The sequence below is a fragment of the Deferribacter desulfuricans SSM1 genome (assembly GCF_000010985.1).
Taxonomy (GTDB): Bacteria; Chrysiogenota; Deferribacteres; order Deferribacterales; family Deferribacteraceae; genus Deferribacter; species Deferribacter desulfuricans.
Genome location: NC_013939.1, coordinates 2,142,776 through 2,187,500, shown reverse-complemented (window position 1 = coordinate 2,187,500; position 44,725 = coordinate 2,142,776). Strand labels below are relative to the sequence as shown.

The 44,725-nt window shown below is 31.8% G+C and carries 39 protein-coding genes and 1 tRNA gene (2 of these 40 cut by a window edge); 26 read left to right on the top strand and 14 right to left on the bottom strand.

What is annotated here, in order from left to right:
• The 3 genes in view from moaA to tatA are tightly spaced (at most 14 nt apart) and all read right to left on the bottom strand, a layout consistent with a single transcriptional unit that may run on beyond the window.
• Positions 1-678, bottom strand: partial view of a GTP 3',8-cyclase MoaA gene (gene moaA, locus DEFDS_RS10800; protein WP_013008833.1) — the 5' portion only. It extends 312 nt beyond the left edge of the window; the window shows 678 of its 990 coding nt (coding positions 1-678); its start codon is at positions 676-678; its stop codon lies beyond the left edge, outside the window.
• The gene (gene tatC, locus DEFDS_RS10795) at positions 671-1,423 is read right to left on the bottom strand and encodes a twin-arginine translocase subunit TatC (RefSeq protein WP_013008832.1); all 753 of its coding nucleotides are present in this window, start codon (positions 1,421-1,423) and stop codon (positions 671-673) included. The genes moaA and tatC overlap by 8 nt, the downstream gene beginning before the upstream one ends.
• Positions 1,424-1,437: 14 nt before the next feature.
• Positions 1,438-1,755, bottom strand: a complete 318-nt coding sequence (tatA, locus tag DEFDS_RS13345; protein WP_013008831.1) for a twin-arginine translocase TatA/TatE family subunit — start codon at positions 1,753-1,755, stop codon at positions 1,438-1,440.
• Between the two features lie 223 nt (positions 1,756-1,978).
• On the opposite strand from tatA, the gene DEFDS_RS10785 reads away from it, so the two are divergent.
• The 3 genes from DEFDS_RS10785 to DEFDS_RS10775 are packed head-to-tail and all read left to right on the top strand — an operon-like array spanning position 1,979 to position 7,058.
• On the top strand, positions 1,979-3,085 hold the full coding sequence (locus tag DEFDS_RS10785) for a glutamate synthase (RefSeq protein WP_013008830.1): 1,107 nt from the start codon (positions 1,979-1,981) through the stop codon (positions 3,083-3,085).
• Positions 3,073-4,713, top strand: a complete 1,641-nt coding sequence (locus DEFDS_RS10780) for a glutamate synthase-related protein (RefSeq protein WP_013008829.1) — start codon at positions 3,073-3,075, stop codon at positions 4,711-4,713. The genes DEFDS_RS10785 and DEFDS_RS10780 overlap by 13 nt, the downstream gene beginning before the upstream one ends.
• An 11-nt stretch (positions 4,714-4,724) precedes the next feature.
• Complete coding sequence (locus DEFDS_RS10775) at positions 4,725-7,058, top strand: FAD-dependent oxidoreductase (RefSeq protein ID WP_013008828.1); 2,334 nt, start codon at positions 4,725-4,727, stop codon at positions 7,056-7,058.
• 267 nt (positions 7,059-7,325) lie between these two features.
• Here DEFDS_RS10775 and DEFDS_RS12760 read toward each other — a convergent pair whose 3' ends face one another.
• From DEFDS_RS12760 to DEFDS_RS12755, 8 genes are read right to left on the bottom strand one after another with little or no spacing between them, the layout of a single operon-like run.
• Positions 7,326-7,892: a thiamine phosphate synthase gene (locus tag DEFDS_RS12760; protein WP_013008827.1), complete on the bottom strand. Its 567-nt coding sequence runs from the start codon at positions 7,890-7,892 to the stop codon at positions 7,326-7,328.
• Positions 7,886-10,732 (bottom strand): bifunctional [glutamate--ammonia ligase]-adenylyl-L-tyrosine phosphorylase/[glutamate--ammonia-ligase] adenylyltransferase, encoded by a 2,847-nt coding sequence (glnE, locus tag DEFDS_RS10765; RefSeq protein ID WP_013008826.1) that lies wholly within the window; start codon positions 10,730-10,732, stop codon positions 7,886-7,888. The genes DEFDS_RS12760 and glnE overlap by 7 nt, the downstream gene beginning before the upstream one ends.
• Positions 10,725-12,599: a two-component system sensor histidine kinase NtrB gene (locus DEFDS_RS10760; protein WP_153801496.1), complete on the bottom strand. Its 1,875-nt coding sequence runs from the start codon at positions 12,597-12,599 to the stop codon at positions 10,725-10,727. The genes glnE and DEFDS_RS10760 overlap by 8 nt, the downstream gene beginning before the upstream one ends.
• Positions 12,600-12,606: 7 nt before the next feature.
• A complete protein-coding gene (locus DEFDS_RS10755; protein ID WP_013008824.1) occupies positions 12,607-13,557 on the bottom strand; it encodes an ABC transporter substrate-binding protein in 951 nt (316 codons plus the stop codon).
• Between the two features lie 54 nt (positions 13,558-13,611).
• Positions 13,612-14,562, bottom strand: coding sequence for a 2-hydroxyacid dehydrogenase (locus tag DEFDS_RS10750; protein ID WP_013008823.1), 951 nt, complete (start codon positions 14,560-14,562; stop codon positions 13,612-13,614).
• On the bottom strand, positions 14,559-15,062 hold the full coding sequence (def, locus tag DEFDS_RS10745; RefSeq protein WP_013008822.1) for a peptide deformylase: 504 nt from the start codon (positions 15,060-15,062) through the stop codon (positions 14,559-14,561). Before def ends, DEFDS_RS10750 begins: the two co-directional genes overlap by 4 nt.
• Before the next feature lie 3 nt (positions 15,063-15,065).
• The gene (locus DEFDS_RS10740) at positions 15,066-15,605 is read right to left on the bottom strand and encodes a glycine cleavage system protein R (RefSeq protein ID WP_013008821.1); all 540 of its coding nucleotides are present in this window, start codon (positions 15,603-15,605) and stop codon (positions 15,066-15,068) included.
• Positions 15,602-16,831, bottom strand: a complete 1,230-nt coding sequence (locus DEFDS_RS12755) for an HD-GYP domain-containing protein (protein WP_013008820.1) — start codon at positions 16,829-16,831, stop codon at positions 15,602-15,604. Before DEFDS_RS12755 ends, DEFDS_RS10740 begins: the two co-directional genes overlap by 4 nt.
• 139 nt (positions 16,832-16,970) lie before the next feature.
• Here DEFDS_RS12755 and DEFDS_RS10730 point away from each other — a divergent pair, with 139 nt between their 5' ends.
• The 10 genes from DEFDS_RS10730 to DEFDS_RS10690 all read left to right on the top strand — a co-directional run bounded on the left by DEFDS_RS10730 (position 16,971) and on the right by DEFDS_RS10690 (position 27,807).
• Complete coding sequence (locus tag DEFDS_RS10730; protein ID WP_013008819.1) at positions 16,971-19,370, top strand: ATP-dependent Clp protease ATP-binding subunit; 2,400 nt, start codon at positions 16,971-16,973, stop codon at positions 19,368-19,370.
• Positions 19,348-20,682 carry a 2-dehydropantoate 2-reductase gene (locus tag DEFDS_RS12750; RefSeq protein WP_050742526.1) on the top strand — a complete coding sequence of 445 codons (1,335 nt, stop codon included), beginning with the start codon at positions 19,348-19,350 and terminating at the stop codon, positions 20,680-20,682. The genes DEFDS_RS10730 and DEFDS_RS12750 overlap by 23 nt, the downstream gene beginning before the upstream one ends.
• A 79-nt stretch (positions 20,683-20,761) precedes the next feature.
• Positions 20,762-21,400 (top strand): ribulose-phosphate 3-epimerase, encoded by a 639-nt coding sequence (gene rpe, locus DEFDS_RS10720; RefSeq protein ID WP_013008817.1) that lies wholly within the window; start codon positions 20,762-20,764, stop codon positions 21,398-21,400.
• Between the two features lie 9 nt (positions 21,401-21,409).
• Complete coding sequence (locus tag DEFDS_RS10715; protein WP_013008816.1) at positions 21,410-22,567, top strand: pyridoxal-phosphate-dependent aminotransferase family protein; 1,158 nt, start codon at positions 21,410-21,412, stop codon at positions 22,565-22,567.
• Entirely contained in the window at positions 22,564-23,661 is a 1,098-nt protein-coding gene (locus tag DEFDS_RS10710; protein ID WP_013008815.1) for an ATP phosphoribosyltransferase regulatory subunit, read from the top strand. The genes DEFDS_RS10715 and DEFDS_RS10710 overlap by 4 nt, the downstream gene beginning before the upstream one ends.
• Before the next feature lie 10 nt (positions 23,662-23,671).
• A complete protein-coding gene (locus DEFDS_RS10705; RefSeq protein ID WP_013008814.1) occupies positions 23,672-24,958 on the top strand; it encodes an adenylosuccinate synthase in 1,287 nt (428 codons plus the stop codon).
• A 56-nt stretch (positions 24,959-25,014) separates the two neighbouring features.
• Positions 25,015-25,090: transfer RNA gene (locus DEFDS_RS10700), tRNA-Asn, on the top strand.
• Between the two features lie 136 nt (positions 25,091-25,226).
• On the top strand, positions 25,227-25,445 hold the full coding sequence (locus DEFDS_RS13410) for a tyrosine-type recombinase/integrase (RefSeq protein WP_084742566.1): 219 nt from the start codon (positions 25,227-25,229) through the stop codon (positions 25,443-25,445).
• Positions 25,446-25,567: 122 nt separating this feature from the next.
• Positions 25,568-27,400, top strand: a complete 1,833-nt coding sequence (locus tag DEFDS_RS10695) for an ATP-binding protein (RefSeq protein WP_013008813.1) — start codon at positions 25,568-25,570, stop codon at positions 27,398-27,400.
• Positions 27,401-27,579: 179 nt separating this feature from the next.
• Entirely contained in the window at positions 27,580-27,807 is a 228-nt protein-coding gene (locus tag DEFDS_RS10690) for a DUF234 domain-containing protein (protein ID WP_041223749.1), read from the top strand.
• Positions 27,808-28,024: 217 nt separating this feature from the next.
• Here the strand turns inward: DEFDS_RS10690 and DEFDS_RS10685 are convergent, their stop codons facing one another.
• Both DEFDS_RS10685 and DEFDS_RS10680 read right to left on the bottom strand, forming a co-directional pair.
• Positions 28,025-29,095: an ERCC4 domain-containing protein gene (locus tag DEFDS_RS10685; RefSeq protein WP_013008812.1), complete on the bottom strand. Its 1,071-nt coding sequence runs from the start codon at positions 29,093-29,095 to the stop codon at positions 28,025-28,027.
• Between the two features lie 50 nt (positions 29,096-29,145).
• Positions 29,146-29,715, bottom strand: coding sequence for a hypothetical protein (locus DEFDS_RS10680; RefSeq protein WP_013008811.1), 570 nt, complete (start codon positions 29,713-29,715; stop codon positions 29,146-29,148).
• 262 nt (positions 29,716-29,977) lie between these two features.
• Between DEFDS_RS10680 and DEFDS_RS10675 the strand changes: the two genes are divergently transcribed.
• The 11 genes from DEFDS_RS10675 (at position 29,978) to folE2 (ending at position 42,489) form a co-directional block, all read left to right on the top strand.
• Complete coding sequence (locus tag DEFDS_RS10675; RefSeq protein WP_013008810.1) at positions 29,978-30,949, top strand: lysophospholipid acyltransferase family protein; 972 nt, start codon at positions 29,978-29,980, stop codon at positions 30,947-30,949.
• A gap of 94 nt (positions 30,950-31,043) precedes the next feature.
• Positions 31,044-32,087 (top strand): heat-inducible transcriptional repressor HrcA, encoded by a 1,044-nt coding sequence (hrcA, locus tag DEFDS_RS10670; protein WP_013008809.1) that lies wholly within the window; start codon positions 31,044-31,046, stop codon positions 32,085-32,087.
• A complete protein-coding gene (grpE, locus tag DEFDS_RS10665; protein WP_013008808.1) occupies positions 32,080-32,733 on the top strand; it encodes a nucleotide exchange factor GrpE in 654 nt (217 codons plus the stop codon). The genes hrcA and grpE overlap by 8 nt, the downstream gene beginning before the upstream one ends.
• Complete coding sequence (gene dnaK / locus DEFDS_RS10660) at positions 32,726-34,678, top strand: molecular chaperone DnaK (RefSeq protein WP_013008807.1); 1,953 nt, start codon at positions 32,726-32,728, stop codon at positions 34,676-34,678. The genes grpE and dnaK overlap by 8 nt, the downstream gene beginning before the upstream one ends.
• Positions 34,679-35,039: 361 nt before the next feature.
• Positions 35,040-36,143, top strand: coding sequence for a molecular chaperone DnaJ (dnaJ, locus tag DEFDS_RS10655; protein ID WP_013008806.1), 1,104 nt, complete (start codon positions 35,040-35,042; stop codon positions 36,141-36,143).
• A 5-nt stretch (positions 36,144-36,148) separates the two neighbouring features.
• Positions 36,149-37,408 carry a sensor histidine kinase gene (locus DEFDS_RS10650; protein ID WP_013008805.1) on the top strand — a complete coding sequence of 420 codons (1,260 nt, stop codon included), beginning with the start codon at positions 36,149-36,151 and terminating at the stop codon, positions 37,406-37,408.
• Complete coding sequence (locus DEFDS_RS10645) at positions 37,398-38,714, top strand: sigma-54-dependent transcriptional regulator (RefSeq protein WP_013008804.1); 1,317 nt, start codon at positions 37,398-37,400, stop codon at positions 38,712-38,714. Before DEFDS_RS10650 ends, DEFDS_RS10645 begins: the two co-directional genes overlap by 11 nt.
• 1 nt (position 38,715) lies before the next feature.
• Positions 38,716-40,098, top strand: coding sequence for an argininosuccinate lyase (gene argH, locus DEFDS_RS10640; protein ID WP_013008803.1), 1,383 nt, complete (start codon positions 38,716-38,718; stop codon positions 40,096-40,098).
• Entirely contained in the window at positions 40,070-40,912 is an 843-nt protein-coding gene (locus DEFDS_RS10635) for a hypothetical protein (protein WP_013008802.1), read from the top strand. Before argH ends, DEFDS_RS10635 begins: the two co-directional genes overlap by 29 nt.
• Before the next feature lie 75 nt (positions 40,913-40,987).
• Positions 40,988-41,707 (top strand): tetratricopeptide repeat protein, encoded by a 720-nt coding sequence (locus DEFDS_RS10630; RefSeq protein ID WP_013008801.1) that lies wholly within the window; start codon positions 40,988-40,990, stop codon positions 41,705-41,707.
• Positions 41,704-42,489: a GTP cyclohydrolase FolE2 gene (folE2, locus tag DEFDS_RS10625; protein ID WP_013008800.1), complete on the top strand. Its 786-nt coding sequence runs from the start codon at positions 41,704-41,706 to the stop codon at positions 42,487-42,489. Before DEFDS_RS10630 ends, folE2 begins: the two co-directional genes overlap by 4 nt.
• 154 nt (positions 42,490-42,643) lie before the next feature.
• On the opposite strand, the gene DEFDS_RS10620 is transcribed toward folE2, so the two are convergent.
• Complete coding sequence (locus tag DEFDS_RS10620) at positions 42,644-43,423, bottom strand: IclR family transcriptional regulator (RefSeq protein ID WP_013008799.1); 780 nt, start codon at positions 43,421-43,423, stop codon at positions 42,644-42,646.
• Between the two features lie 229 nt (positions 43,424-43,652).
• Here DEFDS_RS10620 and DEFDS_RS10615 point away from each other — a divergent pair, with 229 nt between their 5' ends.
• Complete coding sequence (locus DEFDS_RS10615; protein WP_153801495.1) at positions 43,653-44,327, top strand: GntR family transcriptional regulator; 675 nt, start codon at positions 43,653-43,655, stop codon at positions 44,325-44,327.
• Positions 44,324-44,725: the 5' portion of a glycyl-radical enzyme activating protein gene (locus tag DEFDS_RS10610; RefSeq protein ID WP_013008797.1), read on the top strand. Its footprint extends 495 nt past the window's final position; only the first 402 of its 897 coding nucleotides appear in the window; it begins with the start codon at positions 44,324-44,326; the stop codon falls past the right edge of the window. Before DEFDS_RS10615 ends, DEFDS_RS10610 begins: the two co-directional genes overlap by 4 nt.

Below are 44,725 nucleotides of genomic sequence, written 5' to 3'. Positions count from 1 at the left end.
TTCAATTTTTTGTAAATCGTATTTTTGTGATATTAGATTTAAAATCTCTTTACCAGTTATAATATTTTCTTTTTTCCATTCAAATGAACTTTCAAGAGGCATAAATTCGATAAAACGAACATTTAATTTGTTTTCTGCAGCAAACTCACAGAAATCTAAAATTTCATCATCATTAAAACCTTTTATAGCAACAACATTTATCTTTATAGGATCAAATCCTATATTTTTAGCATAATTTATAGAATCTATAATATGTGATAAATTGAAACCACCAGTAATATATTCGTATCTATTAGCTTTTAGTGAATCCAGGCTTATATTTATCCGTCTAACGCCTGCATCAAAAATTGTTTTCCCGTACTTTTTTAGTAATGAGCCATTTGTTGTCAACGTTAGGTCTTTAATATTTTTTAATCCACCTAACCTTTCAAACAAATAATTGATATTTTTTCTAACTAGTGGCTCACCGCCAGTAATTCTAATTTTCTCTATGCCAACTTCTGTTAATGTCTTTACAACAAAAATAATATCTTCATAACTTAGAATGTCGCTATGAGATAGCATTTTAAAGTTGTGTTGTGGCATGCAGTATTTGCAACGGAAGTTACACCGATCTGTAACAGATATCCTTAGGTAGTTGTAAAATCTCCCAAATTTATCTACTAATTTATTAGTCATATATGTCTTCTTTCTTTATGTTTTCTTTTTTCCCAAATATTTTTGCAACAAAGATACTTATTTCATATAGAAGCAATAATGGACCGGCCATCATCATTTGAGTAAAAACATCTGGTGGTGTAAGGATTGCAGCTGCAATAAATATTACTACTATTGCATATCTTCTGTATTTTTTCATCATTGAGGCTGTAACAATACCCATTTTAGCTAAAAATAATGTAAAGACAGGTAACTCAAAAATAATACCAAACCCCATAATCAATCTCACTACAAAAGAAAGATACCATTGGATTGAAAGATTTGCTATAACATAACCTTTTGCATAACTTAAGAAAAATTGGAAACCAAAAGGGAAAACAATATAGTATGCAAATAAGGCTCCTGTAAAAAATAGGATAGAAGATACTATTACAAATGATACAACATATCTTCTTTCATGAGCATATAGTCCAGGAGCAATAAACTTCCAAAGTTGATAAAGGATAAAAGGCATACTAAAAAAAACAGCAGCCATTAGTGATAGTTTTAATTCAGTGAAAAAGCCTTCTGTTAACTTTAAAATAGCTAAAGAAGATTTTTCAGGTAAAACTTTTACTAAAGGTGCAGTTATAAAGTCAAAGATGTATTTACTCTGGGAGTAGCATACAATAAAAGCTAATACTACAACAACCAAGCTTTTTATTAATCTGCTTCTTAATTCCTCGAGATGTGCAGTAAGGGGTAATTTATCTTCAACATTTGGCATATGTATAACCCTTTTCAAGCATTATTTTTATTCTCTATATTTTCAGTTTCTTTGCTATCACTAGTTTTATTTTCCTCAGAGTTTGAATCTAAAATTGCTTCTTCCCATTTTGAGTTATAAATTTCGGTTAGGGTTTCCTTTTTACCTTTGGTATTTGTTGATTCAACATCTAAGTCCACATTTACAGCTTCTTTAAACTCATTTAATGCTTTTTTGAATTCTGCATACCCTTTACCTAAAGCTTTGGCGACTTCAGGTAATTTTTTTGGGCCTATAACAATTAAAGCTATAATTAATATTAAAATTAGTTCTGACATTCCAAAGCCAAACATAGCTCCTACCTTTTAAATTTTCTATTATGTAGGAATACATTTATAACTACAAAAAATCAAGCGTTATAACTGAATTTTTAGTTTGAGATTGATATTGGTTAAAAGTTTGTTTTGCCTGCCTATGTTCTATATATGTAATAATAAAAAGTCAAAATACCTTATAAAATTATGCTTGACATAAAAAGAGACTAATAATATAAGGTAGAAATGGGAGGTGTATACAATGTGTAGAATTGGAGCAATAAAATCTAGAAAATATCTTCACCCTTCAAAAGCTTTGAAATTAATGAGATCTCAACAAAAAGGTCATGATAATTCAGGCTTTGCAATGGTAATGCAGGATTTGGGTGGAGTTTTTGAAAACTACAAAGACTTACCCATTTTATCTTTGGCATGTACTGATGAAGGTATGCGTATTGCAGATAATATATTACATGAAGCTGGATTTGTTAGAATTATGCAATGGGCTCCTGAAACACACCCAAGAGAGTGGCTAAAAATAGAGCCTATGCCAAACTATATTTTTTTAGTTTTGCAGTACCCAAAGAGTTATAAGTATGCCTCAAAAGAGGAAAAAGAAGAGCTTTTAGTAGATATAAGATTAAAAATTAGAAAAGCTTTGGAAGTTAATGATGAGGGATTCGTTTATTCTTTTTGGCCTGATGTTTTGACCTTAAAAGAGATTGGAGATCCTACAGATATAGGTGAATATTTTGGGCTGTGGGAAGAAAATGATGAGTTGAGAGCCAAAATTATCACTGCACAATGTAGGCAAAACACAAATTATGACATTGTAAGATATGCTGCTCACCCCTTTTTCTTACAAGGTTATACCGCTTTAGCAAATGGTGAAAATACTTTTTATGAGAAGAATAGAGATTTTCAAAAGAAATTATACAAGGGATATATCGGGTTTGAATCTGATTCTCAATGTTTTCTTTATACTTTGCATTATGTCCATAAAATTTTGAAATGGCCTTTAATGTATTATAAGCATGTTATTACACCTCTTCCTTTTGAAGAGATAGAATTAAGAGAAGATAGAGAAGTTTTAAAAAAGATTCGAGCATCCTTAGCACATTTGGAAATTAATGGTCCAAATACAATTATAGGGGTTTTACCTGATGGTACAGTGTTTACTTGTTGTGATTCTAAAAAGCTAAGACCGGTTGTTGTGGGTTATACTGATGATACAGCAATTATAACCTCAGAAGTAACTGGTATAAATGAGATTTTACCTGATAGAGACTGGGAGCAAGATATTTATCCAAATGAAAGAGAAATGGTAGTTATTAACAATGATTTGGAGGTTCAAAGATGGCAACAATGAGAGTGAATGAACTGGCTAAAGATGATCTTTTTTGGCAGATAGAATATAAACATGATAGATGTACACTTTGTGGTAGGTGTGTTGCAGCTTGCCCTTTTAAAGCAATAGAGGCAAGAGTTGAAAGAAGAAGAAAAGTTATTAGTGATGATATTACACCAAACCCCAAAGTTATTTTTCAAACAGTACCTGTTATCAAACAGGTTGTAGATGAGTATAACTTTTGTAGAGGATGTGGTATTTGTGAGAAGGTTTGCCCTAACGACGCCATTAGACCAGTGAGAAATCCTGATCATAGATTTCAAGCAAAATATAGGTCAGTTACTGGAGATCCATTTAAAAGGGGTGGAAGAAATAATCTTGTTACAAGTGCAAGAACTCTTGATAAAATAAAAATTGGTAGAATTTCTCAGATGACTGACCCATCACTTGATGCTCAAAGACATACTTTTGACTTGCTTGCACCATTTGGCAGAGTTTTACCTCCTCAGGAGATACCATTCGAAATAAAGGATGGGAAGCTTGTGGAAAGGGAAAATACACCTCCTGTGAGATGGATATATCCTATCATAATCGGGGATATGTCCATCGGTGCCCTTTCCTGGAGAATGTGGGAAGCGTTGGCAATTGCTACCGCTTATTTAAATGAAGAAGCAGGAATTCCTATAAGAATGTGTAGTGGGGAAGGAGGGGTTCCTGTTCGCTTACTGAAATCTAGATATCTAAAGTATATGATTTTGCAGATTGCCTCTGGTCATTTTGGTTGGAACAGGATTATTAATGCGATGCCAGATATGGTAGAAGATCCTGCTGGTATTTTAATAAAAATTGGTCAGGGAGCAAAACCTGGAGATGGTGGTTTGTTACAGGCAAAAAAGGTGGCTAAACATATTCAGGAAATTAGAGGTGTTCCTAAAGCAGATCTGTTAAGCCCTCCTAACCATCAAGGGCTTTACTCTATTGAAGAGAGTGTCCAAAAGATGTTTTTATCTTTTAATGCAGCATTTAAGTTTAGAGTACCTGTTGCCATTAAGGTTGCGGCAAGTGCTACAAGTGTTTCGGTATACAATAACTTACTTAGAGACCCATATAATATTGTTGGTGGTTTTTTCCTTGATGGAATTGATGGAGGTACTGGAGCAGCACATGAAATTTCTCTTGATCATACAGGTCATCCTATTGTTTCAAAACTTAGGGATTGTTATTTAGCTGCTGTACATCAGGGTAAGCAGGGGCAAATCCCTCTTTGGGCTGCAGGAGGTATGGGAAAAGGTTGGAATCTGGCAGCTGATGCATTTAAAATGATATGTCTTGGTGCTAATGGGATTTTTACTGGTAAATTAATGCTGCAACTTGCTGGTTGTGTGGGTAATGATAATGGTAAATGTAATGCATGCAATACAGGGCTATGCCCAGTTGGTATTTGTACACAAAATCCAGTGCTTGTAAAAAGACTTGATATAGATAAGGTTGCAGAAAATATCGTAAATTACTTTTTATCTGTTGATCATGAACTGAAAAAGTTGATGGCTCCTATAGGTAATAGTTCACTTCCAGTAGGTCGTTCAGATGCTTTGATAGCTACTGATAAGGCAGTGGCTGATAGGCTAAAAATTCAGTATGCTTGTTAATGGAGGATGAGATGGGAAAAGTTGCTAAAATAGAAGGGATTGTAAACGGTAAAAGGATATCAACTCAAAAATTATTGCAAGAGATATATAAAAAACTCGATGAGGGGTATACAGAATTTGAAGTTATAGGTTGTGGTCAGCATGATATAGGTGGGCCTTTATGGGATAAAGATGGAAAACCTTTAAAGTTTAAAATTACAAACCCTGGTCAACGTGTTGGTTCGATGGGGATGCAGGGTACCCAGATTATTATTGAGGGTCCAGCTCCTGCAGACGTGGGTTGGCTTAATGCTGGTGCCGAAATTATTTTAAAGGGGGATGGAGGGGATACCACTGCTCATTGTGCAGCAACAGGTAAAATCTTTGTTGCTGGAAGAGTAGGAACAAGATCTGGTGCATTGATGAAACATGACCCAAAATTTCCACCTCCAGAGTTTTGGGTATTGAAAAATACAGGCTCATTTAGTTTTGAATTTATGGGTGGTGGTATTGCTGTGGTTTGTGGTTATGACTGTGATGATTATGAATCTGTTTTAGGTAAGAGAAGTTGTGTTGGTATGGTTGGTGGGACAGTTTATGTGAGAGGGCCTGTAAAAGATTTAAGTGATGATGTGTGGCTGTTGGATTTAAATGATGCCGATAAAGATTTTCTTGCAAAGGGGTTAAAGGAGTTTTTAAGTAAAATAGATAGAACAGATCTTTATGATAAGCTGACTCAGTTTGATCAATGGCAAAAAATAGTTGCTAAAACATATGAAGAAAGACAGTTAAAATTGTTGATCCCAGTGAAAGATTTTAGAGAACATAAATGGGTTGAGGGTGGTATTTTTGGAGATTTAATAGAAGAAGATTGGAAGGTCGCAGATTTCGTTGAAAGAGGTGATTTAAGATTAAAATATCCTGAATGGAGAAATGCAAAATATTCTGCTCCTTGTGAGTATAATTGCCCTACATATATTCCTACTCAAAAAAGAATAGCACTTTTAAGGCAAGGCAAGATAAAGGAGGCTTTAGAGCTTGTATTGGATTATAGCCCATTCCCAGCATCTGTTTGTGGGCAGGTTTGTCCAAATCTTTGTATGGATGAGTGTTCGAGAAAATATGTTGACGTACCTGTTAGAATAAAAGAGCTTGGTTTATTAAGCAAGGATGTAGGGTTTGATTTTAAACCAAGTGAAGAGAAAAAAGAAAAAGTTGCTATTATTGGATCAGGAGCTAGTGGTCTTTCTTGTGCATGGCAACTGAGAAAATTTGGTTATCAAGTGGATATTTATGAAAAGGATAAAATGGTTGGTGGTAAGTTAAAACAGGTAATTCCACCAGAAAGATTAAATCAGGAGATTTTGGAAACAGAAATCAGGAGAGTCTTGAATTCAGGAGTAAATGTTAAGACAGAAGTAAACGTAGACAAAGAGCTTTTTGAAAAACTAGTAAAAGAATACGATGCAGTTGTAATAGCTGTTGGAGCACATAATCCTGTCATATTGCCGGTTGAAGGGCATGAGAGATTGGTAAAAGGACTCGATTTTTTAAAGGCTGTAAATAGGGGTGAGAAACCAAAGGTTGGTGAAAAAGTAGTTGTAATAGGTGCTGGAAACGCTGGTATGGATGTGGTTTTGACAGCATATAAACTTGGAGCAAAAGAGGTTGTTGCATTGGATATCCAAAAGCCAGCTGCTTTTGATAAAGAGATAGAAGAAGCCAAAAAACTTGGTGCGAAGATATTATGGCCAGCTTACACAGAAAAGATTGATGACAAGGGTGTTTATTTAAAAGATGGAAGGTTTATTGAAGCGGATATGGTTATTGTTTCAATAGGTGATAGGCCAGATTTTTCATTTTTACCACCTGAATATTTAGATGAAGAAGGTAAAGTTAGAATTAATGAATATTTGCAATCAGAGGTTAATGATAAGGTATTTGTAGCAGGTGACGCAATTAAGCTTGGTTTATTTACACATGCACTTGGAGATGGTAGAAAAATCGCATTGAATCTAGATAGAAAATTTAGAGGATTATCTCTTGATGACTTTAAAAAGGCTCCTGTAATTCCTCAAGATAAAATGAAAAAGGAGTATTATCCGCTTTTAAATCCTATGGCTGTGGCAGAAAAAGAGCCTGAATTTGAGAAAGATAGGTGTATGAGTTGCGGTTTTTGTAGGGATTGTGAGATGTGTAAAGATGTTTGTCCTGAACAGGCAATTGTAAGAATTCAAAATGATGATGGGACTTTTGAATATTATAGTGATCCAAATAAATGTATAGGTTGTGGTATTTGTGCTGGAGTTTGCCCTTGTGGAATCTGGACCATGATAGATAATGTTGAAAAGTACTTAGAAGCTTAATATGGCGGGGAGTCATCTCCCTGCTTATTCTTAATAAATTTGTATATTTCGTATATTTCGAGGCTGTTGCACAATAATAATTGATTAAGCACCTCAGATTGCTCCCCCCCCCATTGAGCCTCACATAGTTAAAATTATATATGCAAGTACTATACACATAAAAAGTTTTAAGCTTAAAATTTACTACTAAATGGCGGGGTCGCAATGACAAATTTCTCAGCCATTGCGAGGAGCGAATGCGACGAAGCAATCTCATGATTGTGATAGCTATCTACATGTTAGTCTATTAAGCAACATCCTCATTTCCTTTAATTCGTTAAAAAATCTAATCCCTGCTATACCATGAAAACCTTTATTTATGATAAAATTTATATTGTTTTTGTTAATTCCGCCAAGAGCAAAGATTTTTTTATTTTTTGGCAGTTTGAAATCTAAACCTAATGGTTTTACAGGGTAGCTCTTTTTTGTATTAAAAATAGGGCTCAAGGTATAATAGTCTGCTTCTATTGTTTGAATTTCTTCTATACTATGTGCAGAATAGCCAATTGTGAGATTTGGGAAAGTATACTTAATAAAGTTAGTAGGGATGGAATTTTTATTTAAGTGAGCTCCATGAAGTGTTAGGATACTGGCAATATCGCAGTGTTCTGATATTATTATCTTTTCTCTATCTATATAATTTGTGAGATTTTTTGCTGTATCAAAAATGAATCTTGTGTTTTGGTTTTTGATTCTAAGCCAAAAAAAATCTACAAATTTATCAACGCGAACAGCAATATCAAATATTTTATCACCAAAGGTATCGAAATCTAAAATTTGTAAAATTTTTAACATGACAATAGTTGCTCAAAAACTCTTTTAAAAACTGCTCTAACAGTGTTTCTAACATTTTGGAAATCAGATACAATTTTTTCATAATTATCTTTTTTATAACCAAAAAAATTTGCTATTTTGGATAATAAATTTTTATCTTGTGGTAGTTTTGAGGTGGATAGGTTGTTGTATACTCTAGTTAGATTTTCTATATTTCTTAAAAACAGGTAAGAGTTATGTAAAGCGTAAAAGTTTCTGTTTGTTATTATCTCTAAATCTTTCAAGAAATGAAGTATATAATGCGTGTTAGTGCCTTTTAGTAGTTCAGATGTGTGTCCATACTTCAATTGTAACGCTTGAGCAGCAAATTCTATATCAATTAAACCACCGTAGCCTGATTTGAAATCATTCTTTGTAATCGGAGAGCCTTTCTCTTTTTCAATCCTAAACCTCATATCGTAAATCTCTTTTATTTCATCTTTTGTAACTGGATTTTTGAAAAGTATTTTTTCTTTTATTTCAAAAAATGTGTCCGTTAATTTAGAATCTACATTTATAACATCAGCTCTTAAAAGAGCCTGTTTTTCCCAAGTCATAGCACTTTTTTTATGATAATCATCAAAGGAGGATAATGTGGTAACCAGTGTTCCGCTTGACCCACTAGGTCTTAATCTTAAATCAACTTTGTAGAGAAAGCCGTTGTATGTGATTGTTGATAGATAATGAATAACCTTTTGGACAAGTTTTGAGAAAAACTCTTGATTGGTAATCTTATTAGTTTTTGAGTCTGTAAAGCCATTATCCTCATATAAAATAATCAAATCAAGGTCTGATCCAAAGCTAATTTCAAAACTACCAAGCTTTCCCATCCCTATTATAATGTAATCTGATATTTTATTATCTTTAGTAATTGGGTATCCAAATTTTTTAGTAAGTTTTTCAAAATTTCTTTCAAAAGCAAGTATTGTAAATGCTCTAGCTATATTTGTTAAAGCATACATCGTTTGAACTATATTGATATTTTTGTTTAAGTAGAGATAACCAATGTTGAAAATTAATTCTTTTTGTTTTATGCGTAACAGTTCATATTCCAACTCTTCATCTATTTGTGGCTTTAAAATTTGATCTTTCAATAAATTATATAGTTTTTGAACATCAAACTCAGGAGATATGGGATCGTATAAAAACTCTAAAGTTTCAGGGTTATTTATTATAATATCAGATAAATGCTTACTCATAGCAAAAAGGTTTATAAGTTTTTGAATGATTTGTGGATATTCAGCTATCAAATCGAATATTAAATATAGAGATGATTTTCTTATAAAAAGTTTTTCAAAATATCCTAATATTTCATCTGGATTATCAAATTTTGGTAGTTCTGGTAGTAGAAATTTAAAAATAGTCTTTAATATTTTTATTTCACTTTGTTGTCTTTTATAAAAGTTTGGGCCATCAATTATATTTTTTAATATTTTTGCACATTTTTCAGGATTTAATATATTTTTGGTTTTAAGATACGAGATAATATCTTTTTCATTTAGTTCTTCATCAAAGAGGATAGATGTTTCGTCTGTTTTAGAGTCTTTTAAAATTGAATTGAAAAGTGAATTAACCCTCTTTGTTATTTCATTGTATTTATTATAAAATGACGCTTTGTCTTTAAATCCGCATCTTTCTAAATAGAGAGAGAAATTTTCGCTATTTTCTGGTATAGTGTGTGTTTGAGCTTCGTTTTCTATTTGGGCCATATGCTCAAGTTTTCGTAAAAACCTGTATGCTTTTGCTAGAAACTCCGCGTCCTCTTTGGATAATATTTTATACTTTGAAAGTTTTTCTAATGCTTTCAAAGAGTTTCTTTCATAAATCTCTGGATGTTTTGGGTAATTTAAAATTTGTAATGATTGAATAATAAACTCTATTTCCCTTATCCCACCATATCCTAATTTAACGTTTTTTTCGTTTGATGATTTAAGATCGATTCTCCTTTGAATTTTCCCTTTTACTTCCATGAGATCGTTTATTAACTTTATATCAAGTGATCTTTTAAAAACAAATGGTTTAATAGTTTCTAAAAATTTAGTACCTAAATCTTTGTTTCCTGCAACAGGGTTTGCTTTTAAGAGCATCATACGTTCCCAACTTTGGCCATATGTTTCGTAATATACTTCATAACTTCTTAGAGGAAGAGCCAGAGCACCTTTGTCTCCGTCAGGCCTTAATCTCAAATCAACCCTAAAAACAATACCGATTTCGTTTCTATCAGATAAATGATGGAAGATTTCTGTCCCTAATTTTACAAAAAACTCATGGTTTGATATCTGTTTTTCTCCATCGGTTTTCCCTTTTTCTGTCCCGTAAACATACATGATATCTATATCAGAACTGAAATTTAATTCTTCTCCACCTAATTTTCCAAGTCCAAAAATTGTAAAAGGGACTTCATTTCCATTTTCGTCTCTTGGTTTCCCATAAATATTGATGATATTGTTGTTTGCATATTCATATGTAGCTTCCAAAACAGCAGATGCAAATGATGACAGATGAAAAGTAATTTCTTCTATTGGTTTTTTTAATATTAAATCATTATAGGCAATGGCCATGTATTCGGTCATTTTGATATGTCTTAAAAAGTTGTTAAATTCAATTTTATCCATAACGAGTAGATTCTTAGAATTTAATGTTTTTAAGATTGATTCTTTGTCGCGTTTTTTTCCAAGTATAGGCAATACATTTTTGATATTCTCTGGATATTTTACGAAATAGTTACGTAAAAAAATGGAATGCTTAAAAATATATTCAAAATTCTTTATTTGCTCTTGATCTTCGATAATACTTTTTAATTTATTTGATATATCAGCCATCTACTTTTTCCGGCAAATATATTCTTACTATGGTGCCTTTGCCTATTTCACTTTCGATATTCATAAAACCACTTAGCTCTTTTATTACTCTATTAACAAGCGCCAAACCTAAACCGCAACCGTTTTCCTTAGTACTATAAAAAGGTTTAAATATGTTTTTTAATATATCTTTTTCTATGCCTGGCCCATTATCACTAAAAGTAAATTTGATATAATTAATATTATTTAAAATTTCTTTATCAATAACAATGGAAATATCACCTTTATTTTTGCCAATAGCATCTTTAGAATTTACAACAATATTTAAAAAAGCCTGAATTAGGCTAGATTTTGAGCCTAATATTTTAGAGTCTGTTACTAAATTTATATACGTCAAGTCGATATTTTTGGGTATATATTGTTTTATTATTTGTAAAAACTCATTCATAACATCGTCAATTTTTAATTCTTTTAATTTTGGTTTTTTATTGTTAGCAATTAATAAAAGATTATTTATGTGATCAGTAGATGAGTTTATAATAGTTTTTATAGGTTCAATGAATTTTTTCCAGTTATCTGGCTCAGTTTCCATTAATTTTAAGTATAACTGTATATTACTTAAACTATTTTTAAAATCGTGAGCAATACCTGTTGTGATTGTAGCTACCAACTCTTTTCTTTCAGCATTTTTAATCTTTTCATAAAGCTTTTTATTTTCGGTTATATCGTTAATTATAGATATCACTTTATTTTCGTTTTTATCAAAAATTGAGAATATCTGAAAAATATATTTATCACTTACATTTAATTCGAAATCATCAATTAGTTTTTCATTTAATGTTTTTATGTGATTTTCAAGAATCTTTTCGTTTTTTAAAAGATCCGTTAATTTGTCATCCTTTTTAAAACCATATTCGGTTGCTTTTGAATTTAAATCAACTATTGTCAGTGCTATTGGATCAAAAACAATAGCTGGTAAGGGTAAATTTTTAAAAAAAGTTTCATATTTTTTGCGCTCTAAGTTTAGTTCATTTACCCTTTTTTCTACCAATTTTTCCAATCTTCGATGAGATATAAAAAGTTCATAAACGATGTAAGCACCAAAAATAAATGTTATTGATAACAGGATGAAAATAAGAAGATTTATTTTGCTAAAATGTTTTTTTAGATTATTGATAAGTGGCGGTTTAACATCCTTTATCCCTATATAATATTTTAGTCCTTTAACTTCAAATGGGATTATTTGAGAAAAATTGTTACCTTCAGGCTTGTTTCCTAAAAAAATAACGGCCTCTTTTCCCAGCACTTTTTCAAATTTATCCGTTATATTTTGAAAGAAGATGGATAAAGGTGAGAATTGTAATAGATAAAATTTATTATTATTCGATATTATATTTTCTGTTCCAATACATATGTAATTTTTTGTTGTAAAAGTTAACGTTTCGTTGTTGAACATCTTGATTTTTAAAAATTTTGCTAATTCATTTTCTTTGGATAGCTTTATAAAAAAATCAGCAATATCTGGAAAATTTAAAATTGATAACCCATTAAAACCAAGTGTTTTTGGATAAGTAGTTAAGATGTTACCTTCGTTAGAAATCATCATGATTATAGAATTGGTATCATCTTTAAAAATATTATTTATATAAGTAGAGATATTATTCGGGTTATTTTTTATAAAATTTGATAAAATTTTTAGTTTTTCTAATTTATTTTCAATATTTTGTTCAATTTTGTTGTTGATTTCTGATAGTAGAGTTTCTGTATATTTTTCGTTTGTTTCTTTTAAAAGCAAAAATTCTTTATTCTGTAATTGTAAGATTATAATAAAAGAGATTGTGAAGAAACTAAAAATTATAAAACCGGCTATTATAACTTTTTTTAGCATAATAAATTTAATACACTGTTTTTGCAAAAAGTAAAATACTTATGGGGATTTTAATATTCAATTCTTTGGCTCTTTTGGTATTTACAGTTAACTCTGCTTTTGTGTATTGAATAGGTTTGATGTTTGAAATATTTATTCCTTTTAGAAGTTCTTTTACAATAATCCCTGATTCAATTCCATGGTTATAACCACTAATTGTAACACCAAGTAAGGCACCATCTTTTACCATCCATTCGAGCAAAGCAATTTCAGGTAGTTTGTTGTTTTGAAGTGTCCATTTTAATACATCTTTATTATTCATGTAATTTCCATTTTTATCCTTAATTTTGGCGCAAGTGAGTATTATTAAAAGGTCATAAATGCTTTGTGCATTATATACTTCTTGTTGCCATTCTTTTAATGTTTTAATGTTTTTTATATCAATATGTAAATCTTTGTATGTTTTGGGGCACTTTTTAAGTGCAGACAAAGTACTTTGGCTTGTGTCAGATAAGAGTAAAGCTTTTTTTGCATAAGGGAAAGCATCTTTTATGATTTCAAAGGTTTGAGCAAAGTAGATATGCTCAAAAACACCAGTGATGTTTTTTACTTCGTCGAGGTTGTAGTATTCTTTATCTCTATTTATGCCTGCAAAAACAATTTGTTTTTCGGTATTAAAATATTTTTTACACACATTTTCAAGAGCAAAATCATCTAAGCAAACAATAATATTTGGTTGGTTTTTTTCTATACTTTTTAGTGTAAAGTTTATATTTTTTTTTATTTCCTCTGTTTTGCCCTTTTTAGCATCTAAGTAGTAAATATCTACATCATCTTTTGGGATAACCTTAAAGAAACCTTTCTTAAAATCTTCTACCCAAGGGAAGCCTTTGTGATAGCTTATAATTAGGGAAATATCTTTTGTATAACCGATGCAAGAAAAAACAATTAGAAATATAATAATTGTTGTGTTTTTCATGTATATTATTTACGAAAATATCAATCATTTGTCAATATGTATTAAAACGATGGTTTAGTTTAAAGCATATTTTGGTTTTTCTTTGTTTTTCAACACAGAAATTATTGCGTCTGCACACATTTTTGCCATTTTTGCCCTTGTTTCTTCCGAAGCACTTCCGATGTGAGGTAAAAGGATTACATTATTTTTATCAAAAAGTTTTTCATCTATCTTAGGCTCAAATTCATAAACATCTAATCCTGCACCTTTTATGTAACCATTTTCAAGAGCAACAACAAGGTCATCCTCTTTTATGATGGGGCCTCTTCCAATATTTATAATAAAAGCAGTTCTCTTCATTTTTTTGAAAACGTCTAAATCAAATTTATGATAGTTGTCGTCATTTAATGGTGCAGCAATAACCAAAAAGTCAGAGTTTGTTATCAGTTCTTCAAATGATACATATTTTGCACCTAATAAAAGTTCACTTTGAAAATACTGGTTGCGAGAGTGATAAATAATTTCCATTTCAAAACCTTTACAGCACCTTGCAAAAGCCTGCCCTATCCTTCCAAAACCGAAAATACCAACCGTTTTTTTGTATAAGTCTGTACCAAGAAAGAGATTTGGTGTCCACCCTTCAAATTTCCCTTCTCTGGTAAATTTATCTGCTTCAACAACTCTTCTAGCAAGTGAGATCATAAGTGCAAATCCAAGCTCTGCTGTGGTTTCTGTTAAAACATCAGGGGTGTTACAAACTACTACCCCTTTTTTAGTAGCATACTCAACATCTATGTTGTTGTAACCAACAGCATAATTTGCTACAACTTTGAGATTTGGGGCATTGTCAAAAAGATTTTTATCAATTTTATCGGATAGCATACAAATAAGGCCATCACAACCTCTGACTCTTTCGAGTAATTCCTCGTAAGGGATAGGAGTATGTTCTTTTCTATAATCAATTTCAAAATCTTTTAAATAGTTTTCAATATCAAATGGTAATTTTTGAGTTATAAGTACTTTCATTTATATTTTTTCCTCCTGAACAAGTCAGTCCTTTTAGAAATTATTCTATCGATAAAAAGGATCCCATCAAGGTGGTCTATTTCATGTTGAAGTAAAATTGCTTCAAATCCTTCGGCTTCAAAAGCTCCAGGTTGTAAGTTTTCATCGAGAAACTGTACAACCACTTTTTCCGCTCTATTGACATTACCTGTGTAATCGGGAACACTCATACAACCTTCTCGTGATTGGATCAACCCTTCCCATTTTACTATCTCAGGATTTATTAAGACTCTTTTGCCGTGATGATTTTTGCACTTTTTATTTTTACCTGGGTCGATTGCAATAATTCTCACTAATTCACCTATTTGAGGTGCAGCAATACCAGTAGAATGGCTTGTAGCATCCATAGTATCTACCAAATCTTTTATAATATTTTTTATATCATCAGTGAGTTCGGTAACTTCCTTTGAAATTTCTTTTAATAGTGGGTTTGGATAAGTCAATACTTCTCTAATCGGCATTTATTACATCTCGTATGTTTCTATTTGTCTAATATTTATATCAATACCAATAGATTTTGCAACGCTTTTGAGTTCTTCAGCCCAGTTTTTATCTTTGAAATTATCAGGTATTATTACCTCTAAAACCATGATGTATACCGGTTTTTGTTCGCTACCTGCAACTTTTGTTTGTAAATCAACAATATTTATATTTTTTTCAGCTAAGAAGTTGGATATTGAATATACAATCCCTGGCTTATCTGCTCCATAAACCGAAATTATGAAAGTTTCACCTTTTGGTAACTCTTTAAATTTCTCAATTTTTCTGACACTTGTAGCCATTCCTAACTCTTTTACCAAAGGAGCAAATTTTTTCTTTATCTCATTTACCTTAAAATCTTTATCAGTGCTGACAATAAGTATCATAGAAAAGAAACCTTTTAGTAGTGTTGATGATGAATCTTCAATATTAAATTCATTTTCATATAAGATTTTAGATACCTTTGCTACTATTCCAGGTCTGTCTTCACTAATAAAAGTTAACGCAAAATAGTTTTTGTTCATGCTAACACTCCCTGTTTAGCTTTTATCAAAAATTTATCCATGATTTTGTTGGTATCAATGTTTAGTTTTCTGGAATCAAGTGGTGCAATTATCGATTTATAAGGTTTTTTTGTTATTAAATTATATTTTTTGAGGTCAAAAAGATAGGGCTCTTTCATTTTTCTTCTTTCATCTGTAATGACTAATACTTTAGGCCTGGTTGGATCATCTTTTGATTGTTCAAATACAATAGCTAATTCTCCTGTATCTAATAAAACAAGTGTGCCTACAGGATAAATGCCAATGATCTCCATGAAAAATTTAACCAAGATTTTGTTGAAATGTTTTTCTGACCAGGAGAATAAGAGCTGTAATGCTTTAGGTGGTATTAGAGCATCATGATATACCCTTTTTGATGTGATGGCATCATAAACATCAACTATTGAGACAATTTTAGCAGATAAAGGTATTTTAGCTTCTCTTAATCCTAGAGGATAGCCTGAGCCATCAGCTCGTTCATGGTGTAAATAAATTGCAGATAGTGAGTCTTCATGGATGTTTTTATCGTTTTTTAACATCTCATATCCATAAACAGGGTGTTTTTTCATTATTTCAAACTCTTCGTCAGTCAGTTTACCAGGTTTGTTTAATATTTTGTCAGGGACTTTCATTTTTCCAATATCATGTAGAAGTGCACCCATTCCTAAATTTTTTAAGCCTACCACATCTAAACCGTATCTTTTGCCCAGAACTATTGATAGAACACCAACATTTAAACTGTGAACAAAAGTGTAATCATCAAAACTTTTTAATCTTGATAAAGTAACGACCAGATGGGGTTTTTTAAAGCAGGAATCCACAAACGTATCCACAATTTTTTGTGCCATTTCTGTGTCAATGGATTTACCCGCTCTGGCGTCCAAATATAGTTGTTTTGTTATTTTCTTGGCTCGTTCGTGTAATGATTTTAACTCATCTATCTCTTTTAACGTAGTGGTGTATTTTGTAATATCAAGTTTTTCAGCTTGCTGTACTATTTCATTTTTCAACTGTTTGTTTAATCCAAAAAAATCTTCTGCAATTTCATCGCTTTGTATATATACCTCTTTAACTCCATAATTTTTCAGTATATCTATGATTTTGAGATCGGTTACCGGTTTGTTAAAAAATGAAAGGTTTAGCCAAGGCTTATCAGTTTTTATGATAGTTATGCCTAGCCTTATTTCATCGACAGGTATTTTTATCATTTATATTTTGTTCCCCTTCTTGACTTATTAAATCTTACTTTTATTATAATGGATAGAGAAGAAGTTTGCAAACAATAATAAATCTAATTTGCAAAAAAATATCTTTGTTGTTATAATTTGCTAAAAGTAGAGGTTTTAAATGTTTGAATATTTTTCAGAGAGAGCAAGAAGAGTTATTTTATATTCAAGAGAAGAAGCTGAAAAGTTGATGAATACCCATATAGACACGGAACATCTGCTTATTGGACTGTTAAAAGATAAAGGGAGCTTACCTTCTGAAATATTTCAAAGACGTGGTTTTGATACTGTTAGTTTAATTAAAGAGATAGAGAATATTACAGGTAGTAGTAAAAATTTGATGATAAAGGGGAGTATCCCTTTTAGTCCATTAGCCAGAAAGGTTTTAGAATATGCTGTGGAAGAAGCCAATCTTTTAAATCATAAGTATATAAACCCTGAGCACATCTTATTGGGGTTAATGAAAGAACACAGGGGAAAAGCTTTTACCATTTTGAAAAAGTTAGGTTTTGATATAGTAACTCTTAGAGATGAGATTAAAATGATGTCTAAAAATTTCAATAAAAAAGCTCCTGTTGCTACACCAACTATAGACGAGTTTGGTAAAGATTTGACTGAAATGGCGTTAAAAAATGAGCTTGATCCCGTTATAGGTAGAGATTTAGAAATTGAAAGACTTATTCAAATATTGGGAAGAAGGATAAAGAATAATGCTATTTTGATTGGTTTCCCTGGCGTAGGTAAGACAGCAATTGTAGAGGGGTTAGCTAAGAGGATCGCTAGTGGAGATGTACCAGAAATTTTGAAAAACAAAAGGTTGGTTTCATTAGATCTCGGTACGATAGTTGCAGGAACAAAATATCGTGGACAGTTTGAAGAGAGGATGAAAAATATAATAAAAGAGATAGAAGCTGCTGGTAATATAATTGTATTTATAGATGAAATACATACTATTATTGGGGCTGGAGCAGCAGAAGGGTCTATTGATGCATCAAATATGTTAAAGCCAGCTTTAGCAAGAGGGAAATTTCAATGCATTGGAGCCACAACATATAAAGAGTATAGAAAACATTTTGAAAAAGATGGTGCATTAGAAAGAAGGTTTCAAACAATTTCTGTGGAACCACCTACTTCAGAGGAAACTGTAAATATTTTAAAGGGTTTGAGAAAATATTATGAAGATTTCCATAAGGTTTTAATCCCTGATAAAGTTATTGATGAGGTTGTATATTTAACAGATAGATATATTACCGATAGGTATCAGCCAGATAAAAGTATAGATGTTATAGATGAGGCAGCTAGTAAAATTAAACTGAAAAAACAAACATTACCTCCTGAACTCACAAAAATTAGAGATGAAATTGATAAACTAAAAGAGAAAAGGGCCAAGTTTTTTGGTACGAGCAACTTTGCAGAAATTGAAAAATATTCTGAGCAGATAGATAAAAGGTTAAAAGATTTTAATGAAAAATATGAAGAGTGGCAGAGTAAAATAGATTTAGAGTGGCCGGTGATGACTGTAGATGATGTGGCTGAGGTTGTTTCGGGTATTTCTGGAATCCCTGTGCAAAAGTTGAAGGAGGAGGATTCAGAAAAAGCAGCGATTATCGATAAGGTTTTGAAAAAGTATATTGTTGGTCAAGATGAAGCAGTTGATCTTGTGGCAAAATCTATTAAACGCAGTTTCGCAGGTCTAAATAATCCAAACAAGCCTTTGGGTTCATTTATATTTTTGGGGCCCACTGGTGTTGGGAAAACAGAGCTTTCCAAGAGATTGGCGGAAACTATTTTTGGCTCTAAAGATGCTCTTATCAGAATTGATATGAGTGAATATATGGAGAAATTCAATGTCTCAAGGCTTATTGGGGCTCCTCCTGGATATGTGGGGTATGATGAAGGTGGCAAGCTTACTGAAGAAGTAAGAAGGAAACCTTACTCTGTTGTTCTCTTTGATGAAATAGAGAAAGCTCACCCAGATGTGATGAATATATTATTACAAATATTGGATGAAGGGTTTGTCACAGATAGTCATGGATATAAAGTAAATTTTAAAAATACGATAATAATAATGACGTCTAATCTCGGGACAAAAAGTTCAATAGTAAATAAAAAGTTAGGGTTCGGCGGGGATGATAACACTTATTTAGATTATGAATCATTTAAAAAGAACTCATTAAAAGAGCTTCAAGATAGATTCCCTCCTGAGTTTATTAATAGAGTTGATGAAGTTATAGTTTTTAGACCACTTTCTAAAGAGGAGCTGTTTAAAATAATCGATATTCAGGTTGATGAGATAAATGAGAGATTGGATAAAATTGGTAAGAAAATAACTGTTACGGATGAAGCAAAAGAGATTTTATTGAGTAAAGATTACAATTATATGTATGGCGCAAGGCCAATAAGGAGAATTTTACAAAAATATATTGAAGATTCTTTGAGTGATTTGTTATTACAGGGTAAATTTAAAAGGAGAAAAAATCTAAAGGTGATTGCTAAAGATGGAGAACTTGTATTTAAATAAGAAAATTGTTGTAGTTGGTGCAGGAGCTATTGGCTCCTTTTATGGGGGGGTATTAAAAGAAGCAGGTTTTAGTGTTACATTGGTATGTAGGGGGAAACACTTAGAGGCAATAAATAATAATGGGCTTATAATAAAGAGCTTTAGCCTAGGTGAGAAAAGAATCAAAATAAAAGCTACAAATAAAGTAGATGATAAATTTGATATTGCTATCATTTCTACCAAATCTCAAGATACAGAAGCTGCTTGTTTGATGTTGAAAGATCATCTTGATGAAGATGGTATAGTTGTTTCATTCCAAAATGGTGTTGATAATGTGAGAATATTAAAAAAATATTTTAATCCTGACCAAATAATTCTTGCATCACTCTTTATCGGTTCAAAAATTGATCCTCCAGGTGTTGTAAATCACTCAGCTGCAGGTAACATTACTTTTGGGGCTATAACAGAAAAGGGTAAAAGAAATGTAGAGATACTTGAAACTATCTTTAAAAAAGCAGGCTTCATCTATAGTGTTTCTGATGAGATAGAAAAAGTTTTGTGGAAAAAGCTACTTTGGAATATCGCTTTTAACCCTTTATCTGCACTGTTAGAGGCTACATGTGGCAAGATGGTTGCAGATCCTGAGATTAGAGATCTTATGAATAAAATGGTTATGGAAGGGGTTGAGGCTGCAAGGTTTGATGGTATTGAGATTGAAAAGGATTATTATGAAAATGTAGTAAACATGACAGAAAACTTAGAGAATTATAAAACAAGTATGTTGCAAGATATTGAAAAGGGGAAAAATCCTGAAATAGATGGTATCCTTTATCCAGTGATTTGGAGACATAGGGAAAATGGCAAAGAAGCTCATTACTGTGATACAGTTTATAGAGCTTTAAAATTTAAATATGGGGAAAAATTTATTTATACTCCTAAATTAACTGTTGATGTGATTGTTGAAAATAGTAAAGGTGAAATTCTTTTGATAGAAAGGAAAAATCCCCCTTTTGGGTGGGCAATCCCTGGTGGATTTGTGGATTATGGTGAAAGGGTTGAAGATGCAGCAAAAAGGGAGCTTTTTGAAGAGACTAACATTAAAGTTGATAATATAGAGTTGTTAGGTGTTTATTCAGATCCTACAAGGGATCCTAGAGGTCACACAGTAAGTATTGTTTATTATGCTAAATATGATGGAGATTTTAAAGCAAGTGATGATGCAAAAAATGCGAAATTCTTTTTGGTGGATGATCTACCAGAAAATATAGCATTTGATCACCGTGATATTATAAACGATTATGTGAAAATTAAAGCTGAAAAAATATCAAAATAAAAAATCAATATAAAAATATTGCTATTTTGGTTAAGAAGTTTTAAAAGATAGCTGTTTTGTGTATAAAAATGAGGTAAATATGATAATTGCTCCTTCCATTTTAAGTGCGGACTTTTCAAGGTTAGGTGAAGAGATTAAATTGGTGGAAAAAGCTGGTGCTGACTGGATTCATATCGATGTGATGGATGGTAGGTTTGTTCCAAATATTACTATAGGCCCTGTTGTTGTTAAGTCTATTAGAAAAGTTACTAAACTACCTTTTGATGCGCATTTGATGATTGTTGAGCCAGAAAAATATATAGAAGATTTTGTTAAGGCTGGAGCTGATATTATTACTGTCCATGTTGAAGCTACAAACCATCTCCATAGATTGGTAGAAAATATTAAAATGCTTGGAGCGAAAGCAGGAGTATCTATTAACCCAGCTACATCACTTTCAACGATAGAAGAAATTTTACCTTTTGTGGATATGATACTTGTGATGAGTGTAAACCCTGGCTTTGGTGGGCAAAAGTTTATTGAAACTTCATTACAAAAGATAAAGCGATTAAAAGAAATGATTAAAAATATCGGAAAAGATATTTTGATTGAGGTTGATGGTGGTGTAAACGATTCTAATGCGAAGCTGTTAAGGGATGCTGGTTGTGATGTTTTAGTAGCTGGAAGTTACATTTTTGGCTCTGATAATTATAAAGAAAAAATAGACTCTTTAAAATGAGAGGTGGCAATGATTAAGAAGTATTTATTAGCACCTGGTCCAACAATGGTTCCTGAAGAAGTACTTTTGGAAATGGCAAAGCCGATTATTCATCATAGAACAAGTGAGTTTTCAAATATTTTTGCAAATGTAAGAGAAAAGCTAAAGCCAGTTTTTGGTACAAAAAATGATTGCTTACTGCTTTCGGGTAGTGGGACTGCAGCGATGGAAGCAGCTGTAGTAAACTGTTTTAGTAGCGGTGATAAAGTTATTGTTGTTAATGCAGGAAAATTTGGTAAAAGGTGGGTTGAGATTTGTAAATCCTATGGACTGGAAGTTGTTTCAATAGATTTGGAATGGGGCAGATCTGTAAAACCAGAGCAGGTTGAAGCAGCTCTAATAGCTAATCCTGATGCAAAAGGTGTGTTTATCCAAGCGAGTGAGACATCAACTACAGCTTATCATCCTATAAAAGAAATTGGGAATCTTATCAAATTATTTGATAGTAAACTGTTTATTGTAGATGGAATTACTTCCGTCGGTGTTGTTGAAACTAAAATGGATGAATGGGGTATAGATATTCTTGTTACTGGCTCCCAAAAAGCATTTATGCTGCCACCAGGTTTGTCAATTATAGCCTTAAGTGATAAGGCGTGGAGTTTTGTGGAAAAATCTAATTTGCCAAAATATTATTTAAGTCTTAAAAAAGAAAGAAAATCTCAAAGTGATAATACCACCGCATATACTCCTGCAGTTTCACTTATTATAGGCTTGAATAAAGTGCTTGATACGATGATGAATGAAGGGCTTGAAAATGTTTATGGTAGGCATGAGCTTTGTGCACTGGCTACAAGAGAAGCTGTAAAAGCTTTAGGGTTTGAACTTCTTGCAAAAGATATCCCATCAAATGCTGCTACTGGTTTTTATTTGCCAGAAAATATTGATGGCGGTAAATTTGTTAAGTTTTTGAGAGAAAAAATGGGGGTTACCTTTGCTGGTGGACAGGATCATTTAAAAGGTAAAATTGTTAGAATAAGCCATTTGGGTTATCATGATATATTTGATACCTTAACTGCTATTTCAGCATTAGAGCTTGGATTAAAATATTTTGGGTATAACTTTGAGGTTGGTGTAGGTGTCAAAGCTGCTGAAGAAGTTATTTTTAAGTATAAGGTTAGTAAATTATGAAATCACCCCTTGTAAGAGCTAAAAAGCTAAATAAAGTTGTTTCTATTTTAACTGAGTATTTTGAAAATAATGGTTACTCTGAGGTTCAATTACCTATATATGAATTTTACGATTTATTAGAAGGGGTAACTTGGGACTTTAAAGATGAAAACATAATCAGGTTTATTGATAGATATACAGGTAAATCTCTTGTTTTAAGGCCTGACTTTACTCCTCAGGCTTGTAGGTTTGTATCCCTTTATATGAAAGATTACCCTTTACCAATAAGGATTTCTTACAAAGGTAGAATTTTTAGGAATGTAGATTTGAATAAAGGGTTAAAATCGGAAAAATATCAAGTAGGGTGTGAGCTTTTTGGTGTTAAAGAGTTTTTGGGTGATATAGAGATTATTTATCTTGCTTATAACTCTTTAAAACAATTAGGATTAAAAGATTATAAAATTGTAATTGGCGATAGCTATCTTGTAAAGGAAATAGTTAAGTCTTTCGGTAACGATCAGAGTATAATAAAATGTCTTAAAGAGAAAAATTTAGATAAACTTAAAAAATTATACGCTGATAAAGTATTACATGAAGATGAATATAATATGCTGTTTTCTATGATCAAAGGTTTTGGAGAAAAAGCAGTTTTGGATGAGTTGATATTAGATGCGACTTTTAGTAATGGTATTAGACAAAGGTTAATATATTTGAGAGATTTGATAGAAAGATTGTTTGATATAGGTATCCCAGAAAAAGATATAGTTTTTGATGCAACAGAAATGAGGGGATTTAATTATTATACTGGAGTGAATTTTGATATAATTAAAAGTGATGGGACGGTAATTGGTGGTGGTGGAAGATATGATAATTTGATGGATAAATTTAATTGGCCATTACAGTCTTGTGGTTTTGCATTAAATATAGAAGAGATTATACAGGATATTGAAGTTTTAGATGATAAACAGCATTATGATTACTTGTTAATCGGAGAAGCAAACTTTTTTCAGTCTTTGAAATTAAAAAGTGAAGGGTATAAAGTTCTTTGGGTTAAAGATGAATCGGAAGTAAGTAAAATAGAGCACTATTTTTGTTTTGAAAAAATTATAAAGTGAGGTAGCGAAAATGCCATGTTCAATAGTTTTAGGTGCCCAATGGGGCGATGAGGGTAAAGGGAAAGTTGTTGATATTTATACTGCTGAAAGTGATGTGGTGGTGAGATACCAAGGTGGACACAACGCTGGTCACACAGTGGTAATTGGTGGTGAGCAGTATATTTTACATCTTATACCGTCTGGTATTATGCATGAAGATAAAGTTAATATAATAGGAAATGGTGTGGTAGTTGATCCTGAAGCTTTAATACAGGAGATTGATGACTTAAAAAATAGAGGGATAAAGTTTGAAGGTAGGTTTTTCTTGAGTAAGAGGTCTCATCTTATTATGCCTTATCATAAACTTTTTGATAAACAATCAGAGCTCAAAAAAGGGTCAAAGAAGATAGGTACCACAGGTAGAGGTATTGGACCAACTTATGCTGATAAAATGGCGAGAGTAGGGATAAGGGTTTGTGATCTGTTTGATGATGAGGTTTTAAAAGAGAAGATATTTGATAATGTGTATGAAGTAAACAGAATTGCAGAAAAGATATACGGATTAGATAAGTTAGATCCAGGTGAAATATATGATAAATATTTGGAATATGCAGATTATCTAAAACCTTATGTAGCGGAAACAAGCTATCTTATAAACAAATTTTATGATGAAGGTAAAAAAGTTATGATGGAGGGGGCTCAGGGAACATTGCTTGATGTTGATCATGGGACTTACCCTTATGTAACCTCAAGTAATGCAACAGCAGGTGGTGCATGTACAGGTACTGGGTTATCCCCAGTAAAGATAAATACGGTTGTTGGTGTTATGAAAGCTTATACCACAAGAGTTGGTAGCGGCCCCTTTCCTTCCGAGTTAAATGACGATATGGGAGAAAGATTAAGAGAAGTTGGTGGAGAATATGGAGCTACAACAGGTAGACCAAGAAGATGTGGATGGCTTGATCTGGTAGCTGGCAAATATTCAGTAATGTTAAATGGTATTAAATATATAGCTTTGACAAAACTTGATGTTTTGAGTGGTTTAGAAAAGATTAAAGTTTGTGTTGGTTATAAATATAACGGTAAAGTTTTCGAAACTTTTCCACCGGAAGTGAAGATTTTAGAAAATTGTGAGCCTGTTTATGAAGAATTTCCAGGATGGAACGAAGATATAACAAAGGTCAGAAATTATGATGATTTGCCTGAAAATGCCAAGAAATATGTAGAATTTATAAAGAGTTATTTAGGTGTTGAGTATTCATTGATATCACTTGGGACAGATAGAGCAGAGACAATAATACTGAATAACATATTTTGATAAAAAAATGTTGACAAAAAAAATGAAGATTGTTATATAGACTCTCGCTTTAATGCTCCCCGGTAGCTCAATCGGCAGAGCGGGTGGCTGTTAACCACTAGGTTGGCGGTTCGAGTCCGTCCCGGGGAGCCATTTTTTTATACCCTCTTTGACATAATCAGATTCCCATCAACTTGATTCGATTATTATAGTTAATATTTATTATTTAGTAAAATACATCGAAAATTTACTTGACTCATAGTTTTTCAATGTTGTATATTTTTAAATTATGATAAACTGCTTAATATTTTCATTAAAAAATATTTTTTCTATACACTTGCTGGAGAGTGAAATTGAACTGAGGGATATTCAGGGACTTTTAAGTCACAAAAGTTCAAAGACGATAGAAAGATATACCCATGTAAGCACGAAGAATATTTCCTCAATAAAGAACCCGCTTGATAACCTTTTAGGAAGTGTAAAATATGGCGAAAGAAACAATGAATAATGGTCATACAGAGGGAAATATATATAAACAATTTGTATATATCCCACAGCTAGTAGTATGTCCGAATAGTTCAAACATTGACGAGTTAGGCGACATAAAAAACATAATAAGAAGGAATAAAAATGTCAGGAAACATTAGAAAAGACAAAGAGTTAGATTTTCTCTCTGAACCTAGCCCAGATATATTGAGAAGGGAAATCAAAAATATATGCGACAGTTACAGCCATCCTTGGGACATATTAGCAGAGTTGTGTCAGAATTCTGTAGATGCAATAATATTATACAACAGCAAATTCGGGAATGAGACTGGGAAAAAACATGAAATTGACATTGCCATTAATTCTATTGAGAGGTCTATAAAAATTAAGGATACAGGTGTTGGTTTCTCTTCAAAAAATTTCTCAGAATTGTTATCTCCTCACGGCACAAATAAAGATGCGGTTTCTGAAACTATCGGAGAAAAAGGTGTGGGTTTAACTTATACAATATTTATTTCAAATTATTATAATATCAATACTGTTTCAGAAAACGCTCACATACAAGGCCATATAGAAAATGCATCTTTTTGGAAAACAGGAAAAATTAAAGAACTTCCAAAATTTAAGGTGGAAATATGGGAAGAAAAGAATTTTACCCCATTAGATACCTTCACTGAAATATTTATCAAAGATATCGAAAAAACATATTCGGACGAGGATGATATTTTCAATATGTCGATACATGTTATAGAATATATTTTGAGAACTAAAACTGCATTAGGTTGGCTGAAAAAAATATTTGACAATAAAGATTTGGATATCAGAATTACATTAAGTCTTAAAGATATAAATGGAGATGAACAAAAAATTGAGTTATCTCCTTATTATATGCTGCCTGAAGAATTCATATCAGATAAAGACAAAATAGATTTAGATAATTTTAAAAACTTAGCTGCCACACTTGATGACCGACAAAAAGCAAAGAAATTACAAGGTAAAGCGATTATAAAGAAAGGGGCTCTTAATAGAGCAGGCAAGAAAATAAATTTTTATGCACTTTTTGTTCCTAGTAGAGGGTTCTGGAAAGATATCAGTGACAAAGCAGAAATATATATTATAGATGATTTAGGTAATAAAAAATACCTTTATGAGGGTGGAATTTATGTTGGAACAAAAGGAATGCCTACTGGCATTAGAATAGAACCTCCAATTACAGGTTATGCAGGTTACTGGCCTAATTTTTACATAATTTTAGAAGACGATACAATAAGTTTTGATTTGGGGAGAAAATCTATACCAAATAGAACTAAAGGATTATTAAGAAATATTGCTAAAGATTTATTTCAAGAGTTTATTCCATTTATCCAATATGCTACTTCCGATCCAGCTGTTAAAGCCCCTACTACATCTACGATACAACAATATAAAAAGAGTAAGATTTTTGAAGAACTTGAAAAACTGCCTGATTTAAATATAGATAAAATTAATTATTTAAAGCATCCCGATGGGCAAGAAGCTAGTGTGGTAGCATTATTTCACGAATTAGTAGCTTCTAAGATTTTGAAAGGATACTACACACTAAGAACTGGGTATAAACAAACTTATGATTTGTGGGGTAGATATAGAATTAATAAGAAGTTGATAGGTTCTAATTTTCATCATCTAGCTGAATATTCTGATATGATAGATTTACCTATAATTATTGAATTTAAATATAAAGCAGAAGACATCTTGAATGATTTTGAGAAAGATATAAAATATTTTACCGATATAGATCTTATTGTATGTTGGGATTTGGATACTTTAAAGTTTTCCAAACATAATGTTAAAGTAGAACCGATCTCAGAAGATGACATTTTATTTTATGGTAGCAACTATAAACTAATTTGGCCGGGTGCCTATAATTTAGGAACAGCAAGTGAAAAGCCAGTAATTGCTCTAAGAAAGGTGGTTGAAGATTATGTTGCATCTTTGTAATTTTTCATCGCCTAACAAGCGGGTATCTGGTTAGGGCTGAAAGCCCTAACCAGATACCCGTAGGGCGTTATAAAACTTCCTAATGTAGATACTGTAATATATATTACAGTATTGAAGGTTGCGTTATTAAGAGGGATGCAATTTTATAATTGGGTAAGAGAGCTTGAGTTATTAAAAAAGTGAGCAGAGCTCTAATAAAGCTCATTTATTATTGGGATAAAAAGGGTGAAAATGAAATAGATATGGTTGCAGTAAATGAAATGGAAAAAAGAGCATTAATAGCAGAAGTAAAACTAAACAAAAACAAAATAAATTTACAAAAATTAAAAGAAAAATCAAAAGATATTCTGAAATTTTTAAAAGGTTATAATATTGAATATAAAGGGTTTAGTTTAGAAGATGTTTGACATTTCGAGGGTATTGCACAGAAATAGATACTAAATGTATTAGATTGCTTCGCTGACGCTCGCAATGACCAATTTCTCAGTCATTGCGAGGAGCAAATACGACGAAGCAATCTTATGATTATTATAATTATCAAGACATTAGTCAATTGTGCAACATCCTCATTTCAGTTGATAAACTTTTAAGAGTTTTAGTATATATTTAATTTGATGTGACTTATCATATCTTGATTTGCCATTTTGCGTTTTTGCCGCGGCCAGTGCTTTGAATTAAACCTCTTTTTGAAAGGGAGTATAAATGCTTTCTTATAATCTCTTTGTCAATATCTAGTTTTATTGAAAGGTCACTTACTGATTGTGGGGATTGCTTTAGTTCATTTAAAATTTGAAAGATGACGTCGTCGTTGTTTGTATAATATTCAATGGGTATCTCCTGAACGATATTATGTTTAACTTCGTTTTTCAGTGATGCTATAGCAATAAAATATTGGGTTACCCAATATTCAGCCATTTTTCTATTGCCGGCAAAAATTATTGGCAGTTTGTTTGTTTTAGCAAAAAGTTGATGTATTAGTTTGGCAATCAAGCTTATAGAAACCTTATTTCCCACTTTTTTAGGGTTAAAAAAGTCGCTATAATTTGCTTCAACAACGAGAGCAGCATGAGGTAAGGATTGCAGCTCTAGTAATTTCATGATAAATAAATCAAAATTTGATAATTCTTTACAAAAATTATTCAATGTTTTTCTTTCAACAATTGCAACCAAATTTCCTAAACTATCTTCTAAAGCATAATCGCCTAATGGTAGATATCCAAATTTTACACTAAAACTGGGAAAATTATATGGATACTTTTCGTTTGATGATATTGTTATGGTAATATCTTTTTTATTTACTTTAGGGATATAAACGTTTTTTAGTTTTCTTTCTGTTATCCCTCTTTGTGTCCTAAAAAAGATTTGAGTGTATGTGCCTTCTTTATTTTTATATTTTTTCTCTAAGAAAAGAAATTCGCATCTTTTTTTAGTGTTTCTTTTTAGAGTAATGCTTATTTTTGAGCCAAATTTTTTAAAATTATTAATTTCAACTTCTTCGATGATTTCATTATCATTTACAGAAAATGGTTCATCATTTTTTAGACAAAATATATGCCCTTTTTCTCCTGGCCATTTATCTTGTAAGAGTAGTGATAGGATTGTGTCGCTCCCTTTTGTAATAAAAAGTTTATAAGGGAACGACTTGCTTTTCGATTTTGTAATTACCCATTTTAAATTGTTACTTTTGTGAAGCATAAAAGAAGTATAATCAAAAAGTTATAATATGCAACATCGAAGAATTTATTTTATATAGGGATGATTTTATTTTTATCGAGGATTTCTTTGTATTTTTTGATGTTTGTTTTTTCCCAGTTTTGTTTGATGTATAGTAAATCATCTTTGTTTATAAAATTTATATTATCTGCTATTTCGGTTAAAATTTCCACTAACTTATAGAATTCTCTTTTGAGCTCTAAATAAAGCTGCATCAGTTCTAATTTTGAGCGATATTGACCATAAGTGTTTGCAAGTTCTTTATATGAGCTTTTCCCCATTTTTATGTAATAATCGATTGATACAAGTTTGTTTTTTATTGAATCAGGGTAGAGCCCAGATAATATTAATGAAAAATCACCGGCAAGCTTTAATAATCTGACTTTTTCAAAAATATTCTGATGAAAAGCTTCCATGAATATTTCTGCAATAGCTTTTTCTCTAATTATTTCATTATTTAAAAGCTCGTTATTATATGTGAGCTTTTTTAAAAGATTTAAAATATATATTTTTGAATATTCTGATAATGTCTTGGATAGACTTTTTTCTGCTGATTCAATGAGTTCATAAAAAAGTTCATCTAAGTTGCTACTTTTTGTCATTTACATCCTCCCCAAATTATCTATATATAATTTATCGATCATAAAATAAAATTTTCAATACAATTATTTAAAAAAATGATATAAATATATTAGGATGTTGCACAATTGTATAATTTTTTGAAACTACTATTTTGAGATTGCTTCAGCAACTTGCTTCGCCTCGCAATGACTGAAATTACGGCCATTACGAGCGTTAGCGAAGCAATCTGGGAATTACCATCGTGCAACATCCGTAGATATAAAAAATATTGTAGGGGTATTTATGGATTATTTAAGTTTGATGGATAGGGTTAATTTGCAACCCAATCCAAAGGCGCATAAATTAATTGGGGAGCTGTTTTTAAAACCTATTTATAAGCTTAGGAAATTAAATATAGTTTTGGAAGGGTTAGAAAACATACCTGATGAGCCTGTTGTTTATGTGATGAACCATACTGATAGGTTTAATTATTTTCCGTTTCAGTATCAGCTCTATTTATTGCGAAATAAGATTAAATACCCCTATACTGCTCCCTGGGTGAAGCTTAAGTATTATGAAAGTAAGTTTCTTACTATGATTTTTAACTGGGGTGGTTGTCTCCCCATGCCATCTAAAGGGTACTTGATTGTTAAAGATTTAAGAGAAGAGTTTAAAAATGATAAAAAATTAATTGCTAAATACTATCCAATATTAAAAGATTATGTTGATGGTAAAATATCTGACGATGTTTTAGCAGAGAATGAAAACTTGAAAAATTTTATAAATAAATATGAAGATTATCGGGAGAGGGTTAACAGTTACTTTGAAAAGTTGATGAAACGAGCTTTTGAACTATGTTACGATGCTGTGCATAATAAACATTTAAATCTCTTAATTTTTCCTGAAGGGACAAGGTCTAAAAGGTTGCTTGAGGGTAAAGTTGGTGCTGCACAATTTTCTGTGGCACTGAAGAGTCCAATAGTTCCTGTTGGTTGCAATGGTAGCGATAAAGCTCATACAAAAAATATCCCAATAGTAGAGAAGAATAAAACTGTAGTCTATAGGATAGGTGAACCTATTTATCTTCATAAGATGGAGATGTTTCAAAATTTAGAAGAATTTATCCCTTTTACAGAAAGTGCTAACAAATATTATAAATTATTCAAAGAGGGTATAGATTTTGTAATGAAAAAGCTTGCAGATTTGCTTGATGAGGAGTATAAGCCATCTGGTGAAACTGTTGGCAGGGATCTAAGTAAGTTCATTTTAAAATAACAAATTTTTAAAAAAATAACTTGACATAAATTGGCTCAACTTTATATTAATATTAGCACTCAAAAGTTGAGAGTGCTAACAAGCGAGGCTGAAAATGGATAGGCTGGACGAAAGAGAAGAAATAGTTTTAAAAATTATAGTTGATGAATATATTGATAGTAGTGAGCCAGTTGGTTCAAGGCTGGTATCACGTGTTGGTCCATTGAAACTTAGTCCTGCGTCCATTAGAAATATAATGAGTGATTTGGAAGAAAAGGGTTATATATACCAGCCTCATACTTCTGCTGGTCGTGTGCCAACAGATCTCGGTTATAGATATTATATTGATAGATTTGTAACTATTTCCTCAAATAATATTAAAGAAGATATTATTAAAATGACCGGGAATATAGAAGCAAAAAATATTAAACTGCTGTTTAAAGAGGTTACAAAACAACTTAGTAAATTGACACATTCTGTTGGTTTTGTTGTTTCTCCAAATACTGGAGCATTATTTTTAAAACATTTAGAGTTTTTAAAACTAAATAAATATGATGTATTGGCAATACTTGTTACAAAAACTGGAATTGTGCAAAATGTGATTCTTCATTTAGATGTTGATATCCCTGATAACGTGTTACAAAGAATTAGCAACTATATAAATGAGCATTTTGAGGGTGCATCTCTTTTAGAGGTAAGGGAGAGAATTTTTAAAGAGTTAGAGAGAGAGAAACAAGCTTTTGATAATTTTATAAACTCTTTTAAGAATTATTTACCAAAAATCTTTGAAATAGAAAGTATTGATGATGGTTTTTATTACGATGGTACGAGTAATATATTAGATTTACCTGAGTTTTCCGATGTTAATAAATTAAAAGAGTTTTTAAAAACTTTTGAAGAGAAAACGCTCATTTATAAAATAGTCGATAAGTGTGTTGAGTCAGACAGTGTACAAATATTTATTGGCTCAGAGATTGGTGAGCAAAACAGTGATGTGGGGTTGGTGGTTAAACCTTATAAAAAATCTGGCAAGGTACTGGGTACACTGGGAATAATTGGACCAAAAAGGATGAAGTATCCAAAAGTTGTACCAATAGTGGATTATACAGCTAATTTGATTAGCGAAGTAATTGAAAGATTAGGAGGAAAGGATGAGTAAGAAAAAAATAAAAATTAACAAAGATAATGAAGAAGTAAAAAATTCTGAAAAAGAAAAAGATGAAATGACAAAAGATGATAAAAAACAAGACAGTAATAACCAAAAAGAACAGGAAATTAAAACTGAACATGATAAGAGAGTTAATGAGTTAGAGACTGAGCTTGAAAAGTTAAAAAAGGAATTACAGGAAAAAGATGATAAGATACTAAGACTGTCTGCTGAACTTGACAATTTTAGAAAGAGATTAATGAAAGAGACTGAAGAGAAGTTAAAATATGCTAATCAGGTATTATTAGAGAATTTATTACCTGTAATAGATCATTTAGAGATGGCATTAATCCATGTTAAGCCAGACTCCCCTGTGGAGTCAATCAAAGAAGGTGTGGAATTAACTCTAAAACAGATGAAAGACACTCTTGCAAAATTTGGTTTAAAAGAGATTGAGCTAAATATTGGTGATGATTTTGACCCAAATTATCATGAAGCTTTAATGTTAGATAATAAAGAAGAATATGAAAACAATAAAGTAACACAGGTATTACAAAAGGGTTACATTTTACATGATAGGGTCATAAGACCCTCAAAAGTTTCAGTAAATAAAAAAGAAGAAAAAAAAGATAATATAAAGGAGGAAGAAAATGAGTAAAGGAAAAGTAATAGGGATTGACCTTGGTACAACTAACTCTGTTGTTGCAGTTATGGAGGGTGGTCAACCTAAGGTTATTGTAAACGCAGAGGGTATGACGACTACTCCATCAGTAGTTGCTTTCACTGATAGTGGTGAAAGACTTGTGGGTTTACTTGCTAAAAGACAGGCAGTAACTAACCCAGAAAATACAATCTTTTCAGTTAAAAGGTTGATTGGTCGTAAAATAGATGACCCACAAGTGGAAAAAGCGAAAAGGATACTGCCATATAAGATTGTTCCATCAAATAATAATGATGCATGGGTAGAAGTAAGAGGTAAAAAATATTCTCCACCAGAAATATCTGCTATGGTTTTACAAAAACTTAAAAAAACTGCAGAAGATTATTTGGGTGAACCAGTTACAGATGCTGTAATTACTGTGCCTGCATATTTTAATGACGCACAGCGTCAGGCTACTAAGGATGCTGGTAAGATTGCAGGATTGAACGTTTTAAGGATTATTAATGAGCCAACAGCTGCAGCACTTGCTTATGGTCTCGATAAGAAAAAAGATGAAAAGATAGCTGTTTATGACTTAGGTGGTGGTACATTTGATATATCTATTCTTGAAATAGGTGATGGGGTATTCGAAGTTAAGTCTACAAACGGTGATACTTTCCTTGGTGGTGATGATTTTGATAACAGGATTGTTGAATGGTTGATAGAGGAGTTTAAGAAAGAAACAGGGATCGATTTATCTCAAGATAAAATGGCTTTACAGAGATTAAAAGAAGCTGCTGAAAAAGCTAAACATGAACTTTCTACAGCATTAGAGACTGAGATTAATTTACCATTTATAACAGCTGATGCTTCAGGGCCAAAACATTTAATTAAGAAGCTTAGTAGAGCTAAATTAGAATCTCTTGTAATGGATTTGGTTGAGAGAACATTGGAGCCATGTAAGAAAGCTCTTGAGGATGCTGGTTTGACAACATCAGACATCGATGAGGTTATACTCGTTGGTGGTATGACAAGGATGCCACTTGTTCAGCAAAAGGTAAAAGAGTTCTTTGGTAAAGAACCTCACAAAGGTATTAACCCTGATGAGGTTGTTGCTATCGGTGCAGCTATTCAGGGCGCAGTATTGAAAGGTGATATTAAGGATGTGTTATTACTTGATGTGACACCACTTTCACTTGGTATTGAAACACTTGGTGGCGTAATGACTAAGATTATCCCTAGGAACACTACAATACCAACTAAGAAAAGTCAGATCTTTACTACAGCAGCTGATAATCAAACATCTGTTACAATACATGTTCTACAGGGTGAGCGTGAGCTTGCAAAAGATAATAAATCTATTGGTAGATTTGAGCTTGTTGGTATTCCACCAGCCCCAAGGGGTGTGCCTCAGATTGAGGTTACTTTTGATATAGATGCAAACGGTATTTTGAGCGTATCAGCAAAAGATTTAGGTACAGGTAAGGAGCAGTCTATAAGGATTACACCTAGTAGCGGTTTGACTGAAGAAGAAATTGAAAGAATGGTTAAAGAAGCTGAAATGCATGCTGAAGAAGATAAGAAGAAGAGAGAGCTTGTTGAGTTGAGAAACCAAGCTGATACTTTGATATATTCTACTGAAAAATCATTGAAAGAGCATGGAGATAAAGTTGATGCTGCGACAAAAGAGGAGATTGAAAAAGCTCTTGATGAATTGAAAAAAGTTCAAAGTGGAGAAGATGCAGAAGCTATCAAAGCTGCTATTGAAAAGTTAACATCTGTATCTCATAAGCTTGCAGAAGCTATTTATAAGGCGACTGCAGGTGGAGCAGGTGGAGCTGAAGGTGCTCAGACTGATGCAGGTGCTCAATCTGATCAATCAGGAGCAAGTTCTGATAGTTCAAAACAAGAGGATGTTGTAGATGCTGATTATGAAGAAGTAAAGGATGACAATAATAAATAATAGGTTGTAAAAATTTGAGATACTAAAAGGGGTGTGTAAAAGCACCCCTTTTTTTATAAATAGCTTTACTAAATATATGTTATTGAGTATTAAAGATGAAGTGAAATGAAAAAGTAATATTTTGAGATTGCTTTGCTGTTGCTCGCAAATGACTAATTTTTCTTTCACTGCGAAGCAATGAAAGTTGCTAGAGCAATCTCTATAAGGCAATGAATTATGAGATTGCTTAACTTCATTTGCAATGACACTGAACAATTGGTCGTTGCGAGGAGCTTTGCTCCGAAGCAATCTCAGAATTATGGTAATTTTCATAATGTTAAAGTAATGGTAATAGCTAATTGTATAAACAGGAGGTTGAGGGTTGGCAAAAGATTATTACGAATTATTAGGTGTTAATAGAAATGCTACAGAAATAGAGATAAAAAAGGCGTATAGAAAACTTGCGTTAAAATACCATCCTGATAGAAATCCTGGAGATAAAGAAGCAGAAGAAAAGTTTAGAGAGATTACAGAAGCTTATCAGGTCCTTATTGACCCTCAAAAGAGGGCGCAATATGACCAATTTGGGAGAGTTTTTGATGAGACTTCTTCAGGCGAAGATTTTTCTTCTACAGTGTTTGATGATTTTTTTGATGACATTTTTGAAGGTTTTTTTGGTTTTAGTCGTAGTGGGAGAAGAAGGGAAAGACCAACACGTGGTAGTGATCTAGAAGTAGATATTGAGATAGAGTTTGAAGAGGCTGTATTTGGTGTTTCTAAAACAATAGAGATTAATAAAGAGGAAGTGTGTAAAAGATGTGATGGCTCTGGTGCTGAGCCTGGTGGTAAGGTTACATGCCCTACTTGCCATGGAAGAGGGCAGTTTGTTCAGAGACAAGGTTTTTTTACTGTTTCAACGACTTGTCATAGATGTAATGGTACCGGTCAGGTAATAAAAGAGGTATGTAAAGAGTGCCATGGAAGAGGCATAAAATATACTAAAAAAAGTATTAATGTAAAAATTCCACCCGGTGTGGATAATGGTATGACTCTAAGGGTTTCTGGCGAAGGGAACTCAGGAAGATATGGTGGACCAAATGGTGATCTATTTGTAAATATTAATGTTAAACCACATAAATATTTTAAAAGAAAAGGGAACGATATCTATATAGATATACCAATCCCTTTTACAGATGCTATCCTTGGGACAAAGATCACTATACCAACTTTAAAAGGGGATGAAACCGTGGATATTAAACCTGGGACTCAGCCTGGAGATACTATAGTTTTAAAAGGGTATGGTATCCCTGAAATTAAAGGTTATGGTGTCGGTAACATGTATGTAAATTTAAGAGTTGTTTTACCTAAAAAACTTACAAAAGAAGAAAAAAAATTGTTAACAGAATTTAAAAAGGTTTCTAAGAATAATTTTATGAAAGAAGATAAAAAACTGTGGGATAAATTTAAAAGTTTTTTTAAATTATAAAGGATATGGATTATTTAAAAAAATTTAAAATACTGATTATTGCAGGTGTCTTGTTAAGTGTGCTTATTTTCAGTTTGCATATATATTCCTCTTTAAGCACATTAAAATCTATTAAATCAAATGTCTTAGAGTTGGGTAAATTTATTGTTAGCTCCTTTGAAATTAGTAATAGGTTTTTATTTATTAATAACGAATTTGGTAGAAAAAAATATGAAGAATTCATTAAACAGTTTTCATCCAATAAATCGATTGATAATCTCATTATATATGATGAAAAAGGTAAAATATTATTTGTCGGTAAAGAAGGTGATAGAAAACTAGAAAGATATTTTCCAGATGAAACAGAAATTAAAGAAGATAATAAAAATTTTATTATTTATCATCGTATGGAGAGAAATTTTGGAGCTGGGATGATGGGGATGATGAGAATGATGAGAGGTTTCCACCCAACTCCAGTTGAGCATACTTTTTATATGGCTCTTTTTTTGAGTAAATCATCATATAATTATTTTAAGAAAAAAATGATTTCAGATTTGATTCAGATGATTATTTTATACATTTTTATGATATTAATATTGGGGTATTCTTATCGCTATTTTAAGCTTTACGCCGAATTATCTTCTAAAATTAACAAGATGGAAAAAAATGCTGAAATGGGTAAATTTGCCAATTTATTAGCCCATGAAATAAAGAACCCTTTGAGTTCTATTACTGGTTTGCTCCAGTATTTATTAGATACTGAAAACAATGAACAAAAGCAGGATATATTGTTACGTGTGAGAAATGAGTTAAAGCGATTGAATGATATGGTAAACGATTTTTTAACATATGGGAGAGAGATTCAGCTTCAGTTGGATAATGAGGATATTAGTGAGATAATAAGTGAAGTAATCGAAATGTTAAAATACGACATTGAAAGCAAGCAACTTAATATAGATATAAAAGCAGAAAAATTGATTGCCCAGGTAGATAGAAATAGAATGATTCAGGTTTTTATGAATCTTATTTTAAATGCTATTGATGCTTCTAAAACTGGTGATACAATTAAAATAGCTTTTGAAAGAAGAAAAGTAAAAATCATAAACAATGTTTATGAAACTGTTAAAACTGATAAAATTTTTGACCCTTTTTATACTACTAAAACTGTTGGTAGTGGTTTGGGGCTTTCTATCGTGAAAAAAATAGTGGAATTGCATGGATTTAGAGTGTATTTAGAAAATACAGATCCATTTATTATTGTGTTGGATTTTGAAAATGGCGGATAAAAAGAGAATATTAATTGTTGATGATGAAGAAAATCACAGGTTTATGGTAGGTCTCCATCTAAAGGAGAACTATGATATATTAGAGGCTCAAAATGGGCTTGAAGCTTTGAATATTTTAGATGATGAACATGTCGATCTTATTTTACTTGATGTAAAAATGGATGTAATGGATGGTCTTACGTTCCTATCTCATTTGAGGAAGAAAAATCTCAATATACCAGTAATTGTTATTTCAGCATTTAACAATGTTAGGACAGCTGTAGAATCTATGAAATTAGGTGCACTGGATTATATTACAAAACCTGTTGATATTGAAATATTGAAAAATCAAATAGAAAACTTGTTAGAGTCTGAAGATAAAAATGAAATGGAATTAGTTGAAGATTATGTTTATGAGGGTGTTTATTCGAAAGAAGGGTTAGGTAAAATTATTGATGTTTTAAAACTTGTAGCGCCTACAGATGCTACGGTTTTAATTATGGGTGAGTCTGGAACTGGTAAAGAGTTGGTGGCAAGATCAATTCATTTAAACTCCCCAAGAAAAAATGAGCCTTTTTTGGCAGTAAATTGTGCAGCGTTAAATGAAAATTTAATTGAAAGCGAATTGTTTGGGCATGAAAAAGGTGCTTTTACTGGAGCTGAAAGTAGAAAATTAGGGAAATTTGAACTGGCCAATGGTGGTACACTTTTTCTTGATGAAGTGGGTGAGCTCCCTATTTCAACTCAAGCAAAATTATTGAGAGTTTTGCAGGAAGGAACTTTTGAAAGGGTTGGAGGCACTAAAACAATTAAAACAGATGTGAGAATAATAGCTGCTACAAATAGAGATCTTGAAAAAATGGTTCAAGAAGGGAAATTTAGAGAGGATCTTTATTATAGATTAAATGTTTTCCCTGTAAAATTACCCCCTTTGAGGGAGAGAAAAAATGAGATCCCTTTGCTGTTAGATTTTTTTATTAAAAAATATAGTCAAAAATTCCAAAAGATAATAAAAGGGTATGAGGATGGTTTTTTAGAAAAATTAATGAGATATGATTTTCCTGGTAATATAAGAGAGCTTGAAAATATTGTGGAGCGTAGTATAATTTTGGCAAGAAGTGAAAGATTAACATCTGATTTATTGCCTCCTTTAAAATATTCTAATGGTTTTGATAGTGGAGTAAAAAACATTAAAGAACATGAAATTGAAGCTATTAAAAATGCATTAAAAGAAACTGGTGGTAATAAAACAAAAGCAGCGGAGCTTCTTGGTATATCAAGAAAAACTCTTCATAATAAATTAAAAGAATACAACATAGAGGTGTAAAGTGAGTAAAAAACTTTGGGGTGGAAGATTTGAGTTGCCAACTGATAAATTTGTTGATGAATTCAATGCTTCAATTCACTTTGATAAAAGGCTTTATAAATATGATATAAAAGGAAGTTTGGCGCATGTGGAAATGCTTTCAAAGCAAGGGATAATTCATCCTGATGAAGCAGAAACAATAAAAGAAGGTTTATTGCAAATATTAGAAGAGATTGAAGAAGGTAAATTTGAATTTAAAACAGAGCAAGAAGATATTCATATGGCAATTGAAAGTAGGTTAAAAGAGATAGTGGGTGATGTTGGCGGTAAATTACATACTGCAAGAAGCAGAAATGACCAAGTGGCCGTTGATTTTAAGATGTTTTTAAAAGATATGGTCAATGAAGTTAAAATGTATTTGAAAGATTTGATGGAAGTTATAGTAAAAAAGGCTGAAGAAAATTTAGATGTTATAATGCCAGGCTTTACTCATCTTCAAACTGCGCAACCCATTTTGTATAGTCACTATTTGATGGCTTACTTCCAGATGTTTAAAAGGGACTATGAACGTTTTTCAGATGCATACAAAAGACTTGATGAGAACCCCCTTGGTGCATGTGCTTTAGCTGGGACAACTTTTCCGATTGATAGGTTTTTTACTACAGAGCTATTAGGCTTTAGTAAACCCACCGAAAATAGTTTAGACTCTGTTAGTGATAGAGATTTTGCTCTGGAAATTTTATCAGCAGCTTCAATTTGTCAGATGCACCTGAGTAGGTTGAGTGAAGAGATTATTATTTATGCAACAAGTGAATTTGATTTTATCGAACTTTCTGATGATTATTGCACTGGCAGCAGTATTATGCCTCAAAAGAAAAATCCAGATGTGGCAGAATTGATTAGAGGTAAAACTGGGAACATTTATGGAAGTATGATTTCACTTTTTACAACGATGAAAGCTTTACCTTTGGCATATAACAAAGATATGCAAGAGGATAAACAACCTGTTTTTAGAGCATTAGATGATTTAATGGGTAGTCTAAAGATTATGGCTCCTATGTTAGAAAAAGTGAAAGCTAAAAAAGAAAATATGTTAAAATCTGCATCAAAGGGGTATTCTACAGCCACAGAGCTTGCAGATTATCTTGTAAGAAAAGGGATCCCTTTTAGGGATGCTCATTTTATAGTTGGGAAAACAGTTAAATATGCGATAGAAAAGAATAAACAGTTGGATGAGCTGAGTCTTGATGAATTAAAACAATTTTGTGATAAGATTGAAAATGATGTATATAAATATATTAATGTTGTGAATGCTGCTAAAAATAAAAATAGTTACGGTGGAACCGGTTTAGAATCTGTAAAGGTGCAGATAGAAAATGCAAAAAAATATATTAAGAATTTATAGTTTATTTATTATTTGTACTTTAATTTTTTTTGGTTGTGGGAAAAAAACTGATCCTGTACCTAAGAGTATGTTTAAAATAAAAATGCCATCGGAAAATCAGGTGGTTTTAGCTAAAGATGTTATTGTTATTAAAAATAGTTCAAAAGATAATTTACTTTATGTATATAAAAGTAAAGATTCAAAATGCATAAACTATCAATTTTTGACAACAGTGTTACCTGGTAAAGAGTATGTAGATAAAGAAGTTAAATATGGGGATAAGGTTTCTTATAAATTGATATATAAACATCCTGACTATAGGATATTTTCTGATCCTTTGTATGTGACAAAACTTTTTGTGAAAAAACCGATAGTTAATGTGAGCCAAATTATAAAAGTGGATGGTGGTGTAAAAATCGTTTTCGAAAAAAATGACGAAGTAAAGTTCATAGTTTACGGCTTTTCAACTGATAATTTGAATAAAATAGTTAAAAATAATGAAATATATGTGGAAGTAAACGAGCCCTTTAATCTGTATTTTCAGCCAGTAAGCAAATCTAATATTAGAGGTGATATCAAGAAAGTTTATGTGGATAAAAGGTTTTTTGAAAAGCTACCTGAAGTCAAAAATATAAGAATTTTAAAATCTAAAGATAAATATATTATTACGTGGGAATCTGACCAAAATATGTTTAAAGTGTTAGATAAAACAAAAGATGAAGTGAAGTTAGTAAAAAATAAATTTTTCACAACAAACAGATGTGGTAGTTATATTATTTTTACAACGAATGGAATTTTAGATTCAAAAGGTGTAGAGATTAATCCGTGCAAGTAATTTTAATTGAAAAAATCTAATAAGTGTATATAATTTTGCACGTTTGAAAAATCACCTAAACTGGAGAGGAGAAATATGTATACGATTTTAATTTCCATATCAACATCTTTGCTTGCTGCTTTAGCGCTTTATTATACAACATACAATATTATCTGGTCGATTCTTGTAATGATAGTGGTGTTAATTCTTTTAAATTATTTGATTGGAAAATCCATTTTAAAAAAGTTGGTGTCTGTATTTAAAGAAGTTGAAAAAGACTTAAAAAATAACCGTTTTGAAAAAGCAATAAATAGACTAAAAGATGCTTATAAATATTCGAGATGGCAGTTTTTTGTAAAGGAGCAGATAAATTCTCAAATAGGTATTATCCTTTATATGCAGAGAAAATTTGACGAAGCTAAAGAATATCTCGAAAAAGGGTTTTCTAAAAACTGGATGGGTATGGCAATGCTTTCAGCGTTGTATTTTAAAGAAAAAAATTATGATAAGGTTAAATCTACATTGGATAAAGCGATTAAAAATTCTCCAAAAGAAGGATTTTTGTACAGTTTATATGCATATTTCTTAGTTGAAATGGGTGAAAAAGATAAAGCTTTAGATATATTGGTAAAAGGTAGTAAGAAGGCACCTCTTGATGATAAATTAGAATCTAACCTTGAAGCGTTGAAAAATGGCAAAAAGATGAAAATGAAAAATTATGGCACATTGTGGATGCAGCTTAATATTGAAAAGATGCCACAAGGGATGAAATCCTATCATATGATGCTTGCTAGACAAAAGATTAAAAGAAGATGAATTTAAAAGATATTCAAAGTTTGTATGATCATAGAAATTTAACAATCGATAAAGTTGGTATAAAAGGTATTAAATATCCAATTGTCTTAAAAGATAAACGTAAGGGTAACCAGCACACTATTGCCGCTATCAATATGTTTGTTAAACTCCCTCACAATTTCAAAGGCACTCATATGTCTAGATTTGTTGAAATACTAAATAAATATCGTGACAATATTAGCATTTCCTCTTTTAAAGAGATTTTAGAAGAGATGAGGGTTAAGTTAGATTCAGAGGAAGCCCATTTTGATATGCAATTTACATATTTTTTAGAAAAAGAGGCTCCCATATCAAAGTTGCCGTCATTAATAGATTATGAGTGTAGATTTAGCGGAACTGTTTCTGATAACAAAAAGGACTTTGTTTTAACAGTTACCGTTCCTGTGGTTAGTGTTTGTCCTTGTTCAAAAGAGATTAGTGATTATGGAGCTCATAATCAGAGGAGTTATGTCACAATTGCTGTGAGATATAATAAAATGGTATGGATTGAGGATTTAATTGAAATTGCAGAGAAGTCAGGTAGCTCTCCAATTTATTCCCTTCTTAAAAGGGAAGATGAAAAATTTGTGACAGAAAGATCTTATGAAAATCCAGCTTTTGTAGAAGATATTGTGAGAAATGCAGCAGAGCTACTTTTGAAAGATGAGCGTATTACTTGGTTTGAAGTCTCTAGTGAAAACTTCGAAAGTATTCACAACCATTCTGCTTTTGCTTCTATATGCATAGATAAAACTAACAAGTAAATTTTTACCTATTGCTCAAGTAAAACGTTGGAGTAGGAGATTGCTTCACTTTGTTTGCAATGACTAAATTGTGGGTCATTGCGATGAACAAAAGTCGTCGGAGCAATATTTAAATAAGTTAGTTTCAAAAGTTTAAACTATTGTGCAATATTTTTTATTTTTTATATCCGTACTTGATGGATAATTTATGAGCACCTTTTAAAACAGCTGGTATAATTTCTTTCTCTATTCTTTCGTCGCTCATTCTTTCAACAGGTGCAGAAATACTAATTCCTGCAATTACTTTTCCCATAAAATTAAAAACAGGAGCTCCAACGCATCTAACACCTAACTCAAATTCCTCAAAATCTGTAGCATAACCTCTTTGTCTCACAAGTTCTAATTCTTTTAATAATTCCTCTAAATTATCAATTGTATTGTCAGTCATTTTTACTAGTTTATCAGAGTAATATTCTTTGACTTTGTCAGTTTTCATAAATGCCAGCTGAGCTTTCCCTGTAGCTGTTGCATAAGCTGGGCCTATATTCCCTATTCTTGGGACAACTCTAACAGCTAAATCTGTTTCTATTGCGTTTAGATAGACAATATTCCCTTTTCTTAATACGCTTATATGAACTGTTTCATTTACTTCTTTTTTTATTTCAGAAAGAATCTGTTTTGATGCATCAATAAGATTTAATTTATTTAAATAAGCTTGAGATATTTGAAATGTTTTAACATCCATTCTAAAATTGCCGGTTCTTTTGTTATATTCTACATACCCAAAACTTTCTAGGGTCGCCAACAATTTGTTAACATTGCTACGTGTTAAACCTAATTTTGCTCCAATTTCACTAATACTAAGTTCTTGCTCACTGCTACCCAGTAATTCTAAAATATCCAAAGCGTTATTAACAGCTTGGACAGCGTATTCTGATTTATCTCTACGCACCATTCACCTCACTAAAAAACTGTTTACCTTATAACTCACTATAAATTAATTATAACTTAGTTTTATTTTTTGTCAATAGCACAGAAATAAAACTTTGTTAATAAAAAATACTACAACTTGGTTTATTTTAAAACATAAAACAGATTTTCTGTCAATAAGTAAAACTGCAAAATTTGTTGACATTTAAACTGATATCTGATATATCAGATATCAGGAAGTGTGGGAGATGAATATGAGTTTGAATGTGTTGAATACTAAGTCGTTAAGAGAGCAGGTTTATGACTATTTAAAAGAGGAGATTAATGCTGGCAGGCTAAAAAAAGGAGATTTTATAGATATAAATAAGCTATCAGCTCAACTTGGCGTTAGTAAAACCCCTTTGCGTGATGCTTTGTTGCAATTAGAGATTGATGGGTTCGTAAAAATATTGCCGAGAAGAGGTATTGTTGTTAATGAGCTTACACTTGATGATATTAAAAATCTTTATGAGATGATTGGAGGGTTAGAAAGCTCGGCTTTGATGTCTGTAGCAAGTAAGTTGAGAGATGATGATATAGCTGAGATGAAAGAACTTAATCTCGAGATGAGAAAAGCTTTAGATAATGACAACTTTGATCTTTATTATGAAAACAATGTAAAATTTCACAATGTATATCTTAGGCTAAGTAATAACAGCCAGCTATTAAGAACATTGGATGTATGCAAGCAAAGATTATACGATTTTCCAAGGGAAAAGGGGTATGTGCCTGACTGGGAGTATAACTCATTGCTTGAGCATGACAGATTAATAGAGCTGCTCGAAAAGAGGGAGTATCTTTTAGCGGCTGATTATATCAGAGATGTTCACTGGAGCTTTGAAGTTCAGAAAAATTATATCATTCAATACTATTTTAAAGGTAAAGTATGAAGGGTGTAGTTTTTGATATTAAGAGATATGCTGTAAATGATGGTGATGGTATAAGGGTTACAGTTTTCTTAAAAGGGTGCCCTTTGCGCTGTATGTGGTGTCATAATCCTGAGAGTCAAAAGATGACACCACAGATGTCTTTTTTTCAGTCAAGATGTATTAGGTGTGTTACCTGTGAAACTGTTTGTCCTGAAAAAGCTATAAAAATAGCTGATACTTTAGAGGTTCATGATAATTGCACGCTTTGTGGAACTTGTGTAGATGAATGCCCTGCAGATGCCCTTGAAATCATAGGTTATTACATTGCTGCAGAGGAAGTTATAGAATCGGTCTGCAAAGATGAGCTCTTTTTTGATAGCTCAAAAGGTGGTGTAACCTTTTCTGGTGGAGAGCCTTTT

Excerpts from the sequence above, each read along its gene's own strand:
- DEFDS_RS10675 (WP_013008810.1), top strand. The coding sequence starts at position 29,978 with ATGGATTATTTAAGTTTGATGGATAGGGTTAATTTGCAACCCAATCCA.
- dnaK (WP_013008807.1), top strand. The coding sequence starts at position 32,726 with ATGAGTAAAGGAAAAGTAATAGGGATTGACCTTGGTACAACTAACTCT.
- DEFDS_RS10705 (WP_013008814.1), top strand. The coding sequence starts at position 23,672 with ATGCCATGTTCAATAGTTTTAGGTGCCCAATGGGGCGATGAGGGTAAA.
- hrcA (WP_013008809.1), top strand. The coding sequence starts at position 31,044 with ATGGATAGGCTGGACGAAAGAGAAGAAATAGTTTTAAAAATTATAGTT.
- rpe (WP_013008817.1), top strand. The coding sequence starts at position 20,762 with ATGATAATTGCTCCTTCCATTTTAAGTGCGGACTTTTCAAGGTTAGGT.
- folE2 (WP_013008800.1), top strand. The coding sequence starts at position 41,704 with ATGAATTTAAAAGATATTCAAAGTTTGTATGATCATAGAAATTTAACA.
- DEFDS_RS10680 (WP_013008811.1), bottom strand. The coding sequence starts at position 29,715 with ATGACAAAAAGTAGCAACTTAGATGAACTTTTTTATGAACTCATTGAA.
- DEFDS_RS10730 (WP_013008819.1), top strand. The coding sequence starts at position 16,971 with ATGTTTGAATATTTTTCAGAGAGAGCAAGAAGAGTTATTTTATATTCA.
- DEFDS_RS12750 (WP_050742526.1), top strand. The coding sequence starts at position 19,348 with ATGGAGAACTTGTATTTAAATAAGAAAATTGTTGTAGTTGGTGCAGGA.
- DEFDS_RS12760 (WP_013008827.1), bottom strand. The coding sequence starts at position 7,892 with ATGTTAAAAATTTTACAAATTTTAGATTTCGATACCTTTGGTGATAAA.
- glnE (WP_013008826.1), bottom strand. The coding sequence starts at position 10,732 with ATGGCTGATATATCAAATAAATTAAAAAGTATTATCGAAGATCAAGAG.
- DEFDS_RS12755 (WP_013008820.1), bottom strand. The coding sequence starts at position 16,831 with ATGATAAAAATACCTGTCGATGAAATAAGGCTAGGCATAACTATCATA.
- DEFDS_RS10740 (WP_013008821.1), bottom strand. The coding sequence starts at position 15,605 with ATGAACAAAAACTATTTTGCGTTAACTTTTATTAGTGAAGACAGACCT.
- DEFDS_RS10615 (WP_153801495.1), top strand. The coding sequence starts at position 43,653 with ATGAGTTTGAATGTGTTGAATACTAAGTCGTTAAGAGAGCAGGTTTAT.
- DEFDS_RS10780 (WP_013008829.1), top strand. The coding sequence starts at position 3,073 with ATGGCAACAATGAGAGTGAATGAACTGGCTAAAGATGATCTTTTTTGG.
- DEFDS_RS10695 (WP_013008813.1), top strand. The coding sequence starts at position 25,568 with ATGTCAGGAAACATTAGAAAAGACAAAGAGTTAGATTTTCTCTCTGAA.
- DEFDS_RS10645 (WP_013008804.1), top strand. The coding sequence starts at position 37,398 with ATGGCGGATAAAAAGAGAATATTAATTGTTGATGATGAAGAAAATCAC.
- tatC (WP_013008832.1), bottom strand. The coding sequence starts at position 1,423 with ATGCCAAATGTTGAAGATAAATTACCCCTTACTGCACATCTCGAGGAA.
- DEFDS_RS10650 (WP_013008805.1), top strand. The coding sequence starts at position 36,149 with ATGGATTATTTAAAAAAATTTAAAATACTGATTATTGCAGGTGTCTTG.
- DEFDS_RS10750 (WP_013008823.1), bottom strand. The coding sequence starts at position 14,562 with ATGAAAGTACTTATAACTCAAAAATTACCATTTGATATTGAAAACTAT.
- tatA (WP_013008831.1), bottom strand. The coding sequence starts at position 1,755 with ATGTTTGGCTTTGGAATGTCAGAACTAATTTTAATATTAATTATAGCT.
- DEFDS_RS10635 (WP_013008802.1), top strand. The coding sequence starts at position 40,070 with ATGCAAAAAAATATATTAAGAATTTATAGTTTATTTATTATTTGTACT.
- DEFDS_RS10715 (WP_013008816.1), top strand. The coding sequence starts at position 21,410 with ATGATTAAGAAGTATTTATTAGCACCTGGTCCAACAATGGTTCCTGAA.
- DEFDS_RS10620 (WP_013008799.1), bottom strand. The coding sequence starts at position 43,423 with ATGGTGCGTAGAGATAAATCAGAATACGCTGTCCAAGCTGTTAATAAC.
- DEFDS_RS10630 (WP_013008801.1), top strand. The coding sequence starts at position 40,988 with ATGTATACGATTTTAATTTCCATATCAACATCTTTGCTTGCTGCTTTA.
- DEFDS_RS10710 (WP_013008815.1), top strand. The coding sequence starts at position 22,564 with ATGAAATCACCCCTTGTAAGAGCTAAAAAGCTAAATAAAGTTGTTTCT.
- DEFDS_RS10775 (WP_013008828.1), top strand. The coding sequence starts at position 4,725 with ATGGGAAAAGTTGCTAAAATAGAAGGGATTGTAAACGGTAAAAGGATA.
- grpE (WP_013008808.1), top strand. The coding sequence starts at position 32,080 with ATGAGTAAGAAAAAAATAAAAATTAACAAAGATAATGAAGAAGTAAAA.
- DEFDS_RS13410 (WP_084742566.1), top strand. The coding sequence starts at position 25,227 with ATGATAAACTGCTTAATATTTTCATTAAAAAATATTTTTTCTATACAC.
- DEFDS_RS10760 (WP_153801496.1), bottom strand. The coding sequence starts at position 12,599 with ATGCTAAAAAAAGTTATAATAGCCGGTTTTATAATTTTTAGTTTCTTC.
- def (WP_013008822.1), bottom strand. The coding sequence starts at position 15,062 with ATGCCGATTAGAGAAGTATTGACTTATCCAAACCCACTATTAAAAGAA.
- DEFDS_RS10755 (WP_013008824.1), bottom strand. The coding sequence starts at position 13,557 with ATGAAAAACACAACAATTATTATATTTCTAATTGTTTTTTCTTGCATC.
- DEFDS_RS10685 (WP_013008812.1), bottom strand. The coding sequence starts at position 29,095 with ATGCTTCACAAAAGTAACAATTTAAAATGGGTAATTACAAAATCGAAA.
- DEFDS_RS10785 (WP_013008830.1), top strand. The coding sequence starts at position 1,979 with ATGTGTAGAATTGGAGCAATAAAATCTAGAAAATATCTTCACCCTTCA.